Raw genomic sequence first — 57,671 nt, forward strand, 5'->3', positions numbered from 1 at the left:
CTGTCGGGCGAGCGGCTGCGGGTGGCGTACTGGCGCGCCTGCCGCGACGGCCTGGACGGGCACGGCATCGACCCGCTCACCGGGCGGCTGTGCCCGGCGGCCGAGCTGGTCGGCACGCTGCTCGCGCACATCAGGCCGTCCCTGGCCCGCACCGGCGACCTCGCCGTGGTCACCCGGCGGCTGGAGCGCCTGCTGGCCGAGGGCGGCGGCGCGGCCCGCCAGCGCGCCGCCTTCGCCGCGCGCGGACGGGCCGCCGACGTGGTGGACCACCTGGTGGCGTCGTACATCGGCCCCGCGGATCGGGACGAGCCGCAAGAGCACGCCTGACGGGCCACGGGCCGCCTCGGCCGGGCCCGCTCAGCGGGCGAGGCGGGCCGCTCAGGGGGCGAGGTGCTCGCTCAGGAAGCGGCGCAGCGGCTCGACGTGCCGGACGGGGTCGCGCCACTGCGCCTGGAGGTCCTCCAGCAGGTGCCGCTCGGCGACCTGCGCGCCGCGCCGCCACACCCGGACCACCGGATGGAGGAACGCGCTCTCGTCGGCGCGGTCGGGCGTCGGGTGCCGCTGGATGGCGAACACGTCGCCGTGGTCGCGGCGGCCCCACCGCAGCGTGACCGTGACCAGCAGGTCCTCGCCCGCGAACCGCTCGGCCGCGTAGTCCTCCGGCAGGTCCTCGTAGCGATGGAACCCCCCGGTCGCCGGGTCGCGCACGTAGGCGTCGGCCAGGTACTCGAACTGCGTCCACAGCGCCGAGCTGTGGTTGACCCGCTCCAGCACGGTGAAGGTCAGCTCGCCGGCGTCCGCCGGCACGGGGTGCCGGGGGAGCGGGGTGTCCTCGTAGCGCTCGGCGAGCAGCGCGGCCAGCGTGCGCAGGTTGTAGCGGAAGCCGTCGATGAACGCCGAGGACGCCCGCTTGAAGTCGCGGGCCTGCATCAGCGTGCCCGCGAAGTACAGGCCGTCCACGTTCGGCGACTGGAAGTCGGGGCCGATCGCGGGCATGCGCCCGCCCCGGAGGGTCTCGGGCGCGCAGGAGGCGCCGAAGATGCCCGCGTCCATGGTGAAGCCGGTGCAGCGCACCACCGCGTCGTACTCCAGCAGCGCCTGCTCACCCTCGGCCAGGGTGTAGGTGATGGCGGCCTTGTAGTGGCCGCCCTCGCGCCAGAGGCGGTCGACGGTGCATTCGAGCACGCCGTGCAGGGTCTTGAACCAGTAGCTGTCCAGCAGTGCCCCGTACTGGCCGCGCACGTGCCCGGGGTGCTTGCTCGTCCAGGCGAGCCGCGTCGGGCTGGGGCTGGCCATGTGGATGATCGCGGCGTGCGGCAGCATGGCGTGGGCGGTCTCGAACGCCGAGTTGCCCTTGCCGATGATCAGCACCCGCTTGCCGGTGAAGTCCTCGCCGGACACGCTGACGTCCTCATAGCCGTCGGCCAGCTCGATGCCCGGGATATCGGGGATGTACGGCCCGCCCCAGCCGGTGGCGACGATGAGGCACTCGGCGTGGAACACCTCGCCGCCCGCGTGCACGGTGAAGCGTCCATCGGACTTCTCCACGCGCTCGACGGCGGTGCCGTACCGGACGTTCAGCGCGTGCTCACGCTGGAAGTCGGCCAGGTAGCGCACCAGGTCGTCGGCGGAGGGGAAGTACTCGCGCGAGTACCGGGGGAACTGCAGGGCGGGGGAGTCGTTGAGCAGCGAGTTCCAGTCCCACCGCAGCAGGATCTCCGGATCCTTCTCGACGGTGTTCACCTTGTTGAGCGAGATCAGCCGGCGGTGGCGGGGGAACCTGCGGAAGAAGCCGCCCGGCGCGTCCTCGCGTTCCAGCGTGACGTAGTCGAGGCCGGCGCGGCCGAGGAAGTAGCTGAGCTGCAGTCCGGCGGGGCCGGCTCCGATGATCAGGTAGCGGTGCGTGTGCGCGCGTGCCGCCGGGGCGGTCGGGGGCATGGACGGTCCTCCTGCGAGGGGTGACGCCGCGCTCGCGGCATGGGCAGGCCCCGCCTCGCGTGGGGGAGACGGGGTGGTCGTCGCGTGCCGGAGCGCCGGGCGAACGCACGCGTCACGGGCTCCGCGCCCCGGCGTTCACGCCCGTCATGCTCACGCGGAGGCGGCCGCGCAGCGGCAGCTCATCGCGGCGCGTTCGGCGGTGTTCGGCCTGCGGTGCAGCCACATGGCCACCACCATCGGCGCGAACACGACCGCATTGTAGAACAGGTGCAGTTCCACGCGCGGGACCACGAGCTGCAGGACGCTCGTCGGCACGGGCTTGCCGAGCAGGTAGAGGCCGGTCAGCTTCTGGCCGAGCAGCAGCAGGTGCTCGAAGTGGTGCCAGACCTGGATGCCGAGCGAGACGTACCACCAGGTGCGCGCCCTGCCGGTGAAGCCCTTGCGCAGGAGGATGAGCCCGATGAGCATGAGCAGCGCGTAGCCGTAGTGCATCCACTCGGAGGTCACGAGCCAGGGGAACGGCCCGCCGAGCACGCCGCGGGCCTCGGGCAGCGGCCAGCCGAGGGCGTAGATCTGGATCGCCTGGGCGACGTGCTCGGCCCAGTGGGCGAGCACGATGAACAGGAAGACGTTGAGGCCGAGCCGGTGGTGGTCGGTGTTCATCGAGCCGATCAGGCCCGCGCGCGAGGGTAACGCGCCGGAGTGTGTCGCCATCGCCTGTGCTCCAGTCTTTCGTCGGACGCGGCGGCCGCGCGCGGGGCGGTGGCGCGCCGGAGGTCAGTGCTCGGGGGATCGGGCCAGCAGGGACAGGTACCCGTCCGCGGCGACGTGCCCGGCCCGTGCCGCGTACATGGCGGGGTCGTCGGGCGCGGACGTCGCCAGCCCGTCGACGTAGCGGTTCACCATGCAGAACGCGGCCGCGAGCAGCACGGTGTCGTGGATCTCCAGGTCCGTGGCGCCCGCGGCGCGCGCCGCGGCCACGTGGGCCTCGGTCACGTGCTCGCCGCCCCGCTGGACCGCCGTGGCGATGCCGAGCAGGGCGCGCAGCCGGTCCGGCACGGGGGCGGCGCCCGGGTCGTCGCGGACGCGTTCCACCAGGTGCATGCCTTCGGGGAGCTGGGCGGCGGCGTTGGCGGCGTGGGAGCGGTAGCAGAAGTCGCAGTCGTTGAGCGCCGAGACGTGGGCGGCGATGAGCTCGCGTTCGCCGTGGGTCAGGGGGCCCTCCCCGCGGAGCATCACCTCGGCCAGCTCGATGAGCGGGCGTGCGGTCTCCGGACGGTACCGGAAGAGGCCGCGGACCCCGGGCTCGTCGTTACCGAGGGCGATGTGGGGCATGGGGCTCCTTGTCGCACGAGAACGGCGCCGTGCGGCCCGGCGAGGACCATCCGACGAATGTTCATGCTCGTCATGGTTTTGGCCGGTGTCAATGGTCCGATTTACCGCGTGTTATGTACGTCCAAGTCCGTAATTACGGTCACCCCTATTGGCACGTGGCCGGTAGGTAAGTCTGTCCTAACTCCCTTTTGTCTGTCCTGATCCACTCGCGTAGCGTCGCCGTCGCGCCCTCCGAAAGATCCGCACCGCTCATGAGGAGACCGTAATGTCTGAGAATCCCGACATCAGCGCCGCCCGTGCGAGTTACGAGTCGATCACGAAGGGGGACCTGGACTACATCCGCGACAACCTGCTCGCCGACGACGTGGTCTTCCACGTCCCCGGGCACGGCGCGCTGGCCGGCGAGTACCGGGGCAAGGCGGACGTGATCGGCTACCTGTCCCGGCTCGTCGACGTCACCGGCAACACCATGCGCTACGAGCCGGAGGCCTTCCTGTCCGGCGACGGGCACATCGCGGTGTTCCTGCGCATCCGCGGCGACCGCGCCGGCAAGGAGCTCGACGAGCGCGGCGTCCACGTGTTCCGGATCGCCGGCGGGAGGATCGCCGAGCGCTGGAGCTTCCCGCAGGACTCCTACGCCGTGGACCAGTTCTTCTCCTAGACCGCGGCCCGGCTCCGGGGGAGCCCGCCCGGCCTGTGCCGCGACCGCCGCGCGGGCCGGGGACCGCCCGGGCTCCGTCAGGACGCCCGGGGCAGCTGCTCGCCGTTCACCGCCACGTAGCCGCCGGTCATCCTGGCCCGCGCCGCGTAGACGGCCGGGTCCTCCGGCGCGAACGTCGCCAGGCCGTCGACGTAGCGGTTGTACATGCAGAACGCCGCCGCGATGAGCACGGTGTCGTGGATCTCCAGGTCCGTGGCGCCGGCCTCGCGGGCGGCGTCCACCAGCTCGCCGGTCACCTGCCTGCCGTCCTGCTGCACGGTGCCGGCGATGCGCAGCAACGCCCTCAGCTTGGCCGTGACCGGTGCCGAGTCGAGGTCCTCGCACACCTGCTCCACCAGCGTCATGCCCTCGGGGGCGCGCACCGCGGCGAAGGCCGCGTGGGTGTAGAAGCAGAACCGGCACTGGTTCCTCGCGGACACGTACGCCGCGATCAGCTCCCGGTCGCCGCGGCTCAGCGTGCTCTCCCCGCACAGCAGCACCTCGGACAGCAGGATGAGGGGATGCGCCGTCTCCGGGCGGTACTGGAAAAGCGCCCGTATTCCGGGTTCGTTGGTGCCGAGCGCGATATGCGGGCCCGAATCCCGGCGGTCACCGAGAGAAACCGAAGGAGGACGCTGGGGCCATTTCAGATGCGATGAAATTTCCTCGGGCGCGCTCGCGTCCGCCACGTCGCCGGCGGGCCGGGGCGCCGGGTGGGTCACCGAGGTCGTCATGATGTCCGAAGCCCTTTCTCGCGTCATCTCGCCGTTTCGGCGCAGTTGCCACTGTGCGTCGCCCGGCGGCGCGGAAACAGGGCCGCGCGCGTTCATGAAGCTGTGGGCGCGCGTCCGGTTCCTGACGGCCGCGCGGGTTGACAGGAATGGTTTGCGCGCGTCGCGCGACTCGGCAAGCGAGAAGTTGTCCCCGGCCGCCGCGCGGGGCGACGCTGGACGTCGGACGAGTGATCGGGGGTGCGCGGTGGCGCCGGAATCGTACCTGACCGTGGTTCGCGGCGACCCGAGTCCCGAGGAGCTCGCCGCGCTCATCGTGGCGCTCGCCGCCCGCGCCGCCTCCGCAGAGAACGCCGAGGATCCCCAGGTCTCCGCAGATGCCGCGGAGCCCGCCCGGCGCCGCTGGCGGGACGCCGCCCGGCGCGCCCCCGCCCCCGGCGGAGACGCCGGCGCCTGGCGCGTGAGCGGCTGGGCCTGACGGGGAAATGCGGGAAATTCCCGGGTCGGCATGGTACCGCAATACGGGAGATGTAACTCACGGATCGCGCATATGACCATGAAATGGTCGCTGATGTGAGTAACCGTCATCGGCTGACGGTGAAACGTGAGGAGCATCATGCCTACCCTGTTCGGTTCGCTGCGCAGACTCCTGTTGACGCCGTCGCTGGCCGAGGTGACTTTCGGCGAGCGGGGTTTTCCCGTCACCCCGACGGACGCCACACGGCGGCTTGAGGCCATTCCCCAGGCGGTGATCTGCGGATTCGAGTGGGGAATCGACGCGCGCGACCAGTGGGAGGTCGAGCGCCGCCTGAGCCTTGTCGACCCCGAGCACCGCGGTTTCGCCTACGAGGGCGCGACGATGGCGTTCACGGTCGTGGACGCGATGGGCGGCGGGCGCGGGCACCGCACCCGCGACCTCCTCCTCGGCCCCGGGCAGCCGCACATCTTCCTCACCTACATCGGCATCGGCTTCGCCATGGCGCGACTGCCGAGGCCGCTGTGGAAGAAGGTCATGCCCGATCTGAGCGGCTCGGCCTACTACCCGACCATGAGCTGGCTCGCCGTGGACGGCTACGGCTTCGACCGCGCCTACTTCGAGACCCGGCGCTGGGTGGACGAGCAGCGCGTGCCCGCCGCCTACCCGTGGGAGGGGTCCCCGGACTACTTCCTGCGCGCGGTGGACCAGGGCATCGGCAGGGCGCTGTGGTTCATCCACGGCGGTCAGGCCGCCGACGTGGCCGCGCACGTGCGCGCGTTCGCCTCGCACCGGCAGGCCGACCTGTGGGGCGGCGTCGGCCTCGCCGCGACCTTCGCCGGCGGCGCCGAGCCCGAGGTCCTCGCGATCCTGCGCGCCGAGGCCGGCGAGTACCGGCCCGAGGTGGCCCAGGGCGCGGTCTTCGCGGCCAAGGCCCGCGACTTCGCCGGGTTCGTGCCCCCGCACACCGAGGTCGCCACCTCGGTCCTCGCCGGCCTCACCGTCCGCGGCGCCGTCGCGCTCGCCGACGACGCGGCCGTGACCGCGCCGGCCTCCGGCGTCCCCGCCTACGAGCTGTGGCGGCGCGGCGTGCGGGCGCGATTCGTCTCCGAGGGCTCGCCCGTCGCGGGCTGAAGCCCTTTTTCATAGCGGAAATTCGCCGGTCGCTTCATCGCGGGCGGATGTTCATGGAAAGGCGCGCCGGCTCCGGCATGCCGGGAAACGGATTCCCGCTCGGACACGGTTGAGCAAGTCCGAAGTGGGTCCGGTGTCAATGCCGATGGTTACATTTGACCAAACACGACCCCTGGACAAGGGGAAACTCCCGCGGGAGGGAGAGGTAATTGACCAGCCTTCTTCGGTCGCTGAGGCGCCGTATTCTCACACCCAACGTCTCGGAGACGAAACTTTCGACGCGCGGATTCCACGTGAAAAACGAGGAATCACGTGACCTGCTGGAGACGGTCGGGGAGATGTTCCTCACCGGATTCGGGTACGCGGTGGAGTCGCGTACCACCGCCGAGGCCGAGGAGCGGTTGGAGACGCTCCCTCCGAGGTTCCGCGGTTTCGCCTACGAGGGCGCGGGCATGGGCTTCGCGATCCTCGACGCCATGCCGTTCACCAGCGGCCGCAAGGTCGCCGAGTTCCTCGCCGGCCCGCGCGGGGAGGCCCAGACCGACCTGATCTACGTCGGGGTCGGCTGGGCCATGGCGCGGCTGCCCAAGGTCCTGTGGTCCCGCCTCCACGCGCCCGACCCGCTGCTGCGGTGGCTCGCGCTGGACGGATACGGCTTCCACCAGGCGTACTTCCACACCGAGAAGTACGTGCGGCAGCAGTACCAGGACCCCGCGTTCCCGTGGCCCGCGGGCGGCCCTCCCGGTTACGCCAACCGCGTCATCGACCAGGGCATCGGCCGGGCCATGTGGTTCGTCGGCGGCACCGACGTCGACGTCGTCGCCGACCTGATCGAGACCTTCCCCGAGCGCCGCAGGGCGGACCTGTTCGCCGGGAGCGGCCTGGCCGCGACCTACGCCTGCGGCGTCGAGGAGGACGAGCTGCGCAGGTTCAGGGAGCGCGCGGGCCAGTACCGTCCGCAGCTCGCGCAGGGGTCGGCGTTCGCCGCCGAGGCGCGGTACCGGCCCGGCCTGGTCGTGCCGTCCACCGAGCTCGCGACGAGCGTCTTCTGCGGCACGACGGCCGAACGGGCGGCGATGGTCTGCTACGAGACCATTCCCGACCAGCCGGACCAGGGTGATGTGCCCGCCTACGAGGTGTGGCGCCGGCGCATCGCCGACCAACTTGTAACTCTTGGAGGTGTTACCCAGTGACCACGACCTTTGGCTGGCTTCGCAGACAGCTCCCGGGAGTCGTCGCTCTCGTGCTGGTCACGAGCGTCTTCTTGATCGCCCGGCTGCCCAGCTACTCGTCCGCCGAGGCGGCGACCATCGCGCAGAAGTTCGCGTTCAAGCCCCTGTCGATCGCGCTGCCCAGCGGATACCCACAGAAGTCGATCCGCCAGGTGAACAAGGACTACAAGCACATCGACGCCTGGATCTCCTCGGTCGGCGCCGCCGTCGCGATGAACGACCTCGACGGCGACGGCCTGTCCAACGACATCTGCCTCGTGGACACGCGCATCGACCAGGTCGTGATCACCCCGGCCCCGGGCGCCAAGGCCACCCGGTACGCGCCGTTCGCGCTGAAGAGCACGCTGCCGATGAACGACGTCATGGCGCCGATGGGCTGCGTCCCCGGCGACTACAACGAGGACGGCCGCATCGACCTGCTCGTCTACATGTGGGGCCGCACGCCGATCATCTACCTGGCCCAGCCCGGCGCCACCAAGCTGGACGCGGGCGCCTACCGGTCGGTCGAGCTGGTGCCCGGCCCGAACTCGGCGGGGGGCAAGTACACCGGCCCGCAGTGGAACACCAACGCCGCGACCGTCGCCGACTTCGACGGTGACGGGCACGACGACATCTTCATCGGCAACTACTTCGCCGACGGCCCCGTCCTGGACCCGAAGGTCGCGGGCGGCGTCCACATGAACCACTCGATGTCGGCCGCGCACAACGGCGGCGACGACTACTTCTTCCGCTTCACCGGCCTGCAGGGCGGCACCCCCGCCTACCAGTGCCAGGACGACGTCCTGCCCAAGGACGAGGCCAAGGGCTGGGAGCTCGCCGCCGCGGCCAACGACCTGGACGGCGACCTGCTGCCCGAGCTGTACCTGGCCAACGACTTCGGCCCCGACCGCATGTACTACAACCGGTCCACGCCGGGCAACATCAAGCTGTCGCTCGTGCAGGGCGTGCGCACGCCGCTGATCCCCAAGTCCAAGGCGGTCGGCCGCGACTCCTTCAAGGGAATGGGCGTCGACTTCGGCGACCTGGACCACGACGGCATCTACGACATGTTCGTCAGCAACATCACCACCTCGTGGGGCATCGAGGAGAGCAACTTCCAGTTCGTCTCGACCGCCAAGAACCAGGAGGACCTGCGCGCCCAGCTCCGTGACGGCGTCGCCCCCTGGAAGGACGAGAGCGGCCCGGCGGGCACCGCGTGGTCCGGCTGGGGCTGGGACGTCAAGATCGACGACTTCAACAACAGCGGTGAGCTGCAGATCGCGCAGGCCACCGGCTTCGTCAAGGGACAGACCGACCGCTGGCCGCAGCTCCAGGAGCTCGCCACCGCCAACGACGAAATGCTGCAGAACCCGTTCTGGTGGCCGAACGCCACCGCGGGCGACGACATCGGCGGCAACCAGACGCTGCACTTCTTCGTGAAGGGCCCCTCCGGGCGCTACGTCGACCTGGCCAAGGAGCTCGGCCTGGCCATCCCGGTGCCGACGCGCGGCATCGCCACCGGCGACGCCGACGGCGACGGCCGCCTGGACTTCGCGGTCGCCCGCCAGTGGGAGGCCCCGGTCTTCTACCAGAACCAGAGCCCGGACGCCGGCGCCTTCGTCGGCCTGCGCCTGACCCACGAGACCTCCGCCGCGAAGGGCAAGGCCGCCAAGGGCGCGCTCTCCGCCCCCGGCTCGCCGGTCACCGGCGCCCAGGTCTGCGTGATGACCCCCGACGGCCGCAAGTTCGTCGCCCGCGTCGACGGCAGCAGCGGTCACTCCGGCCGGCGCAGCACCGACGTCCACATCGGCCTCGGTCCGAACGTCGCCGGCCCGCTGAAGGCGGAGATCCAGTGGCGTGACCGCAGCGGCAAGCCGCACAAGCAGGAACTTCAGCTCACCCCCGGCTGGCACTCCCTCACGCTCGGCCAGCAGGCCAAGGAGAAGTGATCATGTCTGACCAGAAGCCAAGCGCTCCGCCGCGGCACGACCCCAAGGTCGTCATCGCGCTGCGCAACTTCGCGTTGTCCATCACGGTGTTCAACATCGTCGGCTACACGATCCTCGGGTTCGAGCAGCCGTGGCTCTGGCCCTTCATCGCCCTCGCGGTCGGGTACACCACCGAGATCGCCCTGGAGAAGATCGGCGCGAAGGTCGAGGGACGCACCCCCCGCTACATGGGCAACGGCTTCCGCGGCCTGCGCGAGTTCCTCTACCCGGCGCACATCACCAGCCTCGCCATGAACATGCTGATCTACGTCAACGACCAGGTGATGGTGCTGGTGTTCGGCGTCGTGGTGGCCGTCGGCGCCAAGTGGGTGCTCCGCGCCCCCGTCAAGGGCCGCATGCGCCACTACATGAACCCCTCGAACTTCGGCATCGCCGTCATCCTGCTGGTGTTCCCGTGGGCGAGCATCGCGCCGCCCTACCACTTCACCGAGAACATCGACACCTGGGCCGACTGGCTGATCCCCGGCCTGATCATCGTCGGCGGCACGATGCTGAACGGCAAGCTGACCGGCCGCATGCCGCTCATCGCCGGCTGGGTCGGCGTCTTCGCCCTCCAGGCCGTCGTCCGCGGCATCTTCTTCGGCACGTCCATCTCGGCCGCGCTCGCCATGATGACCGGCGTCGCGTTCGTCCTGTACAGCAACTACATGGTCACCGACCCCGGCACCAGCCCGTCCAAGCCGTGGTCCCAGTTCGCCTTCGGCGGCGGCGTGGCCCTGATGTACGGACTGCTGACCGCCGTGCACATCTCCTACGCGCTCTTCTTCGCCACCGCCGGCATCTGCGCCATCCGCGGCGGCTTCTTCTGGGCGCTGCACTTCGTCAACAAGGCCCGCGAGCAGCGCGAGGCGGCGCAGGCGCCCCAGCCGCTCCCGCCCCTGCCCGTCGACGCGATCTCGCCGAACGGTAAAGAGGTCGCCGCCGTATGACCAGGATCGCGATCGTCGGCATGGCGTGCCGGTATCCGGACGCCACGTCTCCGAGAGAGCTCTGGGAGAACGCTCTCGCCGGTCGCCGCGCCTTCAGAAGACTGCCCGACGTGCGCATGCGCCTTGAGGACTACTGGGATCCCGATCCGGCGACCCCGGACACCTTCTACGCGCGCACCGCGGCGGTCATCGAGGGCTACGAGTTCGACCGGGTCCGCTACAAGATCGCCGGTAGCACGTACCGCTCCACCGACCTGACCCACTGGCTCGCCCTCGACATGGCGGGCCAGGCGCTGGCGGACGCGGGATTCCCCGGGGCGGAGGGCCTGCCCCGGGAGCGCACCGGCGTGGTGGTGGGCAACACCCTCACCGGCGAGTTCACCAGGGCGAACGTCATGCGGCTGCGCTGGCCGTACGTCCGCCGCACCGTGGCCGCGGGCCTCAAGGAACAGGGCTGGGACGACGACCGTCTCGCCACGTTCCTCGCCGACCTGGAGGTCACCTACAAGAACCCGTTCCCGCCCGTCGACGAGGACACCCTGGCCGGTGGCCTCTCCAACACCATCGCCGGGCGGATCTGCAACCACTTCGACCTGAACGGCGGCGGCTACACCGTCGACGGCGCGTGCTCCTCGTCGCTGCTGTCGGTGACCACCGCCTGCAAGGGCCTGATCGACGGCGACGTTGACGTGGCGATCGCGGGCGGGGTGGACCTGTCCATCGACCCGTTCGAGATCATCGGCTTCGCCAAGACCGGCGCCCTGGCCAAGGGCGAGTTCCGCCTGTACGACCGGCACTCCAACGGCTTCTGGCCGGGCGAGGGCTGCGGCATGGTCGTGCTGATGCGCGAGGAGGACGCCCTCGCGGCCCGGCACCGGATCTACGCCACCATCGCCGGCTGGGGGATCTCCTCCGACGGCAAGGGCGGCATCACCCGGCCCGAGGTCGGCGGGTACAAGCTCGCGCTGCGGCGCGCCTACGAGCGCGCCGGGTTCGGCATCGAGAGCGTCGAGCTGTTCGAGGGCCACGGCACCGGCACGGCGGTCGGCGACAAGACCGAGCTGACCGCCCTGTCCGAGGCCCGTGCCGAGGCCGGCGCCGACGTGCCGGCCGCGGTCACCTCGATCAAGGGCATGATCGGCCACGCCAAGGCGGCGGCCGGCGTCGCGGGGCTCATCAAGACCGCGATGGCCGTGCACGAGCAGGTGCTGCCCCCGACCATCGGCTGCGTCGACCCGCAGGACATCCTCACCTCCGAGTCGGCCACGCTGCGCGCCCTGCGCAAGGCGGAGCCCTGGCCCGCCGGCGTGCCCGTGCGCGCCGGCGTCACCGCCATGGGCTTCGGCGGCATCAACACCCACGTCGTGCTGGAGAAGACCGGCCCGCGCAAGCGCGTGCTGTCCACGCGCACCCGGCAGCTCGCCGCGTCCTCCCAGGACGCCGAGCTGCTGCTCGCCGACGCCGCGTCGCCGCAGGCCCTGCGCGACCGGCTCGCCGAGCTGGCCGACTTCGTGATCACGGTGTCGTACGGCCAGGTCGCCGACCTCGCCGCCACGCTCCAGCGCGACCTGCGCGACCTGCCGTTCCGCGCCGCCGTGGTCGCGACCTCGCCCGAGGACGCCGAGCGGCAGCTCCGCCGCGCGATCGACGCCCTCGACGCCGGCGAGACCACGCTGATCACGCCGGACGGCCGGGCGTTCCTCGGCCACGCCGACGGCCCCGGCCGGGTGGGCTTCCTGTTCCCCGGCCAGGGGTCGGGGCGCGGCACCAGCGGCGGCGCGCTGCGCCGCAGGTTCGCCGAGGTCGAGGAGATCTACCTGCGGGCGGACCTGCCCACCTCGGGCGACATGGTGGCGACCGCGGTCGCCCAGCCGCGCATCGTGACCGGCTCGATCGCGGGCCTGCGCGCCCTGTCCCTGATCGGCGTGGACGCCGAGGTCGCCGTCGGGCACAGCCTCGGCGAGATCTCGGCCCTGCACTGGGCCGGCGCGCTCGACGAGGACGCCCTGCTGCGCGTGGCCGCGGTCCGCGGCCGGGCCATGACCGAGCGCAGCAGCGCCACGGGCACCATGGCCGGCGTCCGCGCGACGCCGGACGCGGTGATCCAGCTCCTCGGCGACCTGCCCGTCGTCATCGCCGGGTACAACGGCCCCGAGCAGACCGTGGTCGCCGGGACGGTCGAGGCGGTCGAGGCGTTCGGCGCCAAGGCCACCGCCGCGGGCCTGAAGTGGACCCGCCTCGCGGTGTCCCACGCCTTCCACTCGCCGCTGGTCGCCCCGGCCGCCGAGCAGTTCGGCGCCGCGCTCGACGAGGAGGAGTTCGGCCCCGTCGGACGGCGGATCGTCTCCACCGTCACCGGGGAGACGCTGGCGTCGTCCACCGACGTCCGCGTCCTGCTGCGCGACCAGATCACCGACCCGGTGCTGTTCACCCAGGCGGTCGAGCGCGCGGCCAAGGACATCGACCTGTTCGTCGAGGTCGGCCCGGGCCGGGTGCTGAGCGGCCTCGCCGCGTCGGTGACCGACGTCCCGGCCGTGCCGCTGGACACCGACGACGAGTCGCTGACCGGCCTGCTGCGCGTGGCCGGCGCCGCGTACGTCTCCGGCGTGCCGGTGGTGCACGAGGAGCTGTTCCACGGGCGGCTGCTGCGCCCGCTGGAGGTCGGGACGGAGTTCTCGTTCTTCGAGAGCCCCGTCGAGCAGGCGCCGCAGGTCAGCGTCACCGGCACCGTCCGCCGCGAGGCGGCCGCGGCGCCGGCCGTCGCCGAGCCCGCCGCGCCGGCCGCCGGGGCGGGGGGCGCCGAGTCGAGCATCGACCTGCTGCGCCGCCTCGCCGCGGAGCGGGCCGAGCTCCCGCTGGAGATGGTGAGCGAGGACGCGAGGCCCCTGGACGAGCTGCACCTCAGCTCGGTCACGGTGATGCACATCATCGACCAGGCCAGCCAGCGGCTCGGCGTCCCGGCCTCCAACGCGCCGACCAACCTCGCCACGGCGAGCCTGCGCGAGCTGTCGGAGGCCCTGGACGCGCTGGCCGCGGACGCCAGGAACGCCGAGGCGGCCGGCCCCGCGATCGTCGCGGGCGCCGCCCCCTGGTCGCGGCCGTTCGCGGTCGACCTGGACGAGCTGCCGCTGCCCGCGCGCACCTCTCCCCAGGAGAACGGCCGGTGGCGGCTGTTCGCGCCCGAGGGGACCCCGCTCGCCGAGTCGCTGCACCAGGCGCTCGAAACGGGCGGCGTCGGCTCCGGACTGGTCGTGGTGCTGCCCGAGGGACGCGCCGAGGCGCACCTGGAGCACGCGCTGCGCGCCGCGAAGGAGGCCGTCGCGAGCGAGCCGGGCACCCGTTTCGTCGCCGTCCAGCACGGCGCCGGCGCGGCCGGCCTCGCCAAGACCCTCCAGCTGGAGGCGCCGCACCTGCGCACCACCATCGTCCACCTGCCCCCCGGCCCCGACGTGGTCGCCCGCGTCGTGGACGAGGTCGCCGCGACCACCCGGTTCTCCGAGGTGTTCTACGACGACCGGGGCGCGCGCCGGGTGCCGACCCTGCGCGTGCTGCCGGTGCGGGCCGCCCGCACCGACCGGCCGCTCGGCGCCGGCGACGTGCTGCTGGTGACCGGCGGCGGCAAGGGCATCACCGCCGAGTGCGCGCTCGCGGTGGCCGCCGACTCCGGGGCCAAGCTGGCCGTGCTCGGCCGCTCGGACCCGGCGGCCGACCAGGAGCTGTCGGACAACCTGCGGCGGATGGCCGACTCCGGCGTCACGGTGCGCTACGCCCGCGCCGACGTCACCGACGCCGCCCAGGTACGGGCCGCGGTGGCCGGGCTGGCGGCCGAGCTCGGGCAGGTCACCGCCGTCCTGCACGGCGCGGGCCGCAACGAGCCCGCCGCGCTGACCGGCCTGGACATGGGCGCGTTCCGGCGCACCTTCGCCCCGAAGGTCGACGGCCTGCGCAACGTCCTGGACGCGGTCGACCCCGGCGCGCTGCGCCTGCTGGTCACGTTCGGCAGCATCATCGGCCGGGCCGGCCTGCAGGGCGAGGCGCACTACTCCACCGCCAACGACTGGATGGCCGAGATCACCCGCGAGGTGGGGGAGACCCACCCCGGCTGCCGGGCGATCTGCATGGAGTGGTCGGTCTGGTCCGAGGTCGGCATGGGCGAGAAGCTGTCGGTGGTCGACGCGCTCGGCCGCATGGGCGTCACCGCCATCACGCCCGAGCAGGGCGTGCAGATCATGCGCCGGCTCGTCACCGACCCCGACGTCCCCGCCACCGTGGTGATCAGCGGCCGTACGCAGGGCATCGACACCGCCCGCTACGACCTGCCCGAGCTGCCGCTGCTGCGGTTCGTCGACAAGCCCCTCGTCCACTACCACGGCGTCGAGCTCGTCACCGAGGTGGAGATGAACGCGGGCACCGACCTGTACCTCGCCGACCACCTGCTCGACGGCAACCTGCTGTTCCCCGCCGTCTTCGGCATGGAGGCGATGGCGCAGGTCGCCGGCGCGGTCACCGGGCGCGGCACCGCGCCGGTCATCGAGGAGGCGGAGTTCGTCCGGCCCATCATCGTGCCGCCCGCGGGCAGCACGACGATCCGGGTCGCGGCCACCGTCGTCGACGGCGACCAGGACGGCGAGACCGTCGCGGTCGCGATCCGCAGCGCGGAGACCGGCTTCGAGGTGGACCACTTCCGCGCGACCGTGCGGTTCACCGGGGACCCGGTGCCGCAGGGCCCGCCGGACCAGGTCGCCGAGGGCCTGCCGGTCGTGCCGCTGGACCCGGCCACCGAGATGTACGGTGACGTGCTGTTCCAGGGCGGGCGCTTCCACCGCCTGCGCCGCTACCACCGCGCCGCCGCGCGCCACGTCGACGCCGAGGTGGCCGCGCTGGACGCCCGCGACTGGTTCGCCGGGTTCCTGCCCGGCGAGCTGCGGCTCGCCGACCCGGGCATGCGCGACGCGCTCATGCACGGCAACCAGGTGTGCGTCCCCGACGCGACCCTGCTGCCGACCGGCATCGAGCGGGTGCACGCGGGCGGGGCCGCGCTCACCGGCACGGAGGGTCTGCGCTACTGCGCCACCGAGCGCCTGCGCGACGGCGACACCTACATCTACGACATCGCCGTCCGCACGCCCGCCGGCGAGGTGGTCGAGCGGTGGGAGGGCCTGCGCCTGCAGGCCGTCCGCAAGAAGGACGGCCGGGGACCGTGGGTCACCCCGCTGCTCGGCTCGTACGTGGAGCGGACGCTGGAGGACCTGGTCGGCGCCCGCGTCGCGGTCGCCGTCGAGCCGCACCACGACGAGGCGGGCGACGAGACGCGGACGGCCGTCGCGGCCGGGCGCGCCGCCGGTCGCCCGGTCACGCTGCGCGCGCGGCCGGACGGACGGCAGGAGGTCGAGGGCGGCCCGGTGGTCTCCGCGGCCCACGGCGCGGGGCTCACGCTGGTCGTCCTCGCCGACGGCGGGGCGGGCACCGGCGTGGCCGAGGTCGCCGAGCGCACCGAGGCCGAGTGGAAGAAGCTGCTCGGCGCACGCCTGCCGCTGGCCAAGGAGGTCTCCGCCCGCACCGGCGAGGGCCTCGGCACCGCGGCGGCCCGCGTGCAGGCCGCCGTGGCGAGCATGCGCGAGGCCGGGCTCTCCGCCCGCGCGCGGCTCACCTTCCACGAGGGCGGCGGCGAGGCGTGGGCGGTGTTCGCCTCCGGTCAGACGCGCGTCGCGACGCTGGCCACCACGCTGCGGGACGCGCCGGCGCCGGTGGTCCTCGCGGTGCTCACCGAAGGGAGGCCGTAGGCCTTGAGCAAGTACTACGAGTATCTGCACACGGTCGGGTTCGAGGAGACCAACCTCGTCGGCAACGTGTACTACGTGAACTACCTGCGGTGGCAGGGCCGCTGCAGGGAGATGTTCCTGAAGGAGAGAGCCACCGAGGTGCTCGCCGACATGCAGGACGACCTGAAGCTGTTCACGCTGAAGGTCGACTGCGAGTTCTTCGCCGAGATCACCGCGTTCGACGAGCTCTCGATCCGGATGCGGCTGGTCGAGCTGGCGAAGACGCAGGTCGAGTTCAGCTTCGACTACGTCCGGCTGGACCGGGGCGGCGGCGAGACGCTCGTCGCCCGCGGACGGCAGCGGGTGGCCTGCATGCGCGGGCCCAACACCCGCACGGTTCCCGCCAGGGTCCCCGACGCCCTGGCGCAGGCGCTCGAACCCTACGCGTCGTAGGCGCGGACCCGAAACAGTGAGCAGGAGACAAGCGTGAACGTCGACAACTCCGCGCCACCCCGCCCGGCGACCGAGGCGAAGTCGCTGCGGCGGGCGTTCGGGGCCTTCGCCACCGGCGTCACCGTGGTGACGACCGGCGGCGACGTCCCGCACGCCATGACCGCCAACTCCTTCACCTCGGTGTCGCTCGATCCGCCGCTCCTGCTGGTCTGCGTCGACCGCGGCGCGCTGATGCACCAGTACCTCAGCGCGTCGCGGTTCTTCGGGGTGTCGGTTCTCGCCTCCCACCAGGAGGCGGAGGCGATGCACTTCGCCGACCGCCACCGCACGCTCGGGGCCGCCCAGTTCGACAGCGTCGACTGGCACCCCGGGCGCCTGTCCGGCGTGCCGCTGCTCGGCGGCACGCTGGCCGGTTTCGAGTGTGAGATGTGGCGCGCCTACGACGGCGGGGACCACACCATCTTCATCGGCGAGGTCTTGAACCTGCACCAGCCCACCGACAGGGACGCGCTGCTCGTCTTCAAGGCCAAGTTCCGCCAGCTCAGTCCCGATTGGAGCGAGGTGCCGGCGTGACACTGACCGGACCCGAGGCCAAGGCGGCGCCCGGGGGGACCTCCCCGGGCGCCCGCCGGGTGCCGCCCGGCCCACCCTTGTGGGCCGGGCCCGGCCTTTTCAAGAAGCTCGCCACCGACCGCCTGGCCCTGATGGAGCAGGCCGCCACCTACGGCGACGCGGCGAAGCTGACCATCGGCCCCAAGAAGCTGTACTTCTTCAACCATCCCGACCACGCCAAACACGTGCTCGCCGACAACAGCGGCAACTACCACAAGGGCGTCGGCCTGGTCCAGGCGCGGCGCGCCATCGGCGACGGCCTGCTGACCAGCGAGGGCGAGCTGTGGCGCAAACAGCGCCGCATGATCCAGCCGGTGTTCCAGAACAAGCGGATCTCCCAGCAGGCCGGGGTCATCGCCGCGGAGGCGGCGAACCTGGTCGAGCGGCTGCGCGCCAAGGGACGCCAGGGACCGGTCGACGTCGTCCAGGAGATGACGTGGCTGAGCCTCGGCGTGCTCGGCCGCACGCTGCTGGACGCCGACCTCGGCGCGTTCGACCGGATCGGCCAGGACTTCGAGGCCGTCCAGGACCAGGCGATGTTCGAGCTGGTCACGCTGAGCAAGGTGCCGATGTGGGTGCCGCTGCCCAAGCAGCTCCGCTTCCGGCGCGCCCGGGCCGACCTGCAGCGCATCGTCGACCACCTGGAGGCCGAGCGGCTGCGCACGGGCGTCGACGGCGACGACGTCGTCTCACGCCTCATCGCCTCGACGCGGGAGGAGTCCGACCACCGCGTCGGGCGGCAGCGCATGCGCGACGAGCTCGTCACGCTGCTGCTGGCCGGGCACGAGACCACGGCGAGCACGCTGTCGTGGACGTTCCACCTCATCGACGGGCACCCGGAGGTGCGCGAGCGGCTGCACGCCGAGGCCGTCGAGGTGCTCGGCGACCGGCTCCCGGTCTTCGAGGACCTGACCCGGCTGACGTACACCGCGATGGTGGTGGAGGAGGTCATGCGCCTCTACCCGCCGGTGTGGATGCTGCCCCGGGAGGCCCAGGGCGACGACGAGGTGGGCGGCTACCACGTGCCCAAGGGCGCCGACGTGCTGATCAGCCCCTACACGCTGCACCGGCACCCGGCGTTCTGGGACAGGCCCGAGGTGTTCGACCCCGAGCGGTTCGACCCGGGACGCCCCTCGGGACGCCCCCGATACGCCTACATCCCCTTCGGCGCGGGACCGCGGTTCTGCGTCGGCAACCACCTCGGCATGATGGAGGCCACGTTCGTGATCGCCATGGTGGCGCGCGACCTGCGGCTCGCCAAGGTGCCGGGGTACAAGGTGGTCCCCGAGCCCATGCTGTCGCTGCGGGTGCGCGGCGGACTGCCCATGACGGTGCACCCCGCCTGAGCGGAGACCCTCTCCACCCGCCGCCGGCCCCGGGCGCGTCCCGGCGCCGGCGGCGGGGCCCTCGCGCGCGGGATCGTGGCCGGCTTTCCCACGCGCGACAGGGGTCACATTCGCCTGCCCCTTAAGGGACGCATTCCTTTTCCGTGGCACGGCGGATTTCCGCGCCGGCCCTTTGGGGGCCGTGTCAGGGGGCGCGGGAGATGATCAGGGGTGGCGGCGGCATGCCGTCGTGAACGACGATGGTCACGTTCCGGGGGGACTCATCGTCACGCCGTGTTCCGCCATTGCGCGGCGCGGCGTCGTTCTCATATTCCCGGAAATGACGCGTCCCGTGCGGTACGCCGGGGCGCCATTCGCGCGTGCGATTCTTTTTCCGCGGGCCCGTGGCTGTTTCCGGGCGCGCGGCGCGCGTGCGCCCGGAGAACCGGGCCGCCAAAGGAAAAGGACGGGCCTGGCCGGGGCCCGTCCGTCGCCGTGCGCCGCGCGGGGTGCGGCGCAGGCTCAGTGGGTGAGCTGGGGAACGCCGTCCGAGAGCAGGTCGCGCAGGGCGAGCAGGACGGGCGGGTCTAGGGGGCGGATGGGGCGGAGCCGCAGGTGGGCGAGCCGCAGTTCGGCGCCGGGGCGGACCGTGATGGGCCCGTGGCGGCCGATGCACAGGCCCTCGTCCCCGCCGGCGGGGTGGGGGACGGCGTCCTCCCTGCCAGGGGCGACGGACTGCGCCATCAGGTGCCACTCGCCCTGCGGCACGTCCTCCAGGACGAAGGGTCCCGGCCTGCGCAGGATCGTGTACCGGACGGGCTTTCCTTCGAGGATTCTGTCGGGGAACAGCCCGGCGAAGATGGGCTGGTCCTTGAGCGGGGACGAGATGTCGCCCCTGATGGTCGTCACCGGCCTGCCCCGCCCGTCGCCGGCCCCCGAGTCGGGCGGCATCTGCGGCGTGATGCTCTTGAGCTGCCGGTACTTCGTGGGGGAGAGTCCCACGCTCGCGGTGAACCGCGAGCTGAAGGTCCCCACGCTGGAATAGCCGACCCGGTGGCTGATGTCGGTGACCGTCAGCGAGGTGGTCGTGAGCAGGCGCTTGGCCTCCTGGATCCGCACCGCCGATAGGAACCGGCCCGGCGACAACCCGGTGACCCGCTGGAACACCCGGGAGAAGTGGAACTTGCTGAACATCGCGGTACGCGCCATGTCGTTGATGGTCAGCTGCTCACCGAGGTTCTCGTGCATGCTCTTGACGACCCGTAGGACGGCTTGCTCGATCGCGTTTTCCATGGCTCCTCCCGTGCGCTGGAGGCGCTGTGATAATTGACCCCGAATTGACACGGGAGGACTCGTCATCGTGAGCCTCCGTCATCTGCTCACACCCCGAAGTGGCGAATGGAGGCCACTCCGCTGCGGTGTGATTTCAGGAATGAACGACGCCCGACGACGACACATCGACGGCACTTGGCCATGGCATCAGAATTGGGTGCCGCACCTGCTGCGACAACCCCTAGTCGCCCCCTGCGTGCCCATATCCGGCAGACGCGGCGCGGGAATCCCCCCGATCCTTTGCGCCGAATGACGCCCGTCCCCGGCATTGCGCACGCGCGTTCACCGGCCAGAATCCACGTCCCGGTGGCACCGATGTCGGGGGTTAGGGGGGTGTTCGTCCGGAATGCGAAAGCAACTCAGGAGATGCACCTGTGCAGGCGATGCCGTTCCATGAACTGGTCAGCAGCCGACCTGGACGAGCGAGGATACGCGTATGCGACCGCCATCCACAGATGTAGACGAAACCAGGACGATGACGCTGGAGGCGTTCGCGGACACGATCGTCCCCGGCGAGAAGCGCTCACCGGACGACCGGGCCATCGCCGGCGCCACCACCGGGGGCGGCGCGGTGCAGGCCGGGGCCCTTGACCTGCTCGGATGGGACGCGACCGGGCTGACCGAGGGGCTGGACGGCTTCGTCACCGCCCTCACCGGCCACGCCACGGCGTACGCCCTCGAGCACGGCCTGGACCTGGACCCGGCCGTCCCGCCGTTCGTGTCCCTCACCTTCGAGCACCGCACCGCGCTGGTGCGGCGGCTCACCACGCCCGGCCACCCCGAGAAGGAGCTCTGGGTCAGCCTCGCCCTGTTCTGCAACATGGCCTTCGACTCCGCCGCGCACATGAGCACCGCCGACGCCATCGCCCAGGGACACCCGGGCCTGCTGGCCATGGGCATCGAGAAGCCCGACGCCGACGGGCGGTGGAGGTTCCCGAACTTCTCCTACGGCCGGCCGCTGGCCCGCCTGCACCCGGACACGACCCCCACAGGGAGTCCCTCATGACCAGCACGGAACGCACCGACGTCCTCGTGGTCGGCAGCGGCTTCGGCGGCGCGATCGCGGCCTACCACCTCGCGGCGGGCGGGGCCCGGGTCGTCGTGCTCGAACGCGGACCCTGGCTGACCGGCCAGGACTTCGACCACGACTTCAAGCTCGGCTCGTCCTACACCCGGGCCTTCGACTTCACCGTCGGCGACGGCATGAGCATCCTCGGCGGCAACTGCGTCGGCGGCGGCAGCGTCGTCTACTTCGCCGCGATGCCGCGCGCCCCCCGGTTCGTCTTCGAGCGGCACGGAAGCATCGGCCGCCGCATGTGGCCGGCCGCCGTCAACCGCGACACCCTCGACCCCTGGTACGACCGGGTGGCGGAGTCCATCCCGATCACGCAGCAGAGCTGGGACGACGTCACCTACGCCGGCGGGCTGTGGGCCGCGGCCTGTGACCACGCGGGACGCACCGCCAACCCGGTCCCGGCCGCGATCGACCGGAGCAAGTGCACCAACTGCAACTGGATGATGGCCGGGTGCCACTTCGACGCCAAGCAGTCGCTGCTGCTCAACTACCTGCCCGCGGCCGTCGCGCACGGCGCCGAGATCCGCCCCCTGCACGAGGTGCAGCAGATCTCGCGCACCGACGACGGCGGCTACCGCGTGCACTACGACGTCATGGACGACGAGGACTACCGCCTGCGCGGCGAGAGCGGCACGATCGACGCCAAGATCGTCATCCTCGCCGCGGGCGCCGGCGCCACCCCCGTCATCCTCCAGCGCAGCGAGGCCACGCTCGGCGCCATGCCGCACGCCGTCGGCCGGTACTTCTCCGGCAACGGCGAGCGCCTCAACACCGCGATCATCAACGAGGACAAGGCGCGCGAGGTGCTCGGCCTCGAACGCGAGAACGGCCTGGCGTACGCGGCGAACCAGATCGGCAAGGGCCCGGTCGTCGCCAACTGGGACCGGCTCGACGGCTCGCTGCCGGAGTTCGAGCGCTTCTCGCTGGAGCAGCTCTACTTCCCGCCCGGCCTCGGCACGATCCTCGCCGAGGTGCCCGGCGCGACCGGCCCGAGCTGGTTCGGCGTGGACAAGAAGGAGATCCTCAAGCGCTGGCAGTCCTGGCTCATCATCTTCCAGATGATCGAGGACAACAACGAGGGCGTCTTCGGCCCGCCGCCCGCCAAGGGCAACGCCGACCGGCTCTCCCAGCAGATGCTCGGCGTCGGCCGCCTCAAGTACGACCCGACCCCGCAGACCCTGCGCGCCTGGGCCATGGCGGACGCCGAGGTCAAGGACATCCTGGAGCGGGACGGCATCGCCGAGGTCGCCGCCTGGACCAACGACGTGGTCGGCGCCTACACCGTCCACCCGCTGTCCTCCTGCCGCATCGGCGACGACCCGGCCACCTCCGCCCTGGACGACCGCAACGAGCTGCGCGGCCACCCGGGCATCTTCGTCACCGACGGCTCGGCCGTGCCGGGCGCGCTCACCGTCAACCCGGCGATGACCATCTCGGCCCTGGCCGAGCGGGCCATCCCCGGCATCGTCGCCGCCGCACGCGAGCGCGGCGTCGAGGTCACCTACGGAGCCCCGGCCCCCGACGGCTCGACCAGCGGACGGCGCGGCGTCGCCCCGCTGATCCCGAGCCTCTCGCGCCGATAAGGAGGGGGCGGGCGATGGGCAGGATGCTCAGCCGTGCGACGCTGCCGGGGACGCTGTCCCACGTCCGGCACGTCACCCCGGTACGACCCCGTACCGCGCCGGACCTGGTCGCGCGGGTCTACGCGCAGGTGGAGCGTGACTTCGGCATGCTGGCGCCGCCGATGCTCCTGCACTCGCCCGCTCCCGGCACCCTCGCGGCGTCCTGGGCGATGCTGCGGGAATCCCTCCTGGCCGCCGGGACCGCCGCCCGGCCGCTGAAGGAGGCGGTCGCGACCGCCGTGTCGCGCGGCAACGCCTGCCCCTACTGCGTCGACGTGCACCAGGCCACGATGGACGGCCTGGCGCGCGGCGGCCACGCCGCGCTGATCGCGGCCGGCCGGGACGAGGAGATCGACGACCCCGGCGTGCGCCGGGTGGCGTCGTGGGCGCGGGCGATCGGGACGCGCGACGCGGCGGCGCGGCACGAGCCGCCCCTGCCGGCCGAGCCGCTGCGCGAGCTGACCGCGGTGGCGGTCACCTTCCACTACCTCAACCGCATGGTCAACGTGTTCCTCACCGAGTCGCCGCTGCCGCCCGAGGTGCCCACCGGCGCACGCGGCCGGCTGCTGCGGGTGTTCGGCCTGGTCATGCGGCGGTACGCCCGCCGCGCGGCCACGCCGGGCGACGCGCTCGCCCTGCTGCCGGACGCCCCGCCGCCCGCCGACCTCGGGTGGGCGCAGGGCTCGCCGGGCCTGACCGCCGCGTTCGCCCGCGCGGCCGCCGCCATCGACGAGGCCGGCGCCCGCTCGGTGCCCGGCCCGGTCCGCGACCTGGTGGCGGAGCGGCTGGCCGGGTGGGACGGCGCGCCCACCGGCATCAGCCGCGCCTGGGTGGCGCAGGCCGTGACCGCGCTGCCGCCGGACCTGCGCCCGGCCGGACGGCTGGCGCTGCTCACCGCGATGGCCTCCTACCAGGTCGACGACGGGCTCGTCGCCGACTTCCGCGAGGGGACGCCGGACGACCGCGCGCTGGTCGAACTCACCGCGTGGGCGAGCATGGCGGCGGCGCGCAGGATCGGCTCCTGGAGCACGGCGCGCCCCCAGACCGCGCCCCCAGCTATTCGCATAAGCCGCCCTTGATTTCCAGGGTCAACGGAATTGCAAATCGATAGTAAGACGAAGGCACTCACGGAGAAGACACCCGAATTCGCCTGATGCATGCTTGGTTCGTGGCGGACGCGACGTGCTAATTCCGTCTCCGTCGAATCGACATTCATTTTCAGATGCCTCCTGAGCTGGGCGGCAGCGATCGATAAGGCGCGCGCACGCGGGCCGAAAACGGTTTTCATTCGTTCGACAAGGTTATTTCAGTGAGAGGACTGCAGGCGTGAGCGAGCTTGATGAGGTGCTGCGGGCGCTGACCGACGAAGGCGAGGAACTCGACCGCGTGGTCGCCGGCCTCGACCCTTCGCAGTGGAAACTGCCCACCCCCGCCCCCGGATGGACGATCGCCGACCAGATCGCGCACCTGACCTTCATCTTCGGCCTCGCCAGGACCGCCGCCGAGGACGCCGAGGCGTTCAAGGCGCTGGTCGCGGGCGCCGAGAAGGACTTCAACGGCGCGGTCAACGCCGCGCTCGGCCTGTTCGCCGGCGACAGCCAGGAGACGCTGATCGCCAAGTGGCGCGGCGAGCGCGCCGACGTCGTGACCGCCCTCGCCGCCGTGCCGGCGGGCCAGGTCGTGCCGTGGCTGGTCAACCCGCTGCCGCCGGTCATCCTCGCCTGCGCCGGCATCATGGAGCAGTTCGCGCACGGCCAGGACATCTATGACGCGCTCGGCGTCCAGCGCCGGTACACCGACCACATCAAGCACCTGGTGGTCTTCGCCGTCCTGACCAAGGACTTCGGCTACCTGTCGCGCGGCCTCACCCCGCCCGCCACCGAGTTCCGCTTCGAGCTCACCGCCCCGTCCGGCGAGCTGTGGGCGTTCGGGCCCGAGGACGCCACGCAGCGGATCACCGGTCCGGCCGCGGACTTCTGCCTGCTCGCCACCCGCCGCCGGCACCGCGACGACCTCGCCGTCGTCGCCACCGGCGAGGAAGCCGACCACTGGCTGGACATCGCCCAGTGCTACCGGGGCCCCGCGGGCGAGGGCCGCAGGCCGGGCCAGTTCGCCGTCGCCCGGGTCTGACCGGGACACCGCGGAAAGAATGGCAACCGTCATGGTCCCGGGCGAGGTCTGATGCATCCCGCCACGCTGCGCCGCGTCACGATCATGGGGAGCGGCCTGATCGGGACCTCCATCGGGCTGGCGCTGCGGCGCTCCGGCGTCCTCGTCGCGCTGTCCGACCGCGACGAGGACGTCGTCGCCAAGGCCGAGATGATGGGCGCCGGCGTCGCGCTGACGCCCGGCGACCCTCCCGCCGACGTCGTCCTCATCGCCACCCCGCCGTCCATCGTCGCCAAGGTCCTGCGCGACGCGCAGTCCCGCGGGCTCGGCGCCGCCTACACCGACGTCGCCAGCACCAAGGCCGGCATCGTCGCCGAGGCCGAGCGCGCGGGATGCGACCTTTCGACCTACGTCCCCGGGCATCCGATGGGGGGCCGCGAGCTGTCGGGGCCGTTCGCCGCGCGGGCGGACCTGTTCGCCGGACGGCCCTGGCTGCTGTGCCCGCACCCGTCCACGCCGCCCGCCCTGTTGTCCCTGGTCGCCGAGCTGGCCACCGCCTGCGGCGCGGCGCCCGAGGTGATCGAGGCCCGCAAGCACGACCAGATCGTGGCCACGGTCTCGCACGTGCCGCACCTGGTGTCGGCCGCGCTCGCCGCCCGGTTCTGCGCCGCGGACGACACCACCTTGTCGCTGGTCGGCAAGGGCCTGCAGGACACCACCCGGATCGCCACCGGCGACCCCGGTCTGTGGTCGGACATCCTCGCGCAGAACGCCGACGCCGTCGCCGCCGTGCTGGACCTGGTGGTGGACGACCTCGCCGACGCGGCCCGCGCGCTGCGCGGGCTGGAGCACGGCGGCCACGGCCGGCTGTCGGAGCTGCTGACCAGGGGAAACCGAGGACGCGAGCACATCGTCCGCGGCCATCGCGCCGCCTCTCGCGTCTGACCGCCGCCCTCCTCCAACGCCACCCGGAGGAGGGCGGCTTTTCTCATGCCCGCCGTCAACGCCTCCCGCGCCGGGAGGCCACGTTCCCCCGGTGCGGAAAGGACGAGCCGCGGCGCCCGGGCGGGAACGCCGAACGCCCGGCCGGACGAGGCGGGGGCCTGGTCCGGCCGGGCGCGAAAGTCACCCGGCGGGCGCGGTCAGTGCGCGCCGGCCCCGGCGGGGACCTGGGCGGTGAGCCGGACCGGAAGGGTGCGGTGGCCGTTCATGATGAACGTCGGCAGCGGCTGCAGCTCCCCGGGCGTGACGGCGAGGGACAGCTCGGGGTAGCGCTCGAACAGCGTCGACAGCCCGATCTCCGCGACCATCCGCGCGATGCCGGCGCCGAGGCAGAAGTGCGGGCCGTGGCCGAAGGACAGGTGCTCCTTGTCGGCGCGGGTGATGTCGAAGTCGGCGGCGGTGTCGCCGTGCAGCGCCGGGTCGCGGCCGACCGCGCTGTAGTTGATGAGGATCGGGTCGCCCTTGGGGATTGTGACGCCGTCCAGCTCGATGTCCTCGACGGCGTAGCGCAGCGGGAGCTGGGCGAGGGGCGACTGCACGCGCAGGACCTCGTCGATGACGTCGTCCCAGGTGGCGCCGCCGTTCTTGACGAGCTCCAGCTGCTCGGGGTGGGTGAGCAGGGCGGTGATGGCGTTGTCGAAGAAGTTGATCGTCGTCTCCGAGCCGGCGCCGAGGATCGCGAAGATGGTGTCGGTCAGCTCGTCCTCGCTGAGCCGCGACCCGTCCTCCTCGCGGGCGGCGATGAGGTCGGTGGTGATGTCCTCGCCGGGGGTGGCGCGCTTGGAGGCGATCAGCTCGGCCATCGCCTGGCGCCAGCCGCCGAGGATCTCGGCCGCCTGCTCCGGGCTGACGGTCGTGTCGATCATCATCTCGATGACCTTCGCCGTCTTGGCCAGGGCCTCCTGCGACATCCCGATCAGGTCGGCGACGATCAGGGCGGGCAGCGGGTAGGCGAAGCGCTCGCGCAGGTCGACGACCTCGCCGGGCGGGGTCGCGGCCAGCGCGTCGAGGAGCTGGCCGGTGAGCTCGACGACGCGGGGGCGGATCGCCTCGGTGCGGCGGCGGGTGAACGCCTTGCCGACCAGCTTGCGCAGGCGGACGTGCTCCTTGCCGTAGGCGGTGACCATGTTGTCCATGGCGACCCAGCTGATCATCTCCCAGTCCGGGGGGATCTCGCCGTTGATGAAGGCCGGCCAGTGGTTGCGGGCGCTCTTGGTCACCCGCGGGTCGGTGAGCAGGTCCCTGATGACGGCGTGGCTGTTGATCGACCACGCCTCGACGCCGCCGGGCAGCTCCACCAGGGTCGCGGGGCCCGCCGCGCGCAGCCGGTCCGCCTCGGCGTGGATGTCTTTCCCTGTGGTGTCGAGGGCGACGGGGCAGCGTTCTACCATCTGAAGTTCTCCCATGATCTCGTCGGAGAGATTGATCAGGATGCCGGCCTGCCAATGCTGAAAAATTCAGGTGATTCGGCTCGCTCGCCGGAGGACGCCTGTCGGCCGCCGTATCGGTAATCGCCCGCGCATCCGTGACTGTATGCTGTAATAATACGTCGCCGCGGCCTGCCGCAATAGGGATGCGGGCGCCGCGGAAAGGTATTCAGCAATTCAGAAGAGGAATGGCGCGCCCGGCGCCGTGCCGCATTCTCGGAGAAAAAGAAGGCATAACGCGAGAAAGGCCGCGCATTTCCGGAGAAGACATTCTCCCGTGCGCGGCCTTCCGGGGCGGGGTCCCCGCAAACGCCGGGAGCCACCTCCGCCGGGTGGCGGGGGTGGCTCCCGGGTGGCGCGGGGCGTCGCGCCGGAGGGGTCAGCCCGTGGTGACCTGGACGGCGGGCGGAGTGGGCTCGGACTCCGGTCCGGCCGCGGCCGCCGCCTCGCCGGACTCCTCGGCGCCGCCGCCGTGGCCGTGGTCGCCGCTCGGGTTCACGTGCCGCAGCGCGACCGCCGCGAGCACCGCGAGCAGGACGGCGAGGCCCGCGCTCACCGCGGCGCCCGAGTTGAGCGCCGAGGTGAACGCCTCGCGCGCCGCCGCCAGCAGGCCCGCCCCGGTGGCGCCGGGCAGGTCCGCGGCCACATGGACGGCGCTCGCGATGCTCTCGCTCGCGGTGGCCGCCGCCTGCGCGGGCACGCCCGCCGGGATCGCGTCGCTGATCTGGGCGCCGTAGACCGCGGTGCCGACGCTGCCGATGGCCGCGATGCCGAGCGCGATGCCGAGCTCGCCGCCGGTCTCCGACAGCGACGCCGCCGACCCGGCCTTCTCCGGCGGCGCGGAGGCCATGATCAGCCCGGTGCCGAGGCCCGCCATCGGGCCCGCGCCGAGCGCGGAGACGTAGATGCCGGCCACCAGCAGGCCGATGCCGGTGGAGTTGTCGACCTGGGTCACGAGCGCGTAGCCGATCGCCATGACCAGCAGGCCGCCCGCGATGGTGTAGGCGGGGCGGACCTTGCGGGCGATGATCGGGGCGACCTGCAGGCCGATGACCGTGGCCACGGTGCCGGGCACCAGCCACAGGCCCGCGCGCAGCGGCGAGAGCCCCTCGACCGTCTGCAGGTACAGGTTGATCAGCAGGAACGTGCCGCTCATGACGCCGCCGAAGACCATGATGATCAGCGCGGCGCTGAAGGAGCGGTTGCCGAACAGGCGCAGGTCGAGCAGCGGGTGCTCCAGGGTGCGCTGCCTGCGCACGAACAGCAGGCCGACGACCACGCCCACCGCGATGGCGACGAGCGAGGTGACCTGCACGCCGCTCTTGGCCAGTTCCTTGAGCCCGTAGATGAGGGGCAGGATCGTGGCCAGCGACATGATCACGCTGAGCACGTCGACCTTACCGGCGTTCGGGTCGCGGTACTCGGGCAGCAGCCGCGGCCCGGCCAGCAGGAGCAGGCCCATGACCGGAACGCTGAGCAGGAACACCGAGCCCCACCAGAAGTTCTCCAGCAGCACGCCGCCGACGACGGGGCCGATGGCCATGCCGCCCATGAAGCAGCTCATCCACACGGCGATGGCCGTGCCCATCTGCTTGGGGTCGCGGAACATGTTGCTGAGCAGGGCGAGCGTGGAGGGCATGAGCGTGGCGCCGGTGATGCCCATGAGCGCGCGGGTGGCGATCAGCATCTCGGGGCCGGTGGAGTAGGCCGCCGCCACCGAGGCCAGCGCGAACAGGCCCGCGCCGATCATCAGCAGCCTGCGCCGGCCGATCCGGTCGCCGAGGGTGCCCATGGTGACCAGGCAACCGGCGATCAGGAACCCGTAGATGTCGGTGATCCACAGCAGCTGGGTGCTGCCGGCGTCGAGGTCGGCGCTGAGCTGGGGCAGCGCCAGGTACAACACGCTCGAGTCCAAGGCGAGCAGCAGGGTGGGCAGGGCCAGTACCGCAAGCCCGATCCACTCGCGCCGTCCCGCCTTGACACCGGACCCGGCGTCGGCGATCGCATCCATCAAAGATCCTTCCGTCTGTACTGTCCGGGCCGTTGTGACGACATCAGCTCGCTATCGCGACATTCTTTGTCAATACAAAAGGGTTCAGCTCAAGTCTTACCAGCCGAGATCTCGTTCGGGCTTCTCTCAGATTGCGGAAATCGAACCGTGACCGGCGGCGGCCCGGTGCGAGGGGCATGGGTGTATCCGCAGGTCAACGGCCCTGTCGGGCCGCCGGGGCGGCGCGGGGAAAGAGGGTTTTCACGTGCCTCGTGGTAAGGATGGTCAAGTATCCTGTTTGGGAGGTCTGGCACCCTGGTTATTGACATCACAAATCAGGATTCCGGGCGACGAATCCGCATGTTTACCGGCGGCCATGACGCGCAATGCCGGAGATGCGCCGCCCCGGCGCGCGGTGTGACGCTGACGGCATGCCGATCCCTCACGACGCGGTCGTCTTCGACTGCGACGGCGCCTTGGCCGACACCGGGACCGCGTGGAACGACGCCTGCCGCGACCTCTTCGCGCGGTACGGCATGCCCCTCGACCCCGCCGCCCGCACGCGTCTCGCCGGCCCGCGACCGGCCGAGCCGGGAGAGGAGCCGGCCCGTCTGCTCGGCCGCCCCGCGCCGGACCCCGTCGTCTGATAAAAGGGTATTTTTCCCGCAAATCAGGCATTAGCTCAGAAATATCCAATGGTCTCGATATACGGGATGCGGTCCAGTAGATTCTGAGCCCTCAACGCGGGCGGAACGCGGTCCATGGGATCGCGTCGGGGGAGTGCTTTCGCCTCGGCGTTCCGACGTGGGGCGAGGAGCGGGCGATGTGGGTCGATCATGCCGGGGGTCCGAAGGGCGCGCGCGTCCTTCCGAAAGGCGTTCACTATATTTTCCAGGTCATCGACGCCGCGGTGGCCGAACGGGCGGACGGCCGCCGTATTCCGATCGTTCTGATCACGCATGAGCACGGTCCCGGCGAGCCGGAGACGGCGGGTGAGGAAACGGCGCAGTCGTGGCTGGTCTCGGCGTACCGTGAACGCCTTTCCCGGCAGCGCGGGCCGGGCCGTGACGGCCTGGACAGCATCGTCCCGCACGCCTACGTCGACGACGCCGCGCTCGTGGCCTCGTACGAGCCGCACATCGCCCTGGTCGAGAGCGTCCGCGACCAGCTCAGACGCTCGATGCGGGGGAGCGGCGTGCTGCGGTTCCCCTGCCTCGACCCGTGCCTGACGATCCTGCGCACCGAGGCCGGCGTGGGCACGGCGAAGGACACCCTGCTGCGCGACACGCTGTACGCCGCCTACAAGGCCGAGCGCTCCTGGCTCGACTGGCTGCCCGAGCTCGCGAACGCCGTCGGCAAGCAGACCCCCTCGGGGGGATGGTTCGACGTGGTGCGGATACCCGCCTCCCGCCTGGTCCGGAGGGTGTACACCAACCGGCTCCGTCGCACGCACCGCTGGCTCGAAGGCGTGCTCCAGGCCCCCGGTGGCGACTTCCTCGGCACGGCGTTGGAGATCGTCAAGGACGGTCCCCGGCGGGGCAACGAACCGCTCGTCCAGCGAATCCTGCTGATGGCGCTCATGCGCGACCTCGCCAAGGCCGTGCGCGGCCCATGGCCGGGGTGGCTGTGGGGCCGGCGCCGCCCGGGACGGCCCTGGCCGTTCGTCGTCCTGCTCGGCACGGTGGGCGATCCCGGCGCGCCGAGCCGCGCGTTCCTCGACCGGTACACCGACCTCGCGCGGACCGAGGACCCCGCCCCGCTGATGATCCTCGGAGCGCTCACCGGGGAGGTCCCGCCCTATGCCTTTCCCCTCACGCCGGACGCCGGTCCCGGCGCGGCGCCGGCGCGCGGCCGTAGCGCGCCGATGCTCCTGGCGGACCGGCTCTCGGCGCTGTACGCCCGCGGCGACGACGACGGCGCCGGCGTCCACCTGCTGCCGCTGTCCGCGGAGCCGGACGAGGGCATGGACGCCGACTGGCTCCAGGCCAATCCCAAGGTCGTGCCGCCACGGGTCCGGCGGCGCGCGAAGGTGCGCCCGTACCTGCCCGTCATCGTCGCGTCCGTGCTGCTCGCGGCGCTGACGCTCGTCCTGCGCCCTGGACCGGCCCCGTCGGCGGCCCCCGTGAAACCGTCCTCGTGCCGGAAGACCAAGAACACCGACGAGATCGTCGGGGTGACCGACGGCCTGCGGTGCACGCTGGCCGGGCCGCAGGACACCGTGCTGCGGGAGCTGGAGCGGATCGCCGGAGAGCAGAACAAGGCCCTCACGCCCGGCCGGGCCTACCGGTCGGTGGTCTTCCTCGCTCCCCTCACCAACGCGAAGGAGAACGACAACGCGGTGCCGTCCGGCATCCCAGCCCTGCGCGGCGCGCTGCTCGCGCAGCGGCAGATCAACAAGGCGCAGGTCAGGCGGATGCCGGTCCGGCTGCTCATCGCCAACGCCGGCGAGCAGTTCAGATACGGGTCGGACTGGTCGAGGGACCGCGAGGGCATCGACGTCGCCCAGATGATCATCGACGCGGCGGCGGAGGAGCACGTCGCGGGCGTCATCGGCATCACGCAGAGCCGGCAGGAGTCGCTGCGGGCCGCGCACGAGCTGGACCGGGCGCAGATCCCCGTCATCGCGACGGGCACCGTGGGCAGCAAGATGGTGGACTTCGACGCCCCACCGCGGTACTTCCAGGTGTCGCCGACCAACGACCGGATCTCCCGGGTGCTGGCCGATTTCGCGGTGAACTCCGAGGACCTGCGGAAGCTCACCGGGCCCGGGCCGGCCACCGCGGTCATCGTCCACGACCCGGCGGACGAGTTCTTCAGCGCGGACCTCACCGACAAGTTCGGCGAGCGGTACCTCGAGGCCGGCGGCGACGTCAGGAAGATCGCCTACCTGGAGAAGGGCAACGACAGGAACACGCGCGACGTCGCCGAGGAGATCTGCCGGACGGTCAAGGCCACGAACGGCTTCGTCCTGTACACGGGGCGCTCGGGCGTGATGCCCAACCTGTTCGGCGCCCTGCAGCACGAGCCCATGTGCGAGAAGAGCGAAGGCACGATCGCGGTCCTGGCCGAGAGCGTCGATCCGGATCTCATCACCGCGCCCGAGCGCATGGGGCGCGAGTACCCGTACCTGACGCTGTTCTACTCGGCCTCCAACCCCATCGACGACGGGGACCTCAAGCACGCCTCCACCAGGTTCTCCCGGGACTTCCGCGAGACGTTCCACCGGGACGACCCCGACATCGAGGCCGCGGGCGGGTTCGACGCGCTGAACGTGCTCTCCGAGGTGATCAACGCGGTCTACACCGCTCACTCCGACGGCGACGTCCGCCCGAGCGACGTGTACCAGCACCTGCTCAACACCGGGATCACCCATCTGGGCGCGACCGGCAGGCTGAGGCTGGACGGCCGCCACAAGTACCCGCCGGACAAGGCCGTCTACATCCGTGAGATCGACCCGCAGGGGCGAATTCTGCCGCGCCTGGCCTGCGGGATCCTCCACAACACCGACGTGGCCACCACCTGGGGGCCCAAGGGCCGCCCGCACCCCTGCCCGCGCGACCCGTGAGCCCGTTCCGGCGTCCCGGGGAGGGCCGTCACCAGCCCGAGCGGATGGTCGCGACGACGTGGGCGCGATCCTCCTCCGACAGCCACCAGCCGACGGGGACGTGCACGACCCGGTCGTGCACGGCGTCCAGGTTGGGCAGGGCCTCGGCGGCGTCCGGCGGCAGACAGGTGTGGGTGTCGTTGCGCCGGACCACCGCGCTCGCCTGGATGCCGGCGTCCGCCAGCTTCCTGATGAAGTCGGCGCGCCGCTCCACCTTCACCGGGTACAGCCAGAACGACGACTCCTCGCCCTCGGGCCGCGCGGTCGGCTCCAGGCCCGGCACGCCCGCGAGGTGCTCGTCGAAGTGGGCGGCGTTGCGGCGGTGCAGCGCCACCCGGTCGGCGACGGTCTCCAGGTTGGCCAGGCCGATGGCCGCGGCGATCTCGCCGAGGTAGAAGTTGTAGCCCCATTCGGGCACGTCGTAGTCGCCGTTGACCCGGTCGGCGCGCCGGTCGATGCCGAAGAACCGCAGGCGCAGCGCACGGCGCAGCGACTCCTCGTCCGGGGTGACGAGCATGCCGCCCGCGCCGCACGCCAGGTGCTTGGTGGCGTGGAAGCTGAACACGCAGTAGTTGCCGTGGTTGCCGAGCGGCGTGCCCCGCAACGTGGTGCCCCACGCCTGCGCGCAGTCCTCGATGACGGGCGGGCGGAACCCGTGGGCCGCCTCGGCGTCGTCGAGGACGCGCGCCAGCCGTTCGACGTCGACCGGGTGCCCGGCCCAGTGGACGACCATGATGGCGCGGGTGGCCGGCGAGATCTTCTTGGCCAGGTCGTCCAGGTCCATGTTGAGCGTGCCCGGGTCCACGTCCACCCAGCGGACGCGGAAGCCGTTGGCGAGGATGGCCCAGTTGGTGGCCTCGAAGGTGAGGGCCGTGGTGAGCACCTCGCCGCGGTCGCCGTCCCCCGGCGGGTTCGAGCCGGGGGGACTGGTCGCGAGCCGCAGGGCCAGGTGCAGGCCGGAGGTCCCGTTGTTGACGGTCGCCAGGTGCGGGGTGCCGACGCGGGCGCGCAGGGCGTCCTCGAACTCCTCGACCCGCGGCCCGTGCCCGAGCACGGCGGTGCCGATGACCTCGCGCACCCGGTCGGCGGCGTCGGGCGCCAGCGCGACCTTGAACAGGGGGATCATGCCGTCCCTCACCTCAGGATCACCGCCGGGTCAGTGCCGGATGCCGACGAACAGCCCGCGGCCGGCCAGGATGTCGCCGGGCTCGACGTACTCCACGGTGCACCCGGCGCGCAGGAACGCCGACTCGTACTGCTCGGGCGAGAACAGGGTGAAGATCTGGACGTGCTCGAAGTGCCGCACGCCCGCGGAGTCGGCCACGACGTAGTGGGCCTGCTGGTGGACGGCGTCGCCGTGCCGCACCGACCGGGCGATGCGGGCGACCGTGCGGCCCTCGGTCCGGATCACGTCGTCGCCGATGTGCCCGTCGATGAACGTGTGGGGGAAGTACCACGGCTCGACGATGAGCACGCCTCCGGGGGAGACGTGCCCGGCCATGGTGGACACCGCGGCGTCCAGCTCGGCGGTCGTGCGCATGTAGCCGACCGTGCTGTACATGCTGGTCACGGCGTCGAAGGTGCGGCCGAGGCGGAAGTCGCGGATGTCGCCGGGGTGGACGAGCACGCCGGGCAGCTTCTCGGCCGCCGCCGCGCGCATCGTGTCCGACAGCTCGACGCCCTCGACGTGGTCGAAGACGGTCCGCAGCGTGCGCAGGTGCTCGCCCGTGCCGCACGCGACGTCGACCAGCGAGTTCGCGTCGGCCTTGCGCGCGCGGATCAGGTCGACGAGGATCCGCGCCTCGCGCGCGTAGTCCTTGCCGCGCCCCTGGTAGAGGAGGTCGTAGACCTCGCTGACCTCCGGCGCGTAGACGTTGGTGTCTCGCACGGAGAAATCTGTGGTCATCGGCGTCTCCCCACGGGTCGGTAAGGAGGGCCCGGTCGCGGCCCCGCACCTGAGCCTCCCGCCCGGGCGCCGCGGCGCGCATCTTCTGTCGTGCGGATCTCCGGCGCGTGCGGGGCGGTGATCGCGCCGGGCACCACGGCATTTCCGGAGAAGGTTCGCGGGGGCCCGGCGGTTAGCCTGAGCCTCATGCAGAGTAGCTGTCGGATTTGCGGCGGAGTGGTGCTGAAATCCATCGACCTCGGGCAGCAGCCCCGCGGCAACGGATTCCTGCTCCCGCGCGATGTCGAGAACGAGCTGACCTTCCACCTGACGATGGGACTGTGCGGCTCGTGCACGATGGCCCAGCTACAGGGCGAGGTCCCCCAGGAGCTCAGGTACCACGACTCCTACCCCTACCATGCCTCGGTGTCGGCCGTGCACCGCGAGCATTTCGAGGGCAACGCGCGCTACTTCCTGGAGCACGAGCTGACGGGTCCCGACCCGTTCATCGTCGAGATCGGCAGCAACGATGGGGTCATGCTCGCCACGATCGCGCAGGCCGGCGTCCGCCACCTCGGCGTCGAGCCGTCCAAGGAGGTCGCCGAGCTGTCCATGGCCCGGGGCGTGCGCGTCCTGTCGGAGTTCTTCGACGAGACGACGGCGACCAAGATCCGCCTGGAGCACGGGCCCGCCGACGTCATCTTCGGCGCCAACTGCATCGCCCACATCGCCCACCTGGCGTCGGTGTGCCGCGGGGTGGAGTCGCTGCTCGGGCCGGACGGGGTGTTCGTCTTCGAGGAGCCGTACTTCGGCGCCGTCGTCGACAACACCGCCTTCGACATGATCTACGACGAGCACTCCTTCTACTTCGCCGTCCGCTCCATCAAGGCGATGGCCGAGCGGTTCGGCCTGGAGCTCGTCAACGCCGAGCCGCTCCCGCTGCACGGCGGCACGATGCGGTACACGCTCGGACGGCCCGGCATGCGCACGCCCGCCCCGGCGGTCGCGGAGTTCCTGGAGGAGGAGCGCGCCCGGGGCCTCGGCGAGCACGAGACGCTGCTGCGGTTCTCCGCCCGCGTGGAGCGCATCCGCGACGACCTGAACGCCCTGCTCGCGCGGATCCGCGCCGAGGGTCACCGGGTCGTCGGCTACGGCGCCCCCGCCAAGACCACCACGGTGACCAACTACTGCGGCATCGGGCCCGACCAGATCCCGTACGTGGTCGACAACACCCCGGCCAAACAGGGCCGCCTGGTGCCCGGCACCCACATCCCGGTGCTGCCGCCTTCGGCGTTCCACGAGGACTACCCCGAGTACGCCCTCCTGTTCGCCTGGAACCACGCCGAAGAGATCATGGCCAAGGAGACCGCGTTCCGCGACCGCGGCGGCCGGTGGATCCTCTACGTGCCGGACGTCCACGTCCTGTGACCCTTCCCACGCCGGCCGGCCGCCCCTGACGGCGGCCGGCCTCGTGTGGTCTCCGCCGCGGCGGTCAGTCAGCAATCGGGGAGATGCGGCGGGCACGGCGAGGCGCGAATCATACGCCTAGATAGTCCTATTTCTCGCGGGCCACAGAGCGGAAAGGCCGGGGCGGCCCCGGCGGCGGTGCGCGGTGAATAGGGGGCCGAGGAATCACGGTCGCGGCCGGTGAGCGGTTCTCCGCTCGAAGTCCGAGCACCGTAGGCCACCGGCCAGGATCATCTAGGAAAGAGGAGCCCTCATTTGTCCGCGGAAACGTCTTCCATCGAGGTCAAGCCTCCCGAGGAGCGTCAGCGCGACCTGCCCGCGCTGACGGGGATGCGCATCATCGCCGCGCTTCTCGTCTTCCTCAGCCACGTCGTCTACCCGATGACCACGGGGAACCAGAACCCCACCACCCCGTTCAAGGACCCGGGCGTCACCGAGAACCTCGTCTGGTTCTTCTCGCCGGGCGGCTCGATCGGCGTCTCGTTCTTCTTCATCCTCAGCGGCTTCGTCATCACCTGGTCCTCGCGGCCGGGTAGCTCGACCGGCGCCTACTACCGCCGCCGCGTCGTGAAGATCCTGCCCAACCACGTGGTGACCTGGGGCCTGGCGATGCTGCTGTTCGCCGCCTCCTACACCCCCGCGTACGGGCTGCTGAACCTCATCCTGGTGAACTCGTTCTCGCCCGACCCGATGAACTGGGGCGGCGCGAACATGCCGGCCTGGTCGCTGAGCTCGGAGATGCTGTTCTACCTGCTGTTCCCGCTGCTGATCATCCCGATCAGGAAGATCCGCGACAGCCGGCTGTGGACGTGGGCGGCCATCGCCGTCGCCGCCATGGCCGCCGTCTGCGTCGTCACGCTGACGCTGGTGCCGGACGCGCCGGTCTTCCCCGGCGACGTGCTGTCGCTGAACCAGTTCTGGTTCGTCTACATGTTCCCGCCGGCCCGGCTGGTCGAGTTCGTCTTCGGCATGATCCTCGCCCGCATCGTCATGCGCGGCCGCTGGCCGAGGATCGGCTTCGTCCCCGTGACGGTGCTGCTGGTGCTCGGGTACGCGGCGGCGCTGTACCTGCCGCCGCCGTGGAACCTCACCCTGGCCACCTCGATCCCGTTCGGCCTGGCCATCGGCACGTTCGCCAAGGCCAACCTCGAGGGCAGGCGCACCGTCATGGGCACGCGCCCGATGGTGTGGCTCGGCAACGTGTCGTTCGGCTTCTACATGACCCAGGCCGTGGTGCTGTTCTGGCTCGTGCCGACGGTGCTCGGCACGTGGGCCTCGTTCGACGTCCTCGGCGGCACGCTGCTCGTCCTCGCCTACACCGGCGTCAACGTCGTCGCCGGCTGGCTGCTGTGGAAGTTCGTCGAGACGCCCGCGATGAAGTACCTGAGCCGGTCCAGGAAGCGGCCGGCGGACCGTCCCCCCGTCGCCCCCGCGCAGGAGCCGCAGGTCTCCGCCCAGACCACCCCGGCCTGATCCCATCCGTGTCCGCGCACGGCGGTCACAGAGCAAGGGAGTGGCGTACCGAGAGGTACGCCACTCCCTTCTTCTCTTCACCGCGATCCGCCGCGGCGGTCCCTCAGGAGGCGCCGCTGTCGGGCAGGGCCAGCCACCACGGGTTGGCGCGGGCCCACTCGATGGCCTGGACGAGCCCGTCCTGCAGGCTCGTCCCCGGCTCCCAGCCCAGCACCCGGCGGGCCTTGGCGTTGTCGGGCACGCGCCGGGTCAGGTCCTCGTACGACGCTCCGTACGTCTGACGCGTGTCCACGGCCAGGGTCTCGACGTCGGCCTCGGTCAGCTTGGCGATCAGCGCGATCGCGTCGCCCACCGCGGTCTCCGTCATCGAGCCGAGGTTGAACGACTCGCCCACCGCCTCGGGGCTCGCCGCCGCCAGCAGCGTGCCCTCCACGGCGTCGCCCACGTAGGTGAAGCACCGGGTCTGGCGTCCCTGGTCGTAGGTGACCAGGGGCCGCCCGTTGAGGGCGCGGTGCACGTTGCGGCTCACGATGTAGGCGGGACGCTGGCCGGGGCCGTAGGCGTTGAAGTACCGCACGATCGTGACGGGCAGGCCGTGCTGGCGGCCGAAGGCGTAGGTGAGGTGCTCGGTCAGCGCCTTGGCCGAGGAGTACGTCCAGCGGTCCACCGACGTCGGGCCGAGCACCCGGTCGCCGTCCTCGCTCCAGGGCACCACGGGGTTCTTGCCGAAGACCTCGCTGGTGCTGGCCACCACGACCCGGGCCCCCGCGCGCGCGGCGAGCTCCAGGACGTTGCGCGTGCCGCCGAAGTTGATGTCGATGACGTCGAGCGGCCGGGCCAGGTACTGGTCCACGCCGACGACGGCGGCCAGGTGGTAGACGACGTCCACGCCCGGCCTGATCGCCTCGGCGAGCCGGTCGAGGTCCCGGATGTCGCCCTGGACGTGCCGGACGTCCTCCCACGTCCGGCGCCGGTGTTCGGGGAGCGGGCCGGCGTCGAAGGTCGTCACCTCGTCGCCGCGGGCGAGGAGCCGGTCGACCAGGTGGCCGCCGATGAAGCCGGAGCCGCCGGTCACGACGGCGCGCGTGGCGCTCATCGGCCGATCCCCCGGTAGACGTAGCCCAGCTCGCGCAGCGAGGTGATCTTCGCCTCGGGGTAGTACGCCCGGCCGTCCAGCACCAGGCACGACGGCGAGACGGGCAGCGCGGCGAAGTCGATCTCGCGGAACTGCTGGTGCAGGGTCATCAGGGCCAGGCAGTCGGCGCCCTCGACGGCCTCGCGCAGGGTCGCGACCGGCTTGAGGTCGAACAGCTCCTCGGCCTGGACGGGGTCCACCAGCGGGTCGTAGAGACGCACCTTGGCCCCGGCCTTGCGCAGGGCGTTGACGGCCGCCTCGACCGGGGTGGCGCGCAGGTCGCCGGTGTCGCTCTTGAACGCCAGGCCCAGCACGGCCACGGTGGACTTCGCCGGGTCCTTGCCGAGGCGCTGGAGCTCCTCGGCGATGAGCTGCGCGGTGTACTCGGGCATCCCGGCGTTGACCTCGCGGCCGATCGGCGCGGTGAGGATCTCAAGGCCGCGCTCGCGCGCCGAGCGCCAGACCATCCACGGGTCCTTGACCAGGCACGACCCGCCGACGCCGACGCTCGGCAGCAGGATGTTCACCTTGCCCGCGCCCTTCGGCACGGTGTTGGCGGCCCCGATGACGTCCAGGACGTCCACCTCGAACAGCGCGCAGAACTTGGCCAGCTCGTTGGCGAGCGCGATGTTGAGGTCGATCCACCAGTTGTCGGCGAGCTTGACGATCTCGGCGGACTCCGGGGACGGCAGCGGGACGACCTCCACCTCGAAGGTCCTGCGCCAGAACGCGGCGGCGGCCTCGGTGCTGTCGTCGTCCATGCCGCCGACCACGATGGGCAGCTTGCGCAGCTCGCGCAGCGCGGTGCCCTCGGCGAAGCGCTCGGGGGTGAAGGCCAGGCCGAAGTCGTCGCCCTGGACGAGTCCGCCGCGCTCCAGCAGCGGGAGCACCAGCTCGCGGGTGGTGCCCGGCGGCACCGTGCTCTTCAGCACGACGAGCTGGCCGGCGCGCAGGTGGCGGCTCACCTCGGTGCACGCGCCGCGGAGCTGGCCGTCCACGAGGGAGCCGTCCGCGCGGACCGGCGTGCCCACCGCGATGATGACCACGTCGGCGGCGGTCAGCGCGGCGTAGTCGGTGGTGACCCGGAGGCGGCCCGCCGCCATCGAGCTGAAGAGGAGGTCGGCGAGCCCCTCCTCGTGGTAACGGCAGTGGCGTGCGGTGAGCTCGTCGACCAGACGGGCATCATTGTCCACGCCGATGACCTCGCAGCCGTGGTCCGCCAGGATCGCGGCGAAGCAGGAGCCGACATATCCAAGGCCGACAATGGCGACTTTAGGCTCCCGGTGCTCAGGTAGAAAACGCATGTACGCTCCCGTCGAGAGAATTGGGACTCCATCACGTGGGTCGAGGCGCGGCATGGCGACCCCGCATCCGGTCAGGAACGCCCCGAGGGTCGACCCCTCTCACCCCACATGGTCATCCGGCGTCGTTACGCACGGCATCTCTTGAAATGCGAGGCGGTAACACGCGGCCCCGGCGCGCGGAAAACACGCGCGGTATTCCAAAGAAGGCGCCTCATTCGTGCTTTGCCGCACCGCAATCCAGGAGATGCGGCGGGTGAGGCGGGCCGCCGATCCTGTGGAGGTGAACGCCGGGCGGGTATTTCCCCCGCCCGTCCCCAGGTTTCCTCGCGGGAGAGCGGCTGTCGCGGCCCTCCTCGATTCGTCTCCGGCCGCCGCGGGCGAGCGCCCGAGGGCGGGGCGGCCGACAGCCGCCCGGCGGAGCGACCGCCCCGCACGTCCGCCGAGACCGTCCAGCACCGTCGATCCGAGGAGTAGAGGACCGGAGATGAACGACCACAAGGCACTGATCCTCGACGAGGTCCGCAAGTTCCACCAGGACACCCAGACCGACAAGGGGTTCGTGCCGGGCGTCACCGAGATCTGGCCCACCGGCGCGGTGCACGACGTGGAGGACCGGGTCGCCCTGGTCGAGGCGGCGCTGGACCTGCGCGTCGCCGCCGGCACGCGGGCACGCAAGTTCGAGTCGCTGTTCGCGCGCAAGATGAAGCGGCGCAAGGCGCACCTGACCACCTCGGGCTCCTCGGCCAACCTGCTGGCCGTCTCCGCCCTGACCTCGCCCAAGCTGCAGGAGATGCGGCTGCGCCCCGGCGACGAGATCATCACGGTCGCGGCGGCGTTCCCGACGACGGTCAGCCCGATCCTGCAGAACGGCCTCGTGCCGGTCTTCGTGGACGTCGAGCTCGGCACCTACAACCCGACGGTCGAGAAGGTCGCCGCGGCGATCGGGCCGAAGACCAAGGCCATCATGATCGCGCACGCGGTCGGCAACCCGTTCGACGTGGTGGACATGGCCGCCCTCGCCGACGAGCACGACATGTTCCTCATCGAGGACAACTGCGACGCCGTCGGCTCCTTCTACGACGGCGAGCCGACCGGCTCGTTCGGCGACCTGTCCACCGTGAGCTTCTATCCCGCCCACCACATGACGATGGGCGAGGGCGGCTGCGTGCTGACCTCCAACCTCGCGCTGTCGCGCATCGTGGAGTCCCTGCGCGACTGGGGCCGCGACTGCTGGTGCGAGCCCGGCGAGAGCAACACCTGCCTCAAGCGCTTCAGCTACCAGATGGGCACGCTGCCCGCCGGCTACGACCACAAGTACATCTACTCGCACGTCGGCTACAACCTGAAGGCGACGGAGCTGCAGGCCGCCCTCGGCCTCAGCCAGCTCAACAAGGTGGACGACTTCTGCGCGGCCCGCCGCCGCAACTGGCGCCACCTGCGCGAGGGCCTGGAGGGCACCCGCCACCTGATCCTGCCCGTGGCCACCCCGCGCAGCGACCCGAGCTGGTACGGCTTCGTCATCACGGTCGACCCCGCGGCGCCGTTCCAGGCGTCCGAGCTGATCGCCTTCCTGGAGGACCGCAAGATCGGCACCCGGCGGCTGTTCGGCGGCAACCTGCTGCGCCACCCCGCCTACATGGAGCAGCCGCACCGTGTGGTCGGCGAGCTGACCAACACCGACATCATCACCACCCAGACCTTCCACGTCGGGGTCTACCCGGGCCTGACCGACGAGATGATCGAATACGTCGTCTCCTCCATCAAGGAGTTCGTGGAGGCACGTGGATAGGCGCGCCGCGTCCACCCCCGACCGACCGTGACGTCCTGACCCCAAGGAGACGAATATGCGCGTGATGCTCACCGTCTGGCCGCAGATGTGCCATTTGTACCCGGTGATCCCGTACGCCCAGGCGTTGCAGAACGCCGGGCACGAGGTGGTCGTCGCCGGCCCGCCCGGCGCCGTCGAGCACGTCGTGGCCGCCGGGCTGACGGCCGTCGTGACCCGCGGCGACGAGGCCCCCCAGTCCGCGCAGGACTGGTCGCGCGACGACCTCGTGACCGACCACGCCGAGCTGGCCCGCCTCGCCGACGCGCTCGGGGTCGCGCCCGCCGACCGCGACAACTGGGATGTCTTCTACCAGTTCCTGCTGTTCGGCGTGAAGTTCCACCTGCCGCCGCGGCCCAGCGCCGACAACCTGAGCCTGGTCGAGTTCGCCCGCGCCTGGCAGCCCGACCTCGTCCTGTGGGACCCGTGGTTCCCGGCCGGCGCCGTGGCCGCCCGCGCCAGCGGCGCCGCGCACGCCCGCATCCTGATGGCCCCCGACTACAGCGGGTGGGCCGTCCAGCGGTTCGCCGACGCCCGCGCCGCGGGCACGCACGAGGCCAACCCGCTCGCCGCGGCGATGGCGCCCCTCGCCGAGCGGTACGGCGTCGAGGTCGACGACGAGCTGCTGCTCGGGCAGTGGACGATCGACCCCATGCCCGAGGGCATGCGCCTGCCGGTCGACGCCTCCTCGCTGCCGGTCCGCTGGATCCCCTACAACGGCGGCGGCGAGAAGCCCGAGTGGCTGTACCGGCGGCCGGAGCGGCCCCGCGTGGCGCTGTCGGTCGGGGTGTCGACGCGGCTGTACTTCAAGGGCGAGTGGCGCACCCCCAAGATCTTCGACGCGGTGTCCGACCTGGACATCGAGCTGGTGGCGACGCTGAACAAGGACCAGCTCGAAGGCGTCACCCGGATCCCCGACAACGTCCGCACGGTCGACTACGTGCCCCTCGTGCAGCTGCTGCCGACCTGCTCGGCGAGCATCAACCACGGCTCCAGCGGCACCTTCTGGACCTCGGTCGCGGCGAACCTGCCGCAGCTCGTCGCCGACACCGACGAGCGCCAGGGGCAGGCCATCACCGGCGAGGGCGAGGACGCCCAGTTCGTCATCCCCGAGCGGCACATCCTGTCCAAGCTCGCCGCCAAGTACATCGTCGACAACGGCGCCGGCCTGCGCCTGGACCACCAGACGCAGTCGGTGGACGAGATCCGCACCTCGATCGTCAAGCTGCTGGAGGACCCCTCCTTCAAGGACGGCGCGAACTCCGTCCACGACGAGTGGCTGGCCAAGCCGACGCCCGCGGGCATCGTCGCGGACCTGGAGAAGCTGACCGCGCGGCACCGGCGGCGCGGCTAGGCGCCAGAAGAGAGCCAGGAGAGACAGCCGATGAAGGCTCTGGTGTTGGCGGGCGGGTCCGGCACCCGCCTGCGGCCCTTCAGCTACTCCATGCCCAAGCAGCTCATCCCGATCGCCGGCAAGCCCGTGCTGGAGTACGTGCTGGAGAACATCCGCGACCTCGGCGTCACCGAGATCGGCGTGATCGTCGGTGAGCGCTCCCACGAGATCGCCGACGTCATCGGGGACGGCGCGCGCTTCGGCGCGCGGGTCACCTACATCCCGCAGGACCGGCCGCTCGGGCTCGCGCACTGCGTCACGCTGGCGCGCGGCTTCCTCGGCGAGGACGACTTCGTCATGTACCTCGGCGACAACATGCTGCCCGACGGCGTCGCCGACGTCGCCGAGGACTTCCGGGCCGCGCGCCCGGCGGCGCAGGTGGTGGTGCGCCGGGTGGCCGACCCCCGGGCGTTCGGCGTCGTGGAGGTCGACTCCACCGGCGCCGTCCGGGGGCTGGCCGAGAAGCCGGAGCACCCGCGCAGCGACCTCGCCATGCTCGGCGTCTACTTCTTCACCCCGGCGATCCACGAGGCGGTCGCGGCCATCGGCCCGAGCGCCCGGGGCGAGCTGGAGATCACCGACGCCGTGCAGTGGCTGCTGAGCAACGGCGCCGAGGTCAAGGCCAGCGAGTACCACGGGTACTGGAAGGACACCGGCCAGATCGAGGACGTGCTGGCCTGCAACCGCAGGCTGCTCGGCGGCCTGACCCCCGCCGTCCACGGCGACGTGGACGAGGCCAGCGTCGTCCAGGGGCGGGTCGTGGTGGAGCCGGGGGCGCGCGTGGTGCGCTCCCGGCTCGTCGGTCCCGCCGTCATCGGCGCGGGCACCGTCGTGGAGGACAGCCACATCGGGCCCGGCACCTCGGTCGGCCGCGGCTGCGTGCTGCGCGGCACCCGCATGGCCGACTCCATCGTGATGGACGGCGCCTCGATCTCGCGGGTGTCCGGGCTCGCCGGCTCGCTGATCGGCCGCTCGGCCGTCGTCGGCCCCGCCGCCGCGGACCCGGCCGCCTACGGCGAGGCGCGCCACGTCCTGGTCGTCGGCGACCACACCCGCGTCGAGATCGCCGCCTGACGCCCGCCCCGCGTCACGCGGGCGCGGGCGCCGGGCGGTAGGACAGGACGGCCACGCCGGAGTCGAACGTGGTGGCCTCGGCCAGCTCCAGCAGGGACCTGGCGCCCTCGCGCACGATCTGCGTGCCGGGGGCGGTGGTCCCGACCAGGACGGGGTGGAACCAGATCTCCAGCTCGTCGAGCAGGCCGTGTTCGAGCAGGGTGTGGGCCAGCCGGCCGACGCCGTAGATGAGGATGCCGCCGCCCGGCTCCTCCTTCAGGGTGCGGATCCGCGCGATGACGTCGTCGCGGATGACGGTCACCGGGCCCCACTCGGTCTTCTCGATGGTCGCGGAGACGACGTACTTCGGCAGGGTGTTCATCCGGTGCGCGAAGCCCTCCAGGCCCGGCTGCTCGGGCATGGTGGGCCACGCCTGGGCGAAGCCCTCGTAGGTGAGCCTGCCGAGCAGCAGGGCGTCGCTGGCGAACAGCGTGTCGCGGGCCCGCTTGGCGGCCTGCTCGTTGAAGTAGGGCACCGACCATTCGGGGTTCTCGATGACGCCGTCCAGCGAGGCGTACACGACGGCGGTGATCTTGCGGGACAAACGGACCTCCATGAGTGGATCTGTCGTGTGATGGGGTGGCGCGCGGCCGTCGGGCCGGTCACGCGCGACGGCCGGCCCCGATCGCGCACCGCCGGACGCGGCGGTGCGCGATCGGTGACCGGCCGTCTGGGAGGACGGGGCCGTGGCCGCCTCAGGTGAGGTGCTTGGTGACCAGGGCGGAGATCGGGGCGATGTTGGTGTAGTCGCCGGGGGTGAAGCGGGTCTTGGTGACGGCGAAGGCGATGTCGTTGGTCAGGTCGACGTCGGCGACGCTGCCGCCGGCGCCGGGCCAGCCGATGATGGTGGCCTCGGCGGGGGCGTCGGGGACGGGGCGGCCGATGGAGTAGCCCAGGGCGTATTGGGTGGGCATGCCGAAGATCTGGTCGGTGTCGGCGACGGCGACCTGGGAGATCTCCTTGAGGCGCTGGTCGGAGACCAGGGTGGTGCCTTCGATGTGGCCGGCCAGGGCGGCGTACACCTTGGCGACGCCGCGGGCGGTCATGGTGCCGCCGGCGGGGATGTCGGCGGCCAGGTAGTCGTCGCGGTTGCACAGTTCGGCCGACAGTTGGACGGCGGGGGGTGCGATCTTGAAGAAGGTGGGCATCATGGCGCGCAGTTGTTCGAGGTCCATCTGGGGGCCGACCTGCTCCAGGCGGGCGACGCGGGAGAGTTCTTCGGTGGGGACGCCGAGGTAGATCTCGCGCTGGAGGCCCAGGGGGGTGGCGATCTTGTCGTGCAGGACTTTGGAGATGGGGTCGCCGGTGGCGCGGCGGACGATCTCGCCGAGGATGTAGCCGAAGGTCTGGGGGTGGTAGCCGACCTTGGTGCCGGGTTCCCACCAGGGCTGGGTGTCGGCGATGGCGGCGGTGATCTTGTCCCAGTCGAGCAGGTCTTCGGCGGTGGAGTCCTCCGGGACGCCGGGGACGCCGACGGTGAAGGCCAGGGCGTGGCGGATGGTGGCGTCCTGCTTGCCGTGGGCGGCGAACTCGGGCCAGATCTGGGCGATGGGGGTGTCGTAGTCCAGGACGCCTTGTTCGGCCAGGACGTGGATGAGGGTGCTGGTGAGGGATTTGCCGGTGGAGGCGACGTAGACGGGGGTGTCGCTGGTGAGGGGGCGGTCGGTGGCGGGGTCGGTGCCGGCCACGGCGTCCACGACCAGGTCGCCGTCCTTGTACACGGCGACCTGCAGGCCCCGCTCGGCTCCGGACTCGACCAGCTCGTCGATGGTCTTCTGCACTTCCTGCTGAAGGTCGCTCATCACTGTCCTTCTGATGGTGGATGTCGGGCAGCGCGTGCCGGCGCGGGCCGGCAGCGGGATCGTCGTACCGATCGAAAGGTCCAGCCTTGCCGGGACCTCTCACAATTTTCTACCGATGGCCGTCAACCGACAACGCGACGCCGATAGACAGCATTCTCGAAGAAGAATGCCGGAGGCCCGGCGTGAAGCTTTCCCTGGTCAGCATGACGCAATGTCCTCCGGCACGCCGTGCGGCCCCGCGGCGGTACCGGTGCGGTAGGGGTGACCCCTGAACCGTGCATAAGCCACATTCCTCCTCACCTATTCCGGTCCCGCGTTTTCCCGGCGCGCCGCCGTCCTTGACAGTCCCCGGCGGGCGATCTATAGGCCGTCCGGCCTGGCCCGAATCGCCGTCTTCCCGCGTGTGAACGCGCAGGAAACGCCTGCCTTCATACCCCCGGAACAGGCACGCGTCCCCGGAAGGGAACGCAGCATTCCAAAAGATGCACCGGGAAGTCCCGCGGCGTGACGATAACGCGGTGAGGAATCGGCGAAACCCGCCATCCCGCGCGGTGAATCCCTTATTCGCATAAGCGGGCGCGCGGTGGGCGGCGGGCGCCGGTGCCGTGCTGAACCGGACCGCCTCCCGGCCATTGGCCTCGGTAAGTCCAGCAGCCAGGCGTGCCGCCGGGCTGAAAACCGCCTATACACGAAATAGGTGCTCCAATGCGTCCATTCAAAATCGAGATCCCTCAGGCCGACCTCGACGACCTCAAGCGGAGAATCGCCGGCACGCGCTGGCCCGACGAATTGCCGGGCGTCGGCTGGGAGCGCGGTGTTCCCGTCGCCTACCTCAAGGAACTGGCCGAATACTGGCGCTCGGGCTACGACTGGCGCGCGGCCGAGGAGAAGCTGAACCGCTTCCCGCAGTACATCACCGAGATCGACGGCGCCGACGTGCACTTCCTGCACGTCCGCTCGCCCGAGCCCGGCGCGACCCCGCTGATCATCACGCACGGCTGGCCCGGCTCGTTCGTCGAGTTCATCGACGTCATCGGCCCGCTCACCGACCCGCGCGCCCACGGCGGCGACCCGGCCGACGCCTTCCACGTGGTCATCCCGTCGATCCCCGGCCACGGCTTCTCGTCCCTCACCCAGACCGGCTGGGACGTCCCCCGCGTCGCGCGGGCGTGGGCCGAGCTCATGAGCCGCCTCGGCTACGACCGCTACATCGCCCAGGGCGGCGACTGGGGCAAGGTCATCTCGCTGCGGCTCGGCCTGGAGGACCCCGAGCACGTCGCGGGCGTCCACATCAACATGCTGGTCACCTTCCCGCCGAGCGAGGCGGCCATCGCCGAGCTGAACGCCGAGGACATGAGCCGGCTCCAGCACGGCGGCCACTTCCAGCAGGACGGCACCGGCTGGCAGAAGATCCAGTCCACCCGCCCGCAGACCCTGGCCTACGCGCTCACCGACTCCCCGGTCGGCCAGCTCGCCTGGATCACCGAGAAGTTCTACGAGTGGACCGCCTCGGAGAACTCCCCGGAGGAGGCGGTGGACCGCGACGAGCTGCTGACCAACGTCACGCTCTACTGGCTGACCGCGACCGCGGGCTCCTCGGCGCAGTTCTACCGCGAGTCCTCCTACGGCGACGCCGCCTTCGCCCAGACCTGGGGCGGCCCCTGGCCGCTCACCATGCCGGCCGCCGTCGCGGTCTTCCCCGGCGACGCCACCCGGCCGATCCGGTCGTGGGGCGAGAAGGTCATCCCGACCATCACCCGGTGGACGGAGTTCGAGAAGGGCGGCCACTTCGCCGCCATGGAGCAGCCCGAGCTGCTCGTCGGTGACGTCCGCGCCTTCGCCCGCTCGCTGGTCCGCGAGCCGGCCCGGGCCTGAACAGGCGACGTGAGCAGGAGAAAGGTGAGGTGACGGTCATGGCCGACCTTGCAGGAAACCCAGTAGGAAACCGCGCGGTCGTTCTCGGCGGGAGCATGGCGGGCCTGCTGGCGGCGCGCGTGCTGTCGGAGTCGTACGCCGAGGTGCTGATCGTCGACCGTGACAAGCTGATCGGGGTGACCACCGCGCGCCGCGGGGTGCCCCAGGGCCGTCACGTGCACGGACTGCTCGCCCGCGGGCAGCAGATCCTCGAGGAGCTGTTCCCCGGCTTCACCCAGCGCACCATCGCCGCGGGCGTCCCCACCGGCGACCTCGGCACGCTGCGCTGGTACTTCAACGGCGTGCGCCTCAAGCCGCGCGCGACCGGCCTGCTGTGCGTGTCGGCGGCTCGCCCGGTGCTGGAGGCCCACGTCCGCGAGGGCGTGCAGGCCCTGCCGAACGTCCGCTTCATCGAGGAGACCGACATCGCCGGTCTCGTCGCCACGCCCGAGGGCGACCGGGTCACCGGCGTGCGCGTGCAGCGGCACGGCGGCGGCGCGGCCGAGGAGATCATCGAGGCCGACCTGGTGGTCGACGCCACCGGCCGCGGCTCGCGCACGCCCGTCTGGCTGGAGGAGCTCGGCTACGAGCGTCCGGAAGAGTCGCAGATCAAGGTCAACCTGACGTACACGAGCGGGCAGTTCCGGCTGCGCGACGAGAGCATCCTCAACGGCGACCTCTCGATCAACCCGGTGTCCTCGCCGTCGCACCCGCGCGGCGCGTTCTTCTCCCGGATCGAGAACGGCAAGTCCGCGCTGTCGCTGACCGGCGTCCTCGGCGACGCCGCGCCGACCGACCGCGAGGGCTTCATGGACTTCGTCAAGTCGCTGCCGGTGCCGGACATCTACGACGTCATCAAGGACGCCGAGCCGCTGGACGACCTGGTCGCCTTCAAGTACCCGGCGAGCGTCCGGCGCCACTACGAGCGGCTGGAGCGCTTCCCCGAGCGCCTGCTCGTGCTCGGCGACGCCGCGTGCAGCTTCAACCCGGTGTACGGCCAGGGCATGACCGTCGCCGCGCTCGAATCCCTCACGCTGCGCGACCACCTGCGGCGCGGCGTGCCCGACCCCAAGACGTTCCTCCAGGACATCTCCAACGTCATCGAGGTGCCGTGGGGCGTCTCGGCCGGCGGCGACCTCGCCTACGAGGAGGTGGAGGCGCCCCGCCCGCCGATGGTGCGCATCATGAACAACTACATGGCGATGCTGCAGGCGTCCGCGACCCGGGACGGCGCCATCACCAGGACGTTCATGCGCGTCGCCGGGCTCGTCGACTCGCCGCAGGACCTGATGAGCCCGGACATGATGTTCCGGGTCATCTGGAACGCCAAGCCCGATCCGCAGCCCAGCGCGCCGAACTGGCAGGTCTCCCGGCCGGAGCTGGCGGACCGGGTTCCCGTTCCCGCCTGATCGAAACGGGACCCCGGACGGTCCGGCGGGCGGGACGGACGCTCCCGCCCGCCGGACCTCTTCGCGTCTTCCGGGAGCCCCTCGGCGTCCCGGGAAAGACCGCACGCAGGAAGATGCGCGCGCGACACGGGGCTGCCAGGCTGGTCGGCCCAGCCGCGTCCGCGCGCACCGGGCGCCGGCATGGGCTCCGGCGGCGACGCCGGGTGAGCGGAACGTCACGCGACCAGGGAAACGACCAGGAAAAGGGGAGTCCATGAGCGTCACCGTGGAGAGGCCGGGGCCGGCACGGGCGGCCGTGGAGGCGGCGGACGGCATCCGCGTCGTCGGAGCTCGGGAGAACAACCTCAAGGACGTGTCCCTGACCATCCCCAAGAACAAGATCACCGTGTTCACCGGGGTGTCGGGGTCCGGCAAGTCGTCCATCGTCTTCGACACGATCGGCGTCGAGGCGCAGCGCCAGCTCAACGGCACGTTCCCCGCGTTCATCCGCAACCAGCTCCCCAAGTACGAGCGGCCGCAGGCGGACGCGATCGAGAACCTGACCGCGCCGGTCGTCGTGGACCAGAAGCCGGTCGGCGGCAACGCGCGCTCCACCGTCGGCACGATGACCGACATCTACTCGGTCATCCGCGCGCTGTTCGCCCGCCACGGCTCGCCGACCGACGGCCTGGTCTCCACGTACTCGTTCAACGACCCCAAGGGCATGTGCCCCGAGTGCGACGGGCTCGGCCAGGCCGTCCGCGCCGACCCGGACCTGATGTTCGACAAGGCCAAGTCGCTCAACGAGGGCGCGATCCTGCTGCCCAACTACGGCGTGGGCAGCGCCGACTGGCAGCTCTACGCCAACTCCGGCCGGCTCGACCCCGACAAGCCGCTGAAGGACTACACCGCCGAGGAGTGGGAGCTGTTCACCCGCGGCAGCGGCTTCAAGGTGCAGCTCAACGTGAAGAGCGGCTCCTACAAGACCAACTACGAGGGCGTGATCGACCGCTTCACCCGCCTCGGCGTCAAGCGCGACCTGAGCACGGTCAGCGAGCGCACCCGCGAGCAGATCCAGCGCTTCATCAGCGAGGGCACCTGCGCCGCCTGCGACGGCGCCCGGCTCAACCCCGCCGCGCTCGCCACGAAGATCGACGGGCGGAACATCGCCGACTGGTCGCGCATGCAGATCTCCGACCTGATCCAGGTGCTCGGCGAGATCGACGACCCGGTGGCCACGCCCATCGCGCAGGCCGCCCGCACCGCCCTGGCCCGGGTGGAGGCCATCGGCCTCGGCTACCTCAGCCTGGACCGCGCGACCGCCACGCTGTCCGGCGGCGAGAGCCAGCGGCTCAAGCTCGTCCGGCACCTCGGCAGCACGCTGACCGGCATGACGTACATCTTCGACGAGCCCAGCGTCGGCCTGCACCCGCGCGACGTCGGACGCCTCAACACCCTGCTGCGCGCGCTGCGCGACCAGGGCAACACCGTGATCGTCGTCGAGCACGACCCCGACGTCATCCAGATCGCCGACCACGTCGTGGACGTCGGCCCCAAGGCGGGCGCGCACGGTGGCGAGATCGTCTTCGAGGGCGACGTCGCCGGGCTGCGCGCCGCGGCGACGCTGACCGGGGAGGGGCTGCGCCGGGCCGTGCGCGGCAAGGAGACCTACCGCGAGCCGACCGGCGCGCTCGCCATCACCGGCGCCACCCTGCACAACCTGAAGAACGTGTCGGTGGACGTGCCCACCGGCGTGCTCACCGCGGTGACCGGCGTCGCCGGGTCCGGCAAGAGCAGCCTGATCGCGGAGGTCTTCGTCAAGGCCCACCCCGACACCATCTTCGTGGACCAGTCGGCGATCGCCGCGTCCTCCCGCTCCACGCCGGCCACCTACCTCGGCCTGATGGACCCCATCCGCAACCTGTTCGCCAAGGCCACCGGCGCCGCGGCCGGGCTGTTCAGCTTCAACTCCGAGGGCGCCTGCGAGGAGTGCCAGGGCCGCGGCGTGATCATCACCGAGCTGGCCTACATGGACCCGGTGACCACGCACTGCGACGTCTGCGACGGGCGGCGCTTCAAGGACGCGGTGCTGGAGCACAAGCTGCGCGGCAAGTCGATCGCCGACGTGCTGGAGCTGTCCGCCGAGGACGCCGTCGAATTCTTCACCGAGGCCGCGCTGCGCCGCAAGCTGCGCCCGCTCGTCGAGGTCGGCCTGGACTACCTCAGCCTCGGCCAGCCGCTCAGCACGCTGTCCGGCGGCGAGCGCCAGCGCATCAAGCTCGCCACGCAGCTCGGCCGCACCGGCGGCGTGTACGTGCTGGACGAGCCCACCACCGGCCTGCACATGTCCGACATCGACACGTTGCTCGCCCTGCTCGACGGCCTGGTCGACAAGGGCAACACCGTCGTGCTCATCGAGCACAACCTGGACGTCGTCCAGCAGGCCGACTGGGTCATCGACCTCGGCCCCGACGGCGGCAAGTCCGGCGGCGAGATCGTCTTCACCGGCACCCCGCGCGACCTGCTGAACTCCGCCGAGTCGCTGACCGGCGAGCACCTGCGCCTCTACCGCGCGACGCACGCCGTGGGCGACCCCGCCTGACGGCTCGCGGAGCCGGAGGTCACCGACCGGATCCCTGGGAGACGAGAGGTGCCGGTCATCAGAGACGAGGCTTCCCCGGTCCGCGGACCGGGGAAGCCTCTTGTCAGTGCGTCATCGGCCATGAGGTCGTCAGCCGGGACTCCGTCGTCCGTCTCGGCGTCGCGGCCCGAACGCGTTGCTCATCTGCACACTTCTGTCGTGTACGTCTTTGAGATGTGTGAGGTGATCTTTCGGGTCGTCCATTTCGTGCACTGACCCTTCTTGTTGCGCTTCGCGCAAACACGACTGGACGTGGTCACCTTCGAGGTCACGGTCTTGTTCTGTGTGCAGCAGGTCTCCCGTGAGCTCAGCCAGCACGCGGCGATCAACGCGGTGGCCACGGCGACCACGGCGATGAAGCACACGCAGGCGAGGCCCAGAGTCGCCCCACAGGCGGTGGCACACGCGGCCGTGGCGACTTCGATGGCGATCGCCGCCGCCGCGAGGCAGGACTGGAGTTTGTCGTGGTTCAACCTCTTCCGGCACGCCCGCCCATCGAGATCCAGCCCATTGACGGGATCCTGCATCGCGTAGTCCTGACGGTTGGCGCAGCCGCCGGTGACCGGGTCGGACTGGAGCATGCGCCCGGTTCCCGGGTTGTAGAGGCGTACCCCCATGAGGACCAGCCCGCCCAGGGGGTCGGCCGAGCGCTCTTTGGCGCCGAGCCAGCCGAAGCGTTTGCCCGCGCCCGTGTCGTCGCGCGCGGCCCCGAACTCCGTGAACTCGAAGTAGGCGTCCAGGCCGGCCGACGCGGTGGTGCCGGTGGTGCCCACGACATCGTCGTGCAGGTTGGTCAGTTGCAGCTTGACCGTGCCGTCGCTCGCCTGCACGGCGGCCAGACGGTCGAACGCCAAGACGTACCGCGTCCAGGCCCCGTTCGTCTCGGAGATCCAGGCGGGGCTGTCGGAGCCGGAGGAGTAGTGATCGGTGATCGTCCCATCGGCGTCGCCCATGGTCCGGATCCGGCCGATCGGATCGATGGTGAACGTCTGCGACCGTCCTCCCTGGTCCAGGCCGGCGACCACGTCGTTGGCGAAGTACGCGCTGGTCACGTTTCCGCCGTCGGCTACGTGAGCGGCCGGCGTGGTCAGCACTCTTCCGAGATCGTCGTAGGTGTATCCGGGATCGGCGATACGGTCGGCGGCGTCGTAGGCGTGGGTGACCACCGCGGGCGCGGTGTTCGTCGAGCAGGCGCCCCCCGGCGCGGACGGGTAGGTGCTCAGACCGGTCCTGTTGGTGTCGGCGTCGTACGCGTAGACACGGGTGACGCATGACCGCGCCCACGTGTCCTCCGCTTTCGTGAGCCGTCCGGCCGCGTCGTACGCGTACCGCTGATCGCCGGCGGGACCGGTGGCGCGCACCGTGCGGGACAGGACGTCGGAGGTCGCGGTGAAACTCATCCAGGTGGCGCCGTTCTTGGCGTAGGTCAGCGAGGCCGGGGCGCCCGTGTTGTCGAACCTGTACGTGGCGGTGAGGCCGCCCGGCAGGCCGTATCCGGTCTGGCGGCCGTCGGCGTCGTAGGCCGCCGTGAACGCCCCCACACCGCTGACGTCGATCTTCGTCACCTGGCCGCGTCGCTCCTGCTTGCCGGCGGCGTCGGTGCCGTCGTAGGTGTGCGTGGCGGTTCCCTTGCCGTCGCTGACGGTGGCGGTCCTGCCGAACTCGTCATAGGTGTAGCTCGCGGTGTTGCCCGGCTCCGAGTAGGAGATGACCCGGCCCAGCGAGTCGTATCCGGTCGTGATGGTGCTTCCTCCGGCGCTGACCGTCGCCGGCAGGCCGGTGTCCGGGTCATGGGCGTAGGTGATGTCGGGCACGGGGGTGCCGCCGGCGGCGGCCGGTGTCACCGCGACCGTGGTCGACGTGAGACGCCCCGCGGCGTCGTAGCCGGAGGTCGACGTGCGCGTGGTGCTCCCGGAGCGATCCGTTCTGGAGGTGATCTGCTCCAGGTATCCATAGGTCAGCGTGGTGGCCGGTATCGGCCGGCCGGACGGCTGCGCGGCGGGTGCCGTGCGGCACGAAAGGCCCGACCACTGAGGCTTGTTCCCACATTCTGGAACGCCGGGCTGCGGGTCCGCGGTGTAGTAGTGGCTCACGGTGGTGCCGGCGTCGGCGCCGCCGGACCTGGGCATGCGCGACTCGATCTCGCGCCCGGCCGCGTCGTAGCGCGTGCGCTGGACGATATCGGCCTGCCCTGGCATGACGGTCGTGGCGCTCGTCGCCATCCGCAGCGTCCACCCGGACGTGTCGCCCGCCATGACCGGGTCATAGCCGGTCCTGGTCGTGCGAACGTCGCCGGCGTCCGGCGCCGCGGTGCCGTCCAGGACGAGCGGTTCGACCTTGGTGGTGGTGATCAGGTGGTATCGGATGGAACTGCTGGGCTTCCCTTCGTCGTAGGCGTACGTCGTGCGCTGCCGTGCCGAGACCACCGCGCCGGAGACGAGCACCACGGGACGCGCGGGCGTCAGCCGGGACAGGACGTCGCTGTCCTCGTTGTACACGTCGATTCCGGCGAGCAGGTCGGCGCGCTCGGCGGAGTCCCTGCGGCCGGCCACATAGGGATCGGTCTCCCCGTTCGGCGTCAGGGCGTGGGCACGGTTGCGGGGGGACAGATTCCAGACGACGTTCCCCTTGTCGTCGAAGCGGCTGGTGCCCACCTGCCAGGCGCCCGCCCCGTAGTCGGCCATGTTGACCGGCCGGCCGTTGACGTCCATGTAGGTGATCCGGCCGTACTCCCAGTCGCCGCCGCCCGGCCGGTAGGCGCCGTCGGTGCCCCGGGCGGGAACACGCGTCGCGGGAAAGACGGCGGTCCCCACCACGGGAAGATCGCTCGTCTGGCCCCACTTCGCCGTCTGTGTCACGGTGAGGTCGACCGGGGCGCCGGCGCCGCCGATCGGGACGTCGTAGGCGACCGCCTGGGTGAGGTCCGTGTCGCCGTTCTCGCGCTGGACATGGGAGATCCGGCCGCGTGTGTCGTACTCCATCCGCCATGGCGCCAGACCCGGCGGAGTGATCTGGGAGACGCGCCCTTCACCGTTGTAGTAGTACACCGTCGACAGGCCGAGGCGCGGGTCGGTGACCTGGCGCAGGTGCCCGGTCGTGTCGTACCGGTACGACGCGATCACGCTGGTCCTCATCGCGTTGGCCGCCGGGTCGAACGCGGTGAACGAGACGGTCCTGGCCTGGCCCGCGAAGTCGCCCCATCCGGACGCGACCCCCGTCGCCGTCGTGGCCGCGGCGTACGAGAGCTCCAGCGCCCGGCAACCGGCGGTCAGGGTGGCGCCACAGGTGACGCCCGCCGACACCGGCGCGAGCACACGGGTGATCCGTCCCTGCGCGTCGCGGAAGTAGGTGACCGCGGACTCGGTCGCCGACGACTCGGTCCGCGCGACGACCCAGCGGCCGAGGACCTCGGTGTAGGTGGTCTTGGCGCCGACCGGGTCGGTGAAGACCAGTTGATCCCCGGAGGGGGTGATCCGGGAGCCGTCGGCCGCGTCGCCGACTCCGGCGAACCCGGCGCCGTCCTTGACGTAGGACAGGGTCGAGCCGTCCGAGCCCAGCATCTGCAGGGACCCCGACTCTCCTTCGCCCACGAGGGCGTAATCGTTCGCGCTCAGACCGGCGGGGAAGCCGGCGCGCCAGCCAGGCCCGAAGATCTTGTTTTCGGCGAGTTGCTCGTCGGCGCGTTCGGCTTCGGGGACCAGCGTGGTGAGCGACCGGCGCACTTGCACGCCGAACAGGTCGGCGTCGGTGAGGCTGACGAGGTAGTCGCCGGACTGGAGGGCGACCTTGCCCGGGCCGACGTTCGCCGTGGCGTAGGAGCCGCCGAACGCGGACCGGTCGAGCGTCACCCTGGCCGGGTCGGTGCACTCCTCGCCGGTGGCACCGCCGGACAGGCAGGCCCGTACCTCGATCGTGCCGTCGGCGACGGACGCGTCATGGAGGGACTTGGCCAGGTCCCATGACAGCGGGCCGAAGTCTTCCGCGGTGTTCGTGCGGTTCTGCGGCCACGCCGCCAAAGGCCGGCCGGAACCCGGGACGGTAACGTCGGCCGAGGGCACCGTGACCCAATCGTCGAGGTCGTAGAGGCTCGCCCGGTACTCGTACCGGACGTCGGTACGGCCCGGCGGTGCCGCGGCGGCCAGGGTGACCGAGCCCTGGGTACGAGCGCCCGGCTTGAGACCGGTCAGGCCGCCGGCGCCGACCCCGAAGGTGTACGTGGCGAGCGTGGAGGTGTTGTGCCCCTTGTCGCGGACCTTGGCATAGAGCGTGTGCCGGCCGCTCGTGGCCTCGATCGGGAACCAGATCGCCTTCTGGTCACCGGTCCACCCCCAGCCGTCCTTCCGCAACTCGGGAAGGCCGGGATCATCCAGCCCCCACCAGATCTCGGTGGGCTCGGGATCCTCCGCGTCGGTGCCCTCGGTGTACACCCCGCACTCGGCGTCCGTGATCGGCGCGCGCCACTGGCCGGAGGGGTAGGTGCAGTGGATCTCGGCCGTGGGCGGTGTCGCGTCCACGGTGACGACCTGCCACTCCGACCAGGCCGAGACGGAGGAGCCGTCGCTCGCGCGGGCCCGCCAGCGCAGCTTCCAGCCGTCGCTCAGGTACCCGGACGGGATCGTGATCCTGGCCTCCGTGCCCGCGGGCACGTCGTCGACCGCCCCGGACCAGGCCAGGCCGGTGCCCTGCTGGGGGACGGACGGGTCATGCTCGACCTGGTACTCGGCGCGCAGCAGGCCGCCGTCGATGTCGCGGACGCCCGCGAAGAGCGTGGGCGTGAGGGTGTTGGTGTAGTACTTGTGGTCGCCGGCCGCCACCGGCTGCAGCCGCGCCTGGCCGTCGATCCAGGGCGTCGTTCCGAAGGTCACCACCAGCTTGGGCGCGGTGGCCCCGCCGTCGTCGAAGTACCAGCCGAAGCTCTCGGCGCGGTTCTGCTCGTCGCCGGGGGCCAGGACCAGGCCGCGGCCCGCCGCGCCGCCGGCCCAGGCCTTGGCGATCGCGGTCACCGGTATCGACCAGGGGGTGTCCTCGGTGTACGAGGTGGGGCCGCACACCGCGGGGGGCGCCGAGAGGACCTCACCGTCGGCGGTGGAGGCCGGCTGGCCGGACCACGTGACCGAGTTGGGGTTCCAGGTACCGGTGAGGCGGCGCACCCGGAGGCGCTGACCCGCGGGGCAGTGGAGCAGGTCGCCGACGAGCTCCAGCCTGGCGTCGACCACGTCCTGCCCGGCCAGGCTCGCGGTGTCGAACCGGATCAGCCCTCGGCTCACCCGTGAGCCGTTCGCCGCGTACCCGCACTCGTAGTCGTCGTTGCCGCTGATCGCCGGGCTGAGCTCCCAGCTCGTCGCCTCGCCGGCGTGCCCGTTCGTGCAGGGGGAGTTGAGGGTCCGCGCCGCGAGCGAGGTGAGGGTGGTGGTGGGATCGACCGTCACCGGGTAGCGCGTCCGAGGGTCGGCCAGGAACTTGGCGTCGGGTTCGAGGACGAGCGTCCGCCGTGCCTTCCCGCCCGTCACGCGGGCGGCGATCGGAGCGCGTGCCCCTGTCGCCCGTGCGGGCCGA

Annotated in this window: 40 protein-coding genes (2 of these 40 running past the window's edge); 26 read left to right on the top strand and 14 right to left on the bottom strand. The window is 71.4% G+C overall.

Features of this window, described 5'->3' with window-relative positions:
- Positions 1–327, top strand: partial view of a carboxylate-amine ligase gene (locus tag BJ981_RS29300; protein WP_184616662.1) — the 3' end only. Its footprint begins 843 nt before the window's first position; 327 of the gene's 1,170 nt are visible here — the last part of the coding sequence; the start codon falls outside the window, past its left edge; the stop codon is at positions 325–327.
- Between the two features lie 51 nt (positions 328–378).
- On the opposite strand, the gene BJ981_RS29305 is transcribed toward BJ981_RS29300, so the two are convergent.
- From BJ981_RS29305 to BJ981_RS29315, 3 genes are all read right to left on the bottom strand, one after another.
- Complete coding sequence (locus tag BJ981_RS29305) at positions 379–1,938, bottom strand: NAD(P)-binding domain-containing protein (protein WP_184616663.1); 1,560 nt, start codon at positions 1,936–1,938, stop codon at positions 379–381.
- 150 nt (positions 1,939–2,088) lie between these two features.
- The gene (locus tag BJ981_RS29310) at positions 2,089–2,652 is read right to left on the bottom strand and encodes a hypothetical protein (protein WP_184616664.1); all 564 of its coding nucleotides are present in this window, start codon (positions 2,650–2,652) and stop codon (positions 2,089–2,091) included.
- A 63-nt stretch (positions 2,653–2,715) separates the two neighbouring features.
- Positions 2,716–3,273 carry a carboxymuconolactone decarboxylase family protein gene (locus BJ981_RS29315; protein WP_184616665.1) on the bottom strand — a complete coding sequence of 186 codons (558 nt, stop codon included), beginning with the start codon at positions 3,271–3,273 and terminating at the stop codon, positions 2,716–2,718.
- Positions 3,274–3,538: 265 nt separating this feature from the next.
- On the opposite strand from BJ981_RS29315, the gene BJ981_RS29320 reads away from it, so the two are divergent.
- Positions 3,539–3,934, top strand: coding sequence for a nuclear transport factor 2 family protein (locus tag BJ981_RS29320; protein WP_184616666.1), 396 nt, complete (start codon positions 3,539–3,541; stop codon positions 3,932–3,934).
- 77 nt (positions 3,935–4,011) lie between these two features.
- On the opposite strand, the gene BJ981_RS29325 is transcribed toward BJ981_RS29320, so the two are convergent.
- The gene (locus BJ981_RS29325) at positions 4,012–4,707 is read right to left on the bottom strand and encodes a carboxymuconolactone decarboxylase family protein (RefSeq protein WP_239139571.1); all 696 of its coding nucleotides are present in this window, start codon (positions 4,705–4,707) and stop codon (positions 4,012–4,014) included.
- Positions 4,708–4,951: 244 nt separating this feature from the next.
- Here BJ981_RS29325 and BJ981_RS38720 point away from each other — a divergent pair, with 244 nt between their 5' ends.
- From BJ981_RS38720 to BJ981_RS29370, 9 genes are all read left to right on the top strand, one after another.
- A complete protein-coding gene (locus tag BJ981_RS38720) occupies positions 4,952–5,182 on the top strand; it encodes an acyl-CoA carboxylase epsilon subunit (RefSeq protein WP_239139572.1) in 231 nt (76 codons plus the stop codon).
- A gap of 138 nt (positions 5,183–5,320) precedes the next feature.
- Positions 5,321–6,313, top strand: a complete 993-nt coding sequence (locus tag BJ981_RS29335) for a DUF1702 family protein (protein ID WP_184616667.1) — start codon at positions 5,321–5,323, stop codon at positions 6,311–6,313.
- A gap of 209 nt (positions 6,314–6,522) precedes the next feature.
- A complete protein-coding gene (locus tag BJ981_RS29340) occupies positions 6,523–7,506 on the top strand; it encodes a DUF1702 family protein (protein ID WP_184616668.1) in 984 nt (327 codons plus the stop codon).
- A complete protein-coding gene (locus BJ981_RS29345) occupies positions 7,503–9,473 on the top strand; it encodes a CRTAC1 family protein (protein WP_184616669.1) in 1,971 nt (656 codons plus the stop codon). Before BJ981_RS29340 ends, BJ981_RS29345 begins: the two co-directional genes overlap by 4 nt.
- Before the next feature lie 2 nt (positions 9,474–9,475).
- Complete coding sequence (locus BJ981_RS29350) at positions 9,476–10,462, top strand: enediyne biosynthesis protein (protein ID WP_184616670.1); 987 nt, start codon at positions 9,476–9,478, stop codon at positions 10,460–10,462.
- Entirely contained in the window at positions 10,459–16,245 is a 5,787-nt protein-coding gene (locus tag BJ981_RS29355) for a type I polyketide synthase (RefSeq protein ID WP_184616671.1), read from the top strand. Before BJ981_RS29350 ends, BJ981_RS29355 begins: the two co-directional genes overlap by 4 nt.
- Positions 16,246–16,248: 3 nt before the next feature.
- Positions 16,249–16,677, top strand: coding sequence for an acyl-CoA thioesterase (locus BJ981_RS29360; protein ID WP_184616672.1), 429 nt, complete (start codon positions 16,249–16,251; stop codon positions 16,675–16,677).
- Positions 16,678–16,710: 33 nt separating this feature from the next.
- On the top strand, positions 16,711–17,250 hold the full coding sequence (locus BJ981_RS29365) for a flavin reductase family protein (protein ID WP_184616673.1): 540 nt from the start codon (positions 16,711–16,713) through the stop codon (positions 17,248–17,250).
- Entirely contained in the window at positions 17,247–18,635 is a 1,389-nt protein-coding gene (locus BJ981_RS29370) for a cytochrome P450 (protein WP_184616674.1), read from the top strand. Before BJ981_RS29365 ends, BJ981_RS29370 begins: the two co-directional genes overlap by 4 nt.
- A 501-nt stretch (positions 18,636–19,136) precedes the next feature.
- Here the strand turns inward: BJ981_RS29370 and BJ981_RS29375 are convergent.
- Positions 19,137–19,907 carry a helix-turn-helix domain-containing protein gene (locus BJ981_RS29375; RefSeq protein ID WP_184616675.1) on the bottom strand — a complete coding sequence of 257 codons (771 nt, stop codon included), beginning with the start codon at positions 19,905–19,907 and terminating at the stop codon, positions 19,137–19,139.
- Between the two features lie 475 nt (positions 19,908–20,382).
- Here BJ981_RS29375 and BJ981_RS29380 point away from each other — a divergent pair, with 475 nt between their 5' ends.
- From BJ981_RS29380 to BJ981_RS29400, 5 genes are all read left to right on the top strand, one after another.
- Entirely contained in the window at positions 20,383–20,952 is a 570-nt protein-coding gene (locus BJ981_RS29380; protein WP_184616676.1) for a DUF5987 family protein, read from the top strand.
- Complete coding sequence (locus BJ981_RS29385; RefSeq protein ID WP_184616677.1) at positions 20,949–22,604, top strand: FAD-dependent oxidoreductase; 1,656 nt, start codon at positions 20,949–20,951, stop codon at positions 22,602–22,604. Before BJ981_RS29380 ends, BJ981_RS29385 begins: the two co-directional genes overlap by 4 nt.
- A gap of 14 nt (positions 22,605–22,618) precedes the next feature.
- Positions 22,619–23,722, top strand: a complete 1,104-nt coding sequence (locus tag BJ981_RS29390; protein ID WP_184616678.1) for a carboxymuconolactone decarboxylase family protein — start codon at positions 22,619–22,621, stop codon at positions 23,720–23,722.
- Positions 23,723–23,969: 247 nt separating this feature from the next.
- Positions 23,970–24,773: a TIGR03084 family metal-binding protein gene (locus BJ981_RS29395; protein WP_184616679.1), complete on the top strand. Its 804-nt coding sequence runs from the start codon at positions 23,970–23,972 to the stop codon at positions 24,771–24,773.
- Between the two features lie 51 nt (positions 24,774–24,824).
- A complete protein-coding gene (locus BJ981_RS29400) occupies positions 24,825–25,697 on the top strand; it encodes a prephenate dehydrogenase (protein WP_184616680.1) in 873 nt (290 codons plus the stop codon).
- Positions 25,698–25,894: 197 nt separating this feature from the next.
- Here the strand turns inward: BJ981_RS29400 and BJ981_RS29405 are convergent, their stop codons facing one another.
- On the bottom strand, positions 25,895–27,145 hold the full coding sequence (locus tag BJ981_RS29405; RefSeq protein ID WP_184616681.1) for a cytochrome P450 family protein: 1,251 nt from the start codon (positions 27,143–27,145) through the stop codon (positions 25,895–25,897).
- 415 nt (positions 27,146–27,560) lie between these two features.
- The gene (locus BJ981_RS29410; protein WP_184616682.1) at positions 27,561–29,192 is read right to left on the bottom strand and encodes an MFS transporter; all 1,632 of its coding nucleotides are present in this window, start codon (positions 29,190–29,192) and stop codon (positions 27,561–27,563) included.
- A gap of 410 nt (positions 29,193–29,602) precedes the next feature.
- On the opposite strand from BJ981_RS29410, the gene BJ981_RS29415 reads away from it, so the two are divergent.
- Positions 29,603–29,818, top strand: coding sequence for an HAD family hydrolase (locus BJ981_RS29415; protein ID WP_184616683.1), 216 nt, complete (start codon positions 29,603–29,605; stop codon positions 29,816–29,818).
- 176 nt (positions 29,819–29,994) lie between these two features.
- Positions 29,995–32,736 (top strand): type 1 periplasmic-binding domain-containing protein, encoded by a 2,742-nt coding sequence (locus tag BJ981_RS29420; protein ID WP_184616684.1) that lies wholly within the window; start codon positions 29,995–29,997, stop codon positions 32,734–32,736.
- A 28-nt stretch (positions 32,737–32,764) separates the two neighbouring features.
- Here BJ981_RS29420 and BJ981_RS29425 read toward each other — a convergent pair whose 3' ends face one another.
- A complete protein-coding gene (locus tag BJ981_RS29425) occupies positions 32,765–33,901 on the bottom strand; it encodes a DegT/DnrJ/EryC1/StrS family aminotransferase (protein WP_184616685.1) in 1,137 nt (378 codons plus the stop codon).
- A gap of 30 nt (positions 33,902–33,931) precedes the next feature.
- Positions 33,932–34,681 carry a class I SAM-dependent methyltransferase gene (locus BJ981_RS29430; protein ID WP_184616686.1) on the bottom strand — a complete coding sequence of 250 codons (750 nt, stop codon included), beginning with the start codon at positions 34,679–34,681 and terminating at the stop codon, positions 33,932–33,934.
- A 186-nt stretch (positions 34,682–34,867) separates the two neighbouring features.
- Between BJ981_RS29430 and BJ981_RS29435 the strand changes: the two genes are divergently transcribed.
- Together BJ981_RS29435 and BJ981_RS29440 are read left to right on the top strand one after the other, a co-directional pair.
- Entirely contained in the window at positions 34,868–36,088 is a 1,221-nt protein-coding gene (locus tag BJ981_RS29435) for a class I SAM-dependent methyltransferase (protein WP_184616687.1), read from the top strand.
- 294 nt (positions 36,089–36,382) lie between these two features.
- Complete coding sequence (locus BJ981_RS29440) at positions 36,383–37,600, top strand: acyltransferase family protein (RefSeq protein WP_184616688.1); 1,218 nt, start codon at positions 36,383–36,385, stop codon at positions 37,598–37,600.
- A 103-nt stretch (positions 37,601–37,703) separates the two neighbouring features.
- Here the strand turns inward: BJ981_RS29440 and BJ981_RS29445 are convergent, their stop codons facing one another.
- Together BJ981_RS29445 and BJ981_RS29450 are read right to left on the bottom strand one after the other, a co-directional pair.
- Positions 37,704–38,696, bottom strand: a complete 993-nt coding sequence (locus BJ981_RS29445) for an NAD-dependent epimerase/dehydratase family protein (RefSeq protein ID WP_184616689.1) — start codon at positions 38,694–38,696, stop codon at positions 37,704–37,706.
- Positions 38,693–40,039, bottom strand: a complete 1,347-nt coding sequence (locus BJ981_RS29450; RefSeq protein WP_184616690.1) for a nucleotide sugar dehydrogenase — start codon at positions 40,037–40,039, stop codon at positions 38,693–38,695. Before BJ981_RS29450 ends, BJ981_RS29445 begins: the two co-directional genes overlap by 4 nt.
- Positions 40,040–40,523: 484 nt before the next feature.
- Here BJ981_RS29450 and rfbH point away from each other — a divergent pair, with 484 nt between their 5' ends.
- The 3 genes from rfbH to BJ981_RS29465 are packed head-to-tail and all read left to right on the top strand — an operon-like array spanning position 40,524 to position 44,331.
- Positions 40,524–41,828, top strand: coding sequence for a lipopolysaccharide biosynthesis protein RfbH (gene rfbH, locus BJ981_RS29455; RefSeq protein ID WP_184616691.1), 1,305 nt, complete (start codon positions 40,524–40,526; stop codon positions 41,826–41,828).
- A 55-nt stretch (positions 41,829–41,883) separates the two neighbouring features.
- Positions 41,884–43,218 (top strand): nucleotide disphospho-sugar-binding domain-containing protein, encoded by a 1,335-nt coding sequence (locus BJ981_RS29460; RefSeq protein ID WP_184616692.1) that lies wholly within the window; start codon positions 41,884–41,886, stop codon positions 43,216–43,218.
- Positions 43,219–43,248: 30 nt separating this feature from the next.
- On the top strand, positions 43,249–44,331 hold the full coding sequence (locus BJ981_RS29465) for a glucose-1-phosphate thymidylyltransferase (RefSeq protein WP_184616693.1): 1,083 nt from the start codon (positions 43,249–43,251) through the stop codon (positions 44,329–44,331).
- A 13-nt stretch (positions 44,332–44,344) separates the two neighbouring features.
- Here the strand turns inward: BJ981_RS29465 and BJ981_RS29470 are convergent, their stop codons facing one another.
- Both BJ981_RS29470 and BJ981_RS29475 read right to left on the bottom strand, forming a co-directional pair.
- Positions 44,345–44,914: a dihydrofolate reductase family protein gene (locus BJ981_RS29470; RefSeq protein WP_204070558.1), complete on the bottom strand. Its 570-nt coding sequence runs from the start codon at positions 44,912–44,914 to the stop codon at positions 44,345–44,347.
- Between the two features lie 151 nt (positions 44,915–45,065).
- Positions 45,066–46,172, bottom strand: coding sequence for a serine hydrolase domain-containing protein (locus BJ981_RS29475; protein WP_184616695.1), 1,107 nt, complete (start codon positions 46,170–46,172; stop codon positions 45,066–45,068).
- Between the two features lie 705 nt (positions 46,173–46,877).
- Here BJ981_RS29475 and BJ981_RS29480 point away from each other — a divergent pair.
- The 3 genes from BJ981_RS29480 to BJ981_RS29490 all read left to right on the top strand — a co-directional run bounded on the left by BJ981_RS29480 (position 46,878) and on the right by BJ981_RS29490 (position 52,076).
- Positions 46,878–48,047 carry an epoxide hydrolase family protein gene (locus tag BJ981_RS29480; RefSeq protein ID WP_184616696.1) on the top strand — a complete coding sequence of 390 codons (1,170 nt, stop codon included), beginning with the start codon at positions 46,878–46,880 and terminating at the stop codon, positions 48,045–48,047.
- A gap of 38 nt (positions 48,048–48,085) precedes the next feature.
- The gene (locus tag BJ981_RS29485) at positions 48,086–49,495 is read left to right on the top strand and encodes an FAD-dependent oxidoreductase (protein WP_184616697.1); all 1,410 of its coding nucleotides are present in this window, start codon (positions 48,086–48,088) and stop codon (positions 49,493–49,495) included.
- 253 nt (positions 49,496–49,748) lie between these two features.
- A complete protein-coding gene (locus BJ981_RS29490) occupies positions 49,749–52,076 on the top strand; it encodes an ATP-binding cassette domain-containing protein (protein WP_184616698.1) in 2,328 nt (775 codons plus the stop codon).
- Between the two features lie 179 nt (positions 52,077–52,255).
- Here the strand turns inward: BJ981_RS29490 and BJ981_RS29495 are convergent, their stop codons facing one another.
- Positions 52,256–57,671, bottom strand: partial view of a DNRLRE domain-containing protein gene (locus BJ981_RS29495; protein WP_184616699.1) — the 3' portion only. 611 nt of this gene lie beyond the right edge of the window; the window shows 5,416 of its 6,027 coding nt (coding positions 612–6,027); its start codon lies off the right edge, out of view — the gene reads right to left on this strand; its stop codon occupies positions 52,256–52,258.

This window comes from Sphaerisporangium krabiense, assembly GCF_014200435.1.
Lineage (GTDB): Bacteria > Actinomycetota > Actinomycetes > Streptosporangiales > Streptosporangiaceae > Sphaerisporangium > Sphaerisporangium krabiense.

Coding starts and splice junctions, on each gene's coding strand:
- rfbH (WP_184616691.1), top strand. CDS start 40,524: ATGAACGACCACAAGGCACTGATCCTCGACGAGGTCCGCAAGTTCCAC.
- BJ981_RS29390 (WP_184616678.1), top strand. CDS start 22,619: ATGGGCAGGATGCTCAGCCGTGCGACGCTGCCGGGGACGCTGTCCCAC.
- BJ981_RS29490 (WP_184616698.1), top strand. CDS start 49,749: ATGAGCGTCACCGTGGAGAGGCCGGGGCCGGCACGGGCGGCCGTGGAG.
- BJ981_RS29475 (WP_184616695.1), bottom strand. CDS start 46,172: ATGAGCGACCTTCAGCAGGAAGTGCAGAAGACCATCGACGAGCTGGTC.
- BJ981_RS29465 (WP_184616693.1), top strand. CDS start 43,249: ATGAAGGCTCTGGTGTTGGCGGGCGGGTCCGGCACCCGCCTGCGGCCC.
- BJ981_RS29385 (WP_184616677.1), top strand. CDS start 20,949: ATGACCAGCACGGAACGCACCGACGTCCTCGTGGTCGGCAGCGGCTTC.
- BJ981_RS29355 (WP_184616671.1), top strand. CDS start 10,459: ATGACCAGGATCGCGATCGTCGGCATGGCGTGCCGGTATCCGGACGCC.
- BJ981_RS29445 (WP_184616689.1), bottom strand. CDS start 38,696: ATGAGCGCCACGCGCGCCGTCGTGACCGGCGGCTCCGGCTTCATCGGC.
- BJ981_RS29485 (WP_184616697.1), top strand. CDS start 48,086: ATGGCCGACCTTGCAGGAAACCCAGTAGGAAACCGCGCGGTCGTTCTC.
- BJ981_RS29375 (WP_184616675.1), bottom strand. CDS start 19,907: ATGGAAAACGCGATCGAGCAAGCCGTCCTACGGGTCGTCAAGAGCATG.
- BJ981_RS29310 (WP_184616664.1), bottom strand. CDS start 2,652: ATGGCGACACACTCCGGCGCGTTACCCTCGCGCGCGGGCCTGATCGGC.
- BJ981_RS29450 (WP_184616690.1), bottom strand. CDS start 40,039: ATGCGTTTTCTACCTGAGCACCGGGAGCCTAAAGTCGCCATTGTCGGC.
- BJ981_RS29430 (WP_184616686.1), bottom strand. CDS start 34,681: ATGACCACAGATTTCTCCGTGCGAGACACCAACGTCTACGCGCCGGAG.
- BJ981_RS29380 (WP_184616676.1), top strand. CDS start 20,383: ATGCGACCGCCATCCACAGATGTAGACGAAACCAGGACGATGACGCTG.
- BJ981_RS29435 (WP_184616687.1), top strand. CDS start 34,868: ATGCAGAGTAGCTGTCGGATTTGCGGCGGAGTGGTGCTGAAATCCATC.
- BJ981_RS29305 (WP_184616663.1), bottom strand. CDS start 1,938: ATGCCCCCGACCGCCCCGGCGGCACGCGCGCACACGCACCGCTACCTG.
- BJ981_RS29460 (WP_184616692.1), top strand. CDS start 41,884: ATGCGCGTGATGCTCACCGTCTGGCCGCAGATGTGCCATTTGTACCCG.
- BJ981_RS29405 (WP_184616681.1), bottom strand. CDS start 27,145: ATGGTAGAACGCTGCCCCGTCGCCCTCGACACCACAGGGAAAGACATC.
- BJ981_RS29415 (WP_184616683.1), top strand. CDS start 29,603: ATGCCGATCCCTCACGACGCGGTCGTCTTCGACTGCGACGGCGCCTTG.
- BJ981_RS29480 (WP_184616696.1), top strand. CDS start 46,878: ATGCGTCCATTCAAAATCGAGATCCCTCAGGCCGACCTCGACGACCTC.
- BJ981_RS29350 (WP_184616670.1), top strand. CDS start 9,476: ATGTCTGACCAGAAGCCAAGCGCTCCGCCGCGGCACGACCCCAAGGTC.
- BJ981_RS29320 (WP_184616666.1), top strand. CDS start 3,539: ATGTCTGAGAATCCCGACATCAGCGCCGCCCGTGCGAGTTACGAGTCG.
- BJ981_RS29335 (WP_184616667.1), top strand. CDS start 5,321: ATGCCTACCCTGTTCGGTTCGCTGCGCAGACTCCTGTTGACGCCGTCG.
- BJ981_RS29325 (WP_239139571.1), bottom strand. CDS start 4,707: ATGACGACCTCGGTGACCCACCCGGCGCCCCGGCCCGCCGGCGACGTG.
- BJ981_RS29410 (WP_184616682.1), bottom strand. CDS start 29,192: ATGGATGCGATCGCCGACGCCGGGTCCGGTGTCAAGGCGGGACGGCGC.
- BJ981_RS29420 (WP_184616684.1), top strand. CDS start 29,995: ATGTGGGTCGATCATGCCGGGGGTCCGAAGGGCGCGCGCGTCCTTCCG.
- BJ981_RS29425 (WP_184616685.1), bottom strand. CDS start 33,901: ATGATCCCCCTGTTCAAGGTCGCGCTGGCGCCCGACGCCGCCGACCGG.
- BJ981_RS29400 (WP_184616680.1), top strand. CDS start 24,825: ATGCATCCCGCCACGCTGCGCCGCGTCACGATCATGGGGAGCGGCCTG.
- BJ981_RS29315 (WP_184616665.1), bottom strand. CDS start 3,273: ATGCCCCACATCGCCCTCGGTAACGACGAGCCCGGGGTCCGCGGCCTC.